Origin of the sequence: Chondromyces apiculatus DSM 436 (assembly GCF_000601485.1) — a bacterium.
Classification (GTDB): domain Bacteria; phylum Myxococcota_A; class Polyangia; order Polyangiales; family Polyangiaceae; genus Chondromyces; species Chondromyces apiculatus.
This window is the reverse complement of the sequence record NZ_ASRX01000006.1, coordinates 230,687-288,357: the sequence shown is the minus strand read 5'-3', so window position 1 is coordinate 288,357 and position 57,671 is coordinate 230,687. Positions and strand designations below refer to the sequence as shown.

Here is a 57,671-nt window from a genome sequence, read left to right as displayed (position 1 = left end):
CTATGGTACGGTCGCCTGAAGGAGGCACGTGTGGGCTCGAGATGGTTCGCTCCTGCGGCGTTGATGCTGTCGCTGATGATGTCGGCGGGCGCTGCCAGCGCTCAGTCGGATCAGGACAAGGCTGCGGCGCGGTCACTGTGGTCGCAGGCGAGCGAGGCGCTGTCGGCCGGCAAGTACGCCGAGGCGATCGATCTCGCAGGCCGTGCCGAGGCGCTGGTGCACGCGCCCACCCACCTGCTCCTGGTCGCGCGCGCTCAGGCGAAGCTCGGCCGGCTCGTGGAGGCCAAGGAGACGTACCTGAAGGTCACCCGCGAAGAGCTGGCGGCCACGGCGAGCAGTGCCTTCAAGGGGGCGCAGGATACGGCCCGGGAGGAACTCGCTGCCATCGAGCCGCGCATCGGTGCGGTCAAGGTGACGCTGCAAGGCGCGGGCGGGCGCAAGGTGCCGGTCAAGATCGACGACCACGAGGTGCCCGAGGCGCTGGTCGGTGTGTACCGTCCTCTCGACCCCGGACAGCATCGGGTGTCGGCACACCCGCCGGGTCTGTCTCCCGTGGAGCAGCCGCTCACCCTGGAAGATGGAGAGAAAAAGGAGCTGACGCTGGTGATCCCGGAAGCGGCCGCGCCCTCGGACGGTCCGGCAGGTGCGGGGAGGGAGCCCGGAAAGGGCGACGCAGGGGGGCCGCCCGGGGGAGGTCCCGACACGGGCAGCAGCAAGGGGGGGAGCGCGCTGACGTGGGTGGGGATCGGCGCGGGCGCGCTGGGGCTGGCCGGGCTGGGGGTGGGGGTGGCGTTCACCGTCATCGGGGGCGGGACGCAGGGCGATGCCGATGATCAGTTCACGGCTTGCCAGCCCGCGGGCTGCACGTCGTCGCAGCAGGGGGAGATCACCCAGCTCGACAAGGACGCGGCGTCGCAGAAGACGATCGGGGTGATCGGCCTGATCGGAGGCGGTGTGCTGCTGGCGGGTGGGGTGACGCTGGCCGTGATCGGGCTGGGATCGAAGCCGAAGGATGCGCAGCAGGGCTGGGTGATGCCCTACGTGACGCCGGGTGGTGGCGGCGTGCGCGGCGCGTTTTGAGGGCCCTTCAGGAACGGAGCGGGCGTCAGTACCCAGGATCTGCGGCGCCGCCTGGCTTGGGCTTGGGCGTCGTCGCGGTGGGCTGCTGCGAGGGCTTCGCCGTGCTCGGGGGCGGGAGGCGCCCGGTGGAGGGCGTGCTCGGGGGCGCGTAGGGGAGGGGAGGAGAGGTGGAGGGCGTGGCGGTCGGCGCGGCGCTCGTGGAGGGCGCTGCGGTGGCGAGCGCGCTCGCGGTGGGGGCTGCGGTGTCGACCGGAGCGATGCTGGGGGCCCCGGTGGTCGGGGGGAGGGGCGAGGCGGTGGCGGGCACGGTGAGCGTGGCGCTGGCGCTGGGCGCGGCGCCGGTGGGTGTGCTCGTCGTGCGCCCGCTGAGCATCAGGAAGGACGTCACGCCGCCCGTGATCACGAGGCCAGCGAGGCCAGCGAGCGCGATGGCCAGGCCGCGCGAAGGCTTGCGCGGCGTCGTGCTGGTCGACGCTTCGGCCCAGGTGCTCGACGTCTGCGGCACGGGGGCGCCGGCCGGGGTCGAGGCATTGCCCCAGCCACTGCCGGAAGCGCCGGGCTGCGGTGCCGCGCCGGGGCTCGGGGTGAGGCCGAGCACGGGCTGCGGGAGGAAGGGGGAGCTGACGTTGCCAGGCGTGAGGTGAGGGGAGCTGATGTTGCCGGGCGCGGGCGTGGCGTACGGCATGCCGGGGTGCTGCGGTGAGGAGCCGTAGCCCTGGGCGCCGAGTTGCCCCGGCGCTGGCGTGTGGCCGGGAGTGTGGGCGAACGGCATGGGCGTCGCCGCGAGGGCCTGGGTTTGTGGGCGCTGGGTGATGGCGGCCTGCAAGAGGGGAGCGCCCGTGGCGAGGGCGGGGCGCGCGGCAGCCCAGGCGAGCAGCGCGTCCTTCAGCTCGGCGCAGGTCTGGTAGCGGTGCGCGACGTCCCGCGCCATGGCGCGCTGGACGAGGGCGGCGAAGGCGGGGTCGATGTCGGGGATGTAGTGCTGCGGGGGCGGCGCCGGATCGCCGACGATCTTGAAGAGCAGCTCGTTGAAGGTGTTCGCCTGGAAGGGGACCTGGCCGGTCACCGCCTGGTAGAGCACCACGCCGAGCGCGTAGAGGTCGCTGCGGTGGTCGACGACCATGCCGCGCGCTTGCTCGGGTGACATGTAATACGGGGTCCCCACGACGGAGCCAGCGCGGGTGACGTTGAGTTCGTCGCCGGCCTGCGAGAACTTCGAGACGCCGAAGTCGAGGATCTTGACGAAGTCCGCGAGGCCCGCCTTCTGCTGCAGGATGAAGACGTTATCGGGCTTGAGGTCGCGGTGGACGATGCCGGCTGCATGGGCGGCGCCGAGGCCGTCGAGCACCTGGGTGACGAGGGGGACGAGGCGCTCCGGAGGCAGCCTCCCCACGCGCTTGAGCCGCGCGCCGAGGGTCTCGCCATCCATGAACTCCATGACCATGTAGCGGGCGCCGTCGGGGAGCGCGCCGAGGTCGAGCACCTCGCAGATGTGGTCCGAGCCGATGCGGGCGGCGGCCTGGGCCTCGCGCTCGAACCGGGTGACCGACTCGTCCTGCGCCGACACGCTCGCGTGCAGGACCTTGATGGCGACGCGGCGACGGATGCGGACGTTCTCGCCCTCGTAAACCTCGCCCATCCCGCCCTGCCCGAGCAGGCGCACGATGCGGTACTTCCCGTCGATGATCTCGCCAGGAGCGTGGCTCACCAGGAGGGCCCTCGACTCGATAGAGGAAGCACGGTGTGAGCGTACCATGCACCCTCGGGGCCTTCCTACGGCCAAGGGCGCCAGGGAGGGACCCCGGGGGCGTGATGTGGGGACGAGGACGACGGCGCGGCGCGATGCAGGGACGCGGGCGGCGCGGTCGCCGCGGGCGCCGCGGGCCAAGCAAGGGACGCGGGCGGCGCGGGGGGACCGGACCCCTTCGCCTTTTTGTGTGCAGCTCTGCGCGGAACCGAGGTTCTTCATGGTAACGTCGCCCCCGTTATGACGCTCTACGAGCTGTCAATCGATGAACCGCTGGTTCGCGAGGCAGAGCGGCTGGCCACGCTCGAAGGTCGCGGATACCCGACCCTGGTCATGCGCTGGGAGTCACGGCTCTTCGACCAGACCTGGTCCACGACGCTGGTGCTCGACTACCTCATCGCCCTGCCGCCACTCATCGTCGGCCAGGCGGTGTTCAACGAGGTGCGCATCGCCGCCTTCACCGGGGGCGCCGGGACGAAGTTCATGTACTTCGGCACCGAGATGAGCGCGAACGTGCCCCGCGTCGCGCCGGAGATGGAGAACACCGTCGCGCCCTCGGGCCGCTACCAGGAGTACCGCCTCGACGAGCAGTCGTGCCCGGTGCCTTACCTGAAGCTCATCCAGGTGAGCCCGCGCATCTACGGCAACGGGCTGCAGGACTACTACTCGCCGCCCATCAAGATCGAGCGCTACGACGCGGTGCCGGGGCCCGATCTGCTCGCGGACTTCTTCCCCTCCATCGTGGCCGACCTCGATCCGGTGAAGGGCAGCGTGCTCACCGACGCCGCGCAGGGCTTCTGGACCGGGAGCCGCTACGTGGGGACCACGACCATCGCCATCCTGCGCCAGGGCAAGGTGGTGGGGCTCCTCAAGCGCTCCGGGAAGGTCGACAAGGATCCCGTGCCTCCCGAGGTGAAGCGGCGCGATCCGCGGCTCGACGTGCTCCGCGAGTGGGTGGCCATCGACGTGGGCGCCTCGACCACGGTGGTGGCGCTGCGCGGCGAGCGGAGCCAGGCCGAGCTGGTGCGCATCGGCGCGGAGCGTCCGCTGGAGGTCGCGGCCGACAACGAGAACCCGAGCGAGATCAGCTTCGAGGCGCTCGGGCGGGTCACGAAGGCCTGGCGCGAGCGGGTGATCCAGCCGCTCACGCGCTGGAGCGACGTGGTGGTCGGCCACGCGGCGCGTGCCGCGCGGAGCCGTCCCGGCCCCGACCAGCACACGCGCGCGGCCTCCACGCTCACCGCCCTGCCGCTCCTGCGCGAGCGCCTGGAGCGCAAGGAGCCCTTCCGCATGCGGGGGAACAGCGACGCCGACGCGGTGGAGAACCTGCGCAAGCCGGCGCCCCCCATCATCGACGAGGACGGCATCGGCGCGCACGATCCGTTCGATCCGCTGGAGCTTTACGCCTACTACATCGGGCTCCACGTCAACCACCGGCAGCGCGGGCTGCACACGCGCTACGCGATCACCATGCCCACGGGCTGGTCGGCGGAGCGCCGCACCAGCGTCCTCGTCGCCTTCCGCCGTGGCCTCTACCGGAGCCTGCCGGCGGGGCTGTGCGAGTACCACGACCTCAAGGACCTGGTGGTCGCCGACGGTGGCCCCTCGGCGCTCGCCTTCGCCGCGCACGCCTTCCGGGTGTTCGGTATCCAGCCCAAGGACGCGCCGGTCGCCTTCTGCGCCATCGACGCGGGCGCGAGCGAGACGGGCATCGTGCTCGGCAACCTCCGCTCGGCCAAGCCCGACGAGCGCGCCGATGGCCTGGAGCGGGTCATCGAGTACCTCGACCCCTCTGCGGTCTCGTGGCTCGGCGGCGAGCGGCTCCTCCACCGGATGGCGTACCGGGTGTACGCGGCGCTTCCCCGCATGCAGGAGGCACGCATCGTCTTCGAGCGCCCCGTCGAGGAGCCGGATCTCGACGTCCGCGAGGACCTGCTCGCGCCCTCTCCGGAAGGGCGCGCCAACGTGGTCCTCCTGAAGGACCACCTCCGTCCGCTGCTCGAACAGGGGATGAAGGCCAAGCTCCCCGAGACGCTCCGCCTGCTCAGCACCGACGGTAGCCCCGTGGAGATCGTGGTCACGGTCGACCGCGGCAACCTGGGCGCCGCCCTCGAAGACTGGTTCCTCCAGGGCGTGCAGCAGATCAAGCAGACCCTCGCCGCGGCGATCACCAAGATCGGCCGTGAGCCCGAGCCCTACCAGGGGCTGCGGGTGGTCATCGGCGGCCGCCTCGGCATGCACCCGCTCTTCCTGGAGCTGCTCGAAGAGGCGCTCCCCCAGGGGGTGCACATCCACAAATTCAGGGAGCCCGACAAGGTGAACGTCACCGCCCCGACGGCGAAGACGAGCACCGCGTTCGGCACGCTCGCCCTCCGGCTCGATCGCATCGCCGCCATGCTCCGGGTGGAGAAGCGCGAGAACTTCCGCTACCGCGTGGGGCGCGCGCGCCACGGCCAGCTCTACGACGTCCTCGACCCGCAGAGCGACTACGACGAGTGGCGCGACCTCGGCGCCTGCACCAAGCCGGACGTCGACATCCTGTTCCTCGTCGCCGAGGACGACGGCGAGGTGGCCGCCGACGACCCGCGCGTGCACCGCGCGAGCTGCGCCCTCGGCCCCTCCGCCGTGGGGCAGCGCCTCTACCTGCGTGCCATCGGCCCGAGCCGCGTGGAGGTCGCCGTGGGGCCGCCCGGCGACGAGCCCCCGAAGGGCGGCGTGTGCTGGGCCATCGACCTCAAGTCCAGCACCACGGAGCGCGTCTCCTGAATCAGCGCGCCTTGCGCCGCGCCACGTAGAAGAAGTCGCGTGGCGCCGGGTCGGTCGCGTACTCCGTCGGCTTGAAGCTCACGTCGGGGATGAGCGACGCCGCGGCCACCGGCGTCTCGCCCGGAGCGTTGCGGCTGAACATGAGGAAGCGCGGGTAGGCGTGGTTCACGTCGAGCTGCGCCGCGTCGCGTGCGCCAGCCGCCTTCATCGCGCGCGCCATGGCCTGCGAGGACACGGCCTCCCCGAGCCCGTAGAACAGGAACCTCCCGCTCTCGTCCACCCCGAGCGCCGAGCGCCGGATGATGGTCTCGCCGCTCACCGTCGCCCCCCAGTCGCGGTTCGACTCCGAGAGCGCCGTGTTCAGCGTCCCCTGCTCGACCAGGCACGGCGGCGTCTGCCGGTAGGTGGGGAAGTCGGCAGCGTGCTCCTTCAGCTTCGACCAGGTGCGGATGCGCACCTTGCCCTCGCGGTCGAAGGCGATGGTGCAGGCCCTCCCGCGCGGCGGCAGGAAGCTCACCCCGTCGAGCATCATCCCGTAGTGCCCGTGCATGGCCTTGAACCCACCGTTGAACGCGGCGAGCAGATCGTCCGCGTGCTCTCGGGGCACGAGGCCCGGCCGCTGCTCCTCCGGCAGCTTGTCCACGGACACTGGCTCGTGGGTCCCGGCGACGAGCCGCACGTCGGCGCCTTCGAGGTCGATCGCCACCACCGCGACCGCCGCGAACCCCCGCCGCGGATCCGGATGCACCACGCTCTTCCAGAGCACGGGCGCGTTGCCCTCGGCGCTGCCGCTGACCATCGGGATCCACGACCCATCGCCCGGCGTCGCCACGCCCTTGTACGGAGGCGTGAACGCTGGCGGGGGCCCGACCCGCGCGCCTGCGCCTTCGACGACCGCCGCGACGGCCGGCACCACCGCGCCCTCGCCGGGCGCCACGGCTCCCGGCGCGACCTCGGGCTCCCAGAACGTCTTCGGCGGGGCGGTGCCGAACCGCACCTGGTTCACCCGGTCGGCGACGCCGTAGGCCACGTCCTCGATCCACGCCACGGGCTCCGGCCCCACCACGGAGCGCACCCCGTCCACGACGGCGGGCGCGAACCCGGGCACCTCGTGAATCGCGTACCACAGCGCCCCGGTCGCCACGGCGCCCACGCCAGCGAGGATCCCGAGCCGCCGCAGCCAGCGCGAACGACGGCGCGTCGAGGACGTAGGCAAGGCCTTGGGCGGTGTCGAAGCGGCCCAGGGCGAGCTCGCTTCGTCAGCGACGTGCGCGCTGTCGGGTGTCGTCGGATCGATCTGGGTCGAAGAAAGCCCCACGCGGCGAGCGTACCTGATCGCCGCTGAGGGCCCAACTTCCCGAGGTTTGTCGCCCTTGCTCGGGCGGTGGCTCACTGGCTCAGCCGGGGAGCTGCTGCCCCTGCGCCATCACCTTCACGCCGTCGCTGAACAGGATCTCCACCTTGCCGGGATCGATCACCCGGACGACGACCCCGTCACCGAACTTGCTGTGCCGTACCAGCTCGGCCTCCTGGAGGACGACGGTGATCCGGTAGGGCTTGAACGCCGCGGAGGGCTGCCCCGCGATGGACTTCTCCCACACGGCCGTCAGATCGCGCTCCTTGCTGGAGCTCGAGCTCTTCGAGGACCCCGAACTCTTCGACGATCCCGAGCGGGTGCTCGCGGCCTTCGGTTCCCGGGTGACCGTCTTCTGAGCCTTCGCGCGCTCGCGTTCGCTCTTCGGTGCTCGGTAGAGGTGGTGCGACCCGCAGGTCTTGCACTCCACCTTCTTCACCTCGTCCCCCACCATGGCGATGATCCGGTGGGTGAGATCGAGCTTGCACTTCGTGCACCACGAATCGATCTCGCCGCCAGTCTTGGGCTTCTTCGTGCTCACTTCTCCTCGCGCCGCCGTTCCCGGCCGGCCTCCTTGCTGCGATCCTTGACGGTCACCTGCGCGTTCACCTCGGGCTTGGGCAGGCCGCTGCTCTTGGGCGGCTCGTCCCCGGACGCCTCCTCCTTCCGGATGGCCGCTTCATTGGGGATGAAGCGGATCTCCGTCTTGATCTCGAACGACAGCTTGGTGAGGACCTTGGAGATCTCGTCCGCGAGGTTGGTCTGCTCGAGGACGTCCCGGATCTCCTTCGCGACCACCCGGTACAGGCCGCTCTTGGTCTCGTCGATCTGGCCGTACAGGTGCTGGAGCAGCTCCTTCGGGAGCTTGAGGTCACCCACGAACTGACGCAGGTTCTCGGGCCCCTCGCTGAGCCGGTCCATCCCGGTCTCCACCGCCCGCTCCACGGCCCGCTTGAAGATCTCCGGCACCGCGCGCTCCAGGGCCCGCTCGATCAAGCGCTTCTTCTCGACTTCGCCTTCCGGCTTCTCGTCGTCGCGCAGATCGTCGTCGGCGTCGGCCATCGTGCGCGACCCCTACCGGGCTGCATGGGCCATGTCAACGGTCCCCGGGGCAACTTTACCTGGACCCCCCCCAAAGCACCTTTCTGTTTCACCGGACCCCCGGACTCCGCAGCACCCAGACCTCGGCTGCGAAGCGGCCTGCGCCCTTCCTGGCCGAGACCTCCAGGACCGCGTCGTCATCGTCCAGGGCGCAGAATGGTCGGTCCGGCTGGACGATGGGCCACGCATCCTCACCGGCATCGGTGGCGATGGCCACCCCGCGGCTGCTCCGCATCACCACCTCCAGGTCCCCGATGCCGCCATCCCCCACGGCGAACACCCGGTAGCAAGCCCCCCGCCGCAGCGGCACGGGCGCCGTGACCGCAGGCTTCCCTGCGCCCACCACCCCGACCACGGCCTCCTTCGAGTACCGCCGCATCCCGTTCGAGGGCCCGCACAGCAGCGAGAGCCGCGTCACGTCCTGCAGCGGTGTGCCCGACAGCCGGAAGTTGCCGTAGCAGCGCACCCAGGGGCCTCCCACCCGCACCGGCGGCGTCACTGGCCCCTCAGCACCAGCCTGCGCCTCTCCTCCATCGCCCGCGCCCCCATCCCTGCCGGCCTCGCTCTCACCGCCTGGCGACGGAGCGCCTGCGGCCTCCCCGGCTGCTGCTGCGGGACCAGGCACGGCATTGCTGCCAGGCTCGCCGAGATTGCCGGTGGCTCCGGACGGCCTGTCACTTTCGGTGCCTGCGCCCTCGCCGGGCGCGGTGAGCCGACCTGCACCCGGACCTCGCAGCCCTCCCGCGGGCGCACTCAGCACCGTGGGCGGCCCCTCCTGCCCTTCCCAGGGACGGTGACGCTCCTCGCAGCTCGACGCTCCCAGCCAGGCCACTCCGAGCCAGAGCCCCGCCCCCGCATGGTTCCGCCACCGACGCTCGCCCACGACCGACCCCTCTACCTCTGGATTCCCGGTGCAGCGACGCTTTTTCCACGCGCTCGTGCGAGGCACTGCACGCTTTAGCGCGCACCGGATTGGCGCCGGCAAGCCCCTCCTTCACCCGCATCTCCTGCGCTACGGTGCCCGCATGGCTTCTCCTCGCGACGTGTTCCACGGACGCCGCATGCGCCTGCTTGAGAAGATCGACGGCGCTCTTCTCCTCTTCGCCGCGCCGGTCACCCTGCGCAACGACGACGTCGCGCACGAGTACCGGCAGGACTCCGACTTCTACTACCTCACGGGCTTCACCGAGCCCGGCGCGGTCCTGCTGCTGACCAGCAAGCACGAGCACCACCGCGCCGTCCTCTTCCTGCGTCCCCGCGATCGCGAGCACGAGATGTGGGACGGCGAGCGCCTCGGCGTCGACGGCGCCGTCGAGCGCCTCGGCTTCGACGCCGCCTACCCCATCGGCGAGTTCGCCGACAAGCTCCCCCGCTACTTCACGGGCGTGACCCGCGTCTACCACCGCCTCGCCGTCGACCGGGGCAACGACGACCGCGTGCTCGACGCCGTCCAGCGCGTGCGCGGCCGCGGCCGGACACCCGACGTGTGGCCCACCGAGATCGTCGACCCGCGCACCCTGCTCCACTCCATGCGCGTGCTCAAGACGGACGACGAAATCGCCACCATGCGCCGCGCGGCCGAGATCACCCGCGACGCCCACCTCGCCGCGATGCGCCTCGCCGCCCCTGGCCGCCACGAGTACGAGCTGGAGGCCGTGATGCGCGAGGCCTTCCGCCGTCACGGCGCCGAGCGCGTCGCCTACTTGCCCATCGTCGGCAGCGGCCCCAACGCCACGGTCCTCCACTACCGGCAGAACAGCCGCCGCATGGAGGACGGCGAGCTCGTGCTCATCGATGCCGGCTGCGAGTACGGCTACTACGCGAGCGACGTCACCCGCACCTTCCCGGTGAGCGGCACCTTCTCGCCGCCCCAGCGGCGCATCTACCAGCTCGTGCTCGACGCCCAGCGCGCCGCCATCGACGCGACCCGCCCGGGCGTCACCGTCGACCACGTGCACGACGTCACCGTCCGCGTCCTCGCCGAGGGGCTCGTCGCGCTCGGCCTCCTCCAGGGGACCCTCGACGACGTGCTCCGCGACCGTACCTACCGCCGCTACTACATGCACCGGACCAGCCACTACCTCGGCATGGACGTGCACGACGCCGGCACCTACTTCGAGGGCGGTGCGCCCCGCCCCATGCAGCCCGGCATGGTCCTCACCATCGAGCCCGGCCTCTACATCCGTGCCGACGACGTCGCGGCGCCCGCCGAGTACCGTGGCATCGGCGTGCGCATCGAGGACGACGTCCTGGTCACCGCCGAGGGGCACCGCATCCTCACCGACGACATCCCCCGTACCATCGACGACGTCGAACGCGCCTGCCGTGGCGCCAGCACCGCGTGAGCCCGAGCCGCAAGGCGAGCGCGAAGGCGAGCGCGAAGGTGAGCACCAAAGCGCGAGGTCAGATCGCCCTGCCCTTCGAGATCCCTGCCCGCAGCGCGCCCCTCGCCGAGCCCATCGTCCCAGGCTCCGAGCGCGACCACGAGATCGCCACGGCCCTCGGCGCCTGGTTCGATGCCGTCGCCCGCGACCTGCCGTGGCGCCGCACCCGCGACCCCTACGCCATCTGGCTGAGCGAGATCATGCTCCAGCAGACCCGAGTCGACACCGTCATCCCCTACTTCGATCGCTTCCTCTCCCGGTTCCCCACCGTCGGCGATCTCGCCCGCGCCGATCTCGACCAGGTCCTCTCCCTCTGGAGCGGCCTCGGGTATTACCGCCGCGCCCGGATCATGCACCTCGCGGCCCGGGAGGTCACCGAGCGCCACGGCGGCGCCTTCCCTGGCGATGCTCAGGCGCTCCGCGCGCTCCCCGGCGTCGGCGCGTACACCGCGGGGGCCGTGGCCAGCATCGCCTTCGACCTCCGCGAGCCCCTCGTCGACGGCAACGTCGCCCGCGTCCTGTCTCGCCTCGACGCCATCGACAACGACATCCGCAGCACCACTGGCCAGCGCGCGCTCTGGGCAGCAGCGGCGCGCCTCGTCCCCGAGGCCCGACCCGGGCGCTTTAACCAGGCCCTCATGGAACTCGGCGCCACCGTGTGCACCCCGCGGGCGCCGCGCTGCACCGCTTGCCCCGTCAACGGACTCTGCATCGCCCGCGCGGAGGGCCGCGAAGAAGACCTGCCCGTCCTCGCCCCCAAGCGGAAAGTTCCCTCCGTCCGCATGGTCGCCGCCGTGCTGTGGGCGGGACACCGCGTCTACCTTGCCCGTCGCACCGAAGGCGGCCTGTTCGGCGGCCTCTGGGAGCCACCCATGGTCGAAGCCGACTCCCTCGACGAAGCCCGCACCTCCCTCGCCGAAGCTGGAATCCCGGAGCGCATCGTCCTGCGCGAGGTGGGCCGGGTGCGCCACATCCTCACGCACCGCCGCCTTGAGGTCACCGTCGCGCGCGCCGAGGTGCCGGCCGCTCTTCGGGGACGAGCAAAGCTTGCCAGCCCTTATGAGAGGGCATCCTGGCTGGATCCCGATGCGAACGAGGTCGGTGTCTCCCGGCTCGCACGCAAGATCCTGTCTATGTCATCGCCCCCGGCAGCCCGGGCAGAGGTCACACGTCGCTGACCGAGCGAGGCTGCGACAGCGGACAGACCTGGCGCGACTCCTCCTGACACGCTCGACCTCGATGTGTCCCGGAACAGCCAGTCTCCACGGCGTGTTGTGTGCCCGCGGCAGAACGTCTGGCGAGAAAGCACCCTCTCAGCGGCTGGCATGAAAGGCGCTTTACCGGAGAGCAGCCCCCGACAACCTGCGGGGAGGTTGCCTCCGTTCGGAAACCAGGGAGCGGATAGGAGCACGACATGGCTGAGCGACGACGGGCAGTCGCCGAGTTGGCGACATCCGAGACACCGAAGAAGACCACCGCAGCGCCAGCGCCGAAGAAGAAGCTGCGCGAGCCTGCGCTCCCGCGGGAGACGGAGAATGACGGCAGCGTGATGGCGGACGATGGCGCCCTCTACGTGATGGCGCTCGGCGAGCGTATCGTGCTCGATGTGCTCGCCTACCAGGATGAAGGCCTGCTGGCCTTCCTGCGGATCGACGGCGAGGTCGTGGCCGAGCTCCCAGTGGCGGGCCAGGCCTGACCCGGAGCCACCGGGGAAGCAGCCCGATCCCCGGAAGCCCTGGGCCAGACCTGCAGACCTGGGAAGCCTGCGCCATGCGGGCGCTATCGAAAGGGCCTCTAGCGGGGGGCCCTATCGAAAGCGCCTCCGTCGTGCGGACGGCCTCCGAGCTTCCTCGACATTGCGCCCGACGCTGAGGTCGAGCCTGCGCGGCGAGGCTCTCACGACGCGTCGGGTCCCGCGCTATCGAAGGACAAAAAAGAACACGCCGCGAACCTCGGGGGGGGGAAGAGGTTCACGGCGTGCGAGTTAGCGCGCCACACGGGCCTAGGGGGGGGGAAAGGCCTCCGCGCGGCGCTGGCTAGCCTCATTGCACCCCTTGTGCCATGGGCAGCAGTGGTGGTTTCAGCAACTTACGGGAGCCTGTCCAGGAGAGCATTGCATACCTGCAATGCTCTTCTGAAAGCCTGAAAGGTCGTGGCCATCGCTCCCTGCGTCGCAGGCGAACACCGCGGCGTGCTCCTCGCGGCGGCGTGAGTAGATCTCAGGACGCCGCGCCGCTGGAACCCCGGGACGCGCTGACGTGCCTCTATGTCTCGCCCGGCGGGCACTGCCTCCTCGGAGCGTTCAGGCGCTCGTGAGGGATGCGGGGTGGCCTTTCAAAGGCGAAAGACAAAAAGAAACACGCCGTGAACCTCGGGGGGGAAGAGGTTCACGGCGTGCGGATTAGCGCGCCACACGGGCCTAGGGGGGGGGAAAGGCCTCCGCGCGGCGCTGGCTACTCTTGTTGCACCCCTTGTGCCACGTTGTATTCGACGTGATCTCAGAAGGTTGAGCGCTGTCGCACGGTCGAGGATTTCAGTTGTGAAAGTCCTCCCGTGAAACCTTGAAAGCCTCAGTACCGTCGCTCGGCGACTTCCCGTGGTCCGTTCCCTCATGCGCGCTTCGGGTCCTGGCGTGACCCTCGTGGGGGCCACCTCCGGGTGCTCCATTCTCCCGTGCTCGCTTCGGGTCCTTGGTGCTACGCTTTTTCGAGGCATCGGGGGTAGCGACCATCGGGAGCGCAGGGGCCGATAGGCCCCTGATTCAGGGTACGCAGTACCTAGTCCACGCCGACCGTGTATGCGCCTGCCCCACGGCTGGAGCCGTGCGCGTCGAAGCTTCTCACGGTCAGCGTGTAGTCGCCGGGAGGCACGAGTACCTCCTCGCGACCGGTCACCCCGAGACTTGCGGCGACGAGGGATCCCTGTCCAGCGTCGCCTTCTGTCACCAGCAGGTCGATGTCCCTTCCGGGCACAGGCTCGAACTCCACCCACACCCATGCCTCGCAGTCGAGGTTCACCCGGAAGCTGTCGCTCGCGTCGCAGAGCGATCCTGACAGCGGAGTCTCGCGCGAGAGCTCCGGCACGCGCCCCTCATTCCCATCCTCTCCGACCCCTCCGGTCCCGCCCGAGCCGCCCCCACTCGCGAGCGCCACATCATGGCAGCACACCGGTACCACCAGATGGATCCCGCCTGCCGCTCCCCCTGCTCCGCCAGGCCCGCACGCGAGCTGTGCCCCGCCGTCGCCGGCAGACGTCGAGAGCACTCCCGACAGGAACGACTCGGTCACCGCCTCGACGTAGGCATCGCCCGCCGGCTCCGCATCGATCTCTTCGGCGCCTTTCCCCGGAGCCCCGGCTCGTCCACCCGTGGTGACCTCGCCCGCGAGCAGCAACCGATCCGCGCGCACCGAGAGCGCGCCGCCTCGCGTGTGCAACTCCCCGTAGTGCAGCCAGGTGTTCGCCTGCATCGACACCGATCCCCCCGTGCCCTGCACCACGCCGCCGGGACACACCAGGATCTCTCCAGCGTCCAGCGTGACGTCTGACGACAGGCGCAGCACGCCACCAGGCGCCACGCGCAGGCTCTCGGTGGAGAGCTGCGCTCCTTCCACGTCGACGACCTCGCCACACTGCACCCGTACGCCATCCGTGGGCGCTGGCGTGCTCTGGGGATCCATGCACCACGCAGGCACGTTGGTGAGCAGACCGATGACCTGCGGCGCCCCGTCCACCGTGGTCTGATCCTGACCGGTCGGGAGCCTGAGCGACGCCGCTGCTGCGTTCACCGCCTCGGGCGAGCATCGCGTGGCGCACACCGCGCTGTCGGATGCATCGCCGTCGCCGTCCTCGTCGAGACCGTTGCAGATCTCGGCGACCCCTGGGAGCGCCACCTTGTTCACCAGCGTATTGCCCGCGCAGGCCCACGCCTCTCCCATGGCCGGCTCGAAGCGCTCCTCACCGCACGCGCATGCAGCATCGAGGAGCCGGGTCCGAGGACAGTCTCCCACCACCACAGCCGCTTCGAGCGGGGCACAGGTCTCCGCGGCGGGCGTCACGGTCTCGCCACAAGCGGTGAGCGAGAGTGCCCCGAGGGCCACGGTGCTGGTCATGGCTCCCGCGACGATGCGCCACGGAGCGAGAGAGGGGGCTGGGATCATGGCCGGCAGCTAGCAGAAGGCGTGCCTCCAGACTGGAGCCGCGGACCGAGGGGCGTGGCAGCGCCAGAGGAGGAGGCGTTGCGGAGGGACAAAAGACAACACGCCGTGAACCGGGGGGGGGAAGGTTCACGGCGTGCAGATAGGCGCGCCACACGGGCCTCGGGGGGGGGAAGAGGCCTCGGTGCGACGCTGGCCTAGGATAATGCAGCCATTGTGCCAGGTGGATTGGAGCCAGCTATCCATCATTTAGAGTGGATTGCTGCGTTGTGGTTTGCAGTTTTGAAATTGCATCTTGAGAGCTTGCAAGTCTACAGGGTGGAGCTGAGGGGTCAGACGAGGGCAAAGGGACGGACCTCAGCAGCCTGCCCCGAGAGGTTGGCGACCTGTCGGAGAGCGGGGGCGCGAGCCCCTGCGGTGTAAACAAGCGAGTGACGCTGGAGCGAGAGCCTGGACCGCGCAGCCGGCTGGATTGCTCCAGCGGGCTGCGCGAGCCACGCGCCTCGTGACCGACGTACGCTGCCTTCAGCGCTGACCTGAAGCGCGGCGATGGTACGGGGAGAGCGACGGCTCGGTGGCTGGCGTCCCCATCGTTGCCGGTCGCTTCAGCACGTGCACGTTGGTGACCCGCTCGTTCTGACCCACCGCTTGTCCGGCGACACGGATGTCGCTCCCGAGCTCCACCTCGTCGCCGACCTCGACGCCTTCATCGAAATCGCTGACGTCGATGTCGAGCGCGATGTCGTTGCTCGCGTCGGATGCCGCCAGCTCGTCGGAGTCGCTGAGCAGCTCCTCCTCGTGGATGTAGGCGGTCTCGGGATCCATCTCCTCGTGCATCATGTGCAGGTCGCTCACGTCCTGCGCGCGCGTCGCGCCTTCAAGGAACTCAGCGCCGAGCTCGCTGGCGAGATCGGCCGCGGCGTCGCCGGCGTGGGGATTGACGTCGAACACGATGCTCCCCGCCTCGTTGGGGTGATGCCGGTAGGAGCGGACATCGTCATCGAGCGTGGGCACGGCGTCGCTCAGCTCGGGGCCAAAGTTCTCCTTGCCACGCAGCGGGGGAGCTTCGTTCTCGCTGAACGCCACGAAGCTGCCCGTGAAGGGGTCGTCGAGCGCATCGACCCGGGAGTGCTTCGGCCTGGCGCGCTGCTCACCATGGGTGGCGGCGCGCAGGTCCGGAGCCGCGGCCCGGGGAGTCCGCGGTTGGGGGTTGGACCTGGGGGGGGAACCAGCCTGTTCGGCAGAGGTGCCCGACGCCCAGGAGGACAAAGACTTGTTGGTTGATGTGCGTCGTTGGCTCACGAGAGGCCGTAATGCAGGTTCCGCTCCGCGCCCGATCAGTGTTTGGGCGTGCGAAAAGGCCCCGCGCCGGGGTACAAGGCAAGATCATGAGAGGTCGGATCGCGCTCCTGGTGGGCGGCCTGGTGCCTCTTCTGACCTTCACGTGGACCGCTCTGGGACAGTCGGTCGATCTTCCCGGAGAAGCGCCCGGGAGTTCAGGGGATGCGTCACGGAGGCTCCCGCAGAACGAGACGCGGGGAGGCCAAACGGAAGAATCGGCAGCAGGCAATCCCGAAGTCCTTGCGGGAAGCGGCGAGGATCCGGCGATGGCGGCTGCCTACCGGAGGCTCGCGCGCGAGCCTGGGAGCGCGGCGCGGCTCCTGGCGACGCTGGGCTTCGGGCAGGGCTTGCGGTTCAACAACCCCTACCGCTTGCAGACGCAGCTCGGAGCAACGGGCGAGTCCCTCTCGCTCACGTCACCGTACTTTGATCTCGGCGCCGCAGCGCTCTTTGGCCCCGCCGACGGGCTGCAGCACGGTGGATCGCTCCGCCTGTCCATCGGCCTCACCGGCGTGCCGCAGCAGGCGTTCGCGCCGACGTACCTGATCGCTTACCGCGGTCCGGGGCGGGTGCTCGGCTTCGGGCGGCTCGGCGCCTCGGTGCTGATCACGCCCGATCCGAACGTCGGCGGAGAGCTGGGACTCGGCGTGGGTTACTTTCTGACCTCCAGGTTTGCGTTGATGGGGGAACTCGTCGGAAACCTGTTCTACGGAGCCGCGACCTGGGAAAAGCAGCTCCCCGTTTATCCGTTGCTGTCCGCGCAGCTCGGGCTGATGGTCGACTACGAGATCTTGCCATGAACCAGGAGCGAGCGCCGGGAAGGGTTCCGCGTTTGGGAGAGGTCGTACGGCTCTGCCTCCTCCTTGCCTTGTTCGTGGCCGCGCCCGTGGCAGGGGACATCGGGAGTTGCGGGCAGACGCCGGAAGATCTGGACGCGTTCAAGTTCTTCGCGATCAAGGCGCAGATTGACTGCGTGAAGTGCCAGGAGTGCGGGCTGCTCACGGAAGCGTGTGCGCAGGCATGTGCCGCGACGCCGGAAGACGACGCCTTCCCGGCAGGGTGCTACCCGCTGGCCCATGATGGGGAGGTCTGCCTGAACGCACTCGATTTCGCGGGCTGCAGCGCCTACGCCGAGTACATGGCGGACGAGGGGGCGACGACCCCCACGGAGTGCAACTTCTGCCCGCCGGAGGCGCGCTGATGGAGGTGGGATCCAGTGTGAGCTCGTGCCGCGCCGCGCCACGCGGGGCGGTGCTGCGCGGGGCGCTGCGGGAGGCTGCCTGCGTGGTGGCGCTGGTGTCGCTGGCGACCTCGGCATCGCTCACGGGCTGCACCGCTGGAGAGCGCTTCGTGGCGAGCCCCCAGGAATATGCCGCATACCGGGTGCACCGGGTCGAGCCCTCCCTGGAGGCCCGGCTCTCCGGGGCAGCCGCTTACTTGAAGGCCTATCCGGACGGCGTGTTCGCGGACGAGGTGCAGGCCTGGCTGCAGCGGGCCGAGCCGATCTACTTCACGGCGAAGCAGGGAAGTGCGGCGGGGCTCACGGCGTACCTGCAGGCGTTGCCGGACGGCGTGTTCGCGGCGCAAGCGCGACGCGCGCTGGCGCGGATGGAGAGCGCGCAGGCGCCGGACGTGGTGGCGTCGGGCGTGGAGACAGAAGCGCGCATCGCCGGGGAACAGGCAGCGCGCGTGCGCGCGCTGCGCGAGGTGGAGACGTGGCTGCGGCGGATGATGGATCCTGCGCTGTGGCGCGCAGCCTCGATGAGCCAAGCCCCGGGAGAGGTGCTGGTCCCCTTCAGCCTGGCGCTGCCCTGGCCGGTGTGTCGGGCTATCGAGGAGGAAGTCGAGGCGGTCGGTGAGGAAGCATCACGCAGCGCGATGGGCGGTGCTCCCCCAGGGGACGAGGCCGCGTGGATGCGGTGCGCGAAGCTTCTCAGCCTTCCCTACGTGGTACCCGTCGAGGGAGGGAGCGAGGCGCGCGAGGTGACGCTCGAGATCTCGGTGGTCCAGGACGCGGCGGGCAAGCCGCTGTCGGCTGCGGTGAGCGGGCCGGATCTGTTCCTGCGCCTGGAGGAGGCGCGCGCGGTGCGGGCGTTCACGGCGGAGGACAGTACGGCGCGGACGCAGGGCGCAGCGCTGGCCGCGACGATGGCGCAGGAGGCCTTCGGGGCGCGGGTGAACGCGGCGCCCGCGTGCCGGAAGCAGGCCGCAGCGCCGATGGTGCTCGCGCTGGGGTGCGCGGGCGTGAGGGTCGAGGTGCGACCGGCGACGGAAGCAGGGGACGACGACCGGATCGTCATCGCGCCGCTTCCGTGACGGTCAGGGACCGTTTCCGCCGAGACCGGAGCCACCACCGACGTTGACACCGCCGCCGACGCCGCCGCCGCCGACGCCAGGGGAGCCACCGGCACCGAGGCCGCCGGCTCCGCCGGCGCCGGAGTCGACTCCGCTGGCCGTCGTGGAGGTGGAGGAGGAGCTGTCGTCGGGATCGTCGCTGCCGCCGCCGATGGGCGTGGTGTCGCCACCGCGGGGCGGCGGGAGGTCTTCGGGTTCAGCGTCCGCGCACCCGCCCACCGCTGTCGACGCAGCGATGGTCAGGAGCAGGAGCGTCCAGGATAGTCCGGCACTCGTCATGGTCCGTAGGCTAACCCACGGTCCCGGACCAGGCCACCTCGGGCGGGGGAGATTCCACGGCGCCGATGCGCATAGAGGGGTTCGGGATCTCCCGGTGCACGTAGGGGAAATCCATGATGTGGACGTCGCCCCGGCGCGCCACGCGACGGCACGCCACGGGGGGCAAAGGCGGCGAAAGATGGCTCCGACGATGCGGCTGGAGGATCAGCAGGGCTTCGACTTCTTCCGGCCCTTCAGCTTCTCGCGCATCTTCGGGCAGATGTCCTTGATGGTGGACACGCGCTCCTTGTAGCGCGTCATCATCTGCTCGAAGGCCTCCTTCTTGGTCTTGTCGCGCTGCAGGTCCTTGGTCTCGCCGGGATCGTCGACGAGGTCGTAGAGCGCGAACGCTTCGTCGTCGCCGTACGCGATGAGCTTGTACCGATCGTGGATGAGGGCGCGGCGGCGATCGTTGTCGCTGGTGCGGGGCAGGTCGATGATCACATCGCGCGGCTCGGGCTCCTTGCCGTACAGCTCGGGGACGAGGCTCGTGCCCTGGAACTTGGGATCGGTGGGGAGGGGCGTGCCGGTGAGCTCCAGGATGGTGGGCGCGAGATCGATGGAGCTGCGCGGGGTGTCGATACGGCGGGGCTTGATGCCGGGGGCCTGGATGAGGAGGGGGACGTGGGTGAGCATGTCCCACAGCTCGAAGCCGTGGCGGTACATCTTGTGCTCGCCGAAGCCCTCGCCGTGGTCGGCGGTGATGATGATCGCGGTGCGCTTGCCCCACCCTTGCGCGTGCACGAAGTCGATGAGCTTGCCGACGTGCTGGTCAGTGAATTTCATCTCGCCGTCGTAGAGATCGCGGGCCTTCTTGCCGAAGCTCTCGATGCCCTCGTGCTGCATGTACATGTCGTGGGGATCGAGGAAGTGGTAGAATGCGAAGAAGGTCCCGCCGGTGTTCGCCTTGTCCGAGAGGTGCTTCTGGGCGAGTTCGAGGTGCTGGGGGCTGGTAATGTTGCGGTCGGTGGTGTTGTCGGCGGAGATGCCGGGGGTGATCTCCCAGACGTCGAAGCCCTGGTGGAAGCCGGCCTTCTCCTTGTTGAAGTAGAAGTGGGCCTGGGCGCTCATGGTGCGCACGGAAGCCTTCTGAAGTAGCTCGGGGAAGAAGGTCTCCTCCGCGGGGTAGGCGCTGAAGAAGTAGCCGCTCCGCTGCAGCTCGCCGGGGTAACGGCCCGAGAGGAAGCCGCCGACGCTCATCGCGGTGTACGACGAGACGGCGTAGTGGCGGGTGTAGTTGACGGCCTCCTTCTCGAACTTGGTGAGGTTCGGGGCGATGTCGCGGGGATAGCCGGCCCAGGGCATGTCGGCGCGCATGCTGTCGATGGAGATGACGAGCACGTTGAGCTTGCCAGGGGCACCACCAGGCTGCGCGGTCGCGGCGGGTGTGCCGGGAGCGGCGGGTGCGCCAGGCGCGCCGGACGTCGCTGCGGGGGCGTCGCTGGCTGCCGCCGAGGCGCCGGGCTGTGACGCCCCCGTGCCGGCGGGCGCAGGTCCGGAGGGCGGGTTGGCCGTCGAGGGGCCAGTCGGTTGTGCGCTCGTGCCTTCGCGTGAGCAGCCGGTCGAGAGGACGGCGAGCGCGAGCGCGCCAAGCAGGGACCTGGACAGGAGAGCCGTACGCATGGGGTCCCTCTTACCGCGAGTCCGGCGAGAGCGCCAAAAGCGTACAGCCGGTCCCATATCCGCTATGCTTGTCCTCCTCATGAGCGGTTTCGCCGCGAAAGCACCGCCTAGGCCGCCGGCGAGCGCGCAGGCGGGGGGTGCGGACGGCGCACCCCGAGGCCCTTCGGAGGCCGTGGGCCTGTCCGTGCCGCCGCCCCCTCCGCGGGTAGGGGAGCACGTCAGCCAGGAGCTGAAGGAGCACGTCACCGAGATGGCGCTGGGCATCCTCGAGCAGCAGCTCGAGGCGCGCATCGTGCATTACCGGGCGGACCTCGCGACGAACCCGGAGCTCGACGAGGTGACCGCGGCGGTGGTGGAGCAGCTCCACAAGCTGCAGGCGGCGGCCCAGGAGAGGACGAGCGGAGACCGGGAGGCGACGCGCGCGGCCCACGAGCGCACGCTGCGGAAGCTCCTCGAACGGGTGTTCCCGCAGGGGAGCCTGTCGCTCCTCGTGGAGAGCAGGCTGAAGCGCATCCACCGCAAGCTCGCGCGGCTCTTCTTCCAGTCGGAGCTGCACGGCAAGACACGCGGGCGCGAGGGCGCGGCGAAGGTGATCCAGCACGGAGAGCAGGCGATGTTCTACCTGCTCTCGCGCTACAAGAACCGGCTCCATGCCGAACTCGGGGGGTTCGAGTTCGCCTCCGAGGAGGTGCGGGAGCGCTCGTTCGACCTGCTCGCGAAGCTGACCAAGGACATGCAGGACGCCTTCCTGTCGCGGCGCTCGACGGAGCTCCGGCGGATCGTCAAGGCGTTCGACGCGGTGCTGGTGCACGTGATGCGGCGGGTGATGTCGGCCGAGGTGGGATCCATTGCGGCCGAGGTGGTGACGCGCGCGCGCACCAACGAGGGGCGGTCGTACACCTACAAGATCGCGGAGGAGGCGTTCCCGCGCTTCAGGGCGGCGATGGAGCGGGCGCTCATGGTGCGGCTGGTCGGCGCGATGGAGGATCTGCTGGTGGCGAAGCTGGCCGACACGGCGGGCCCCGATCGGGACGAGACGGTGCAGTTCATCACCGATCCGCAGGTGTTCAGCATGATCTGCGGCGAGCTGTGCGACGGGATGTACGAGATCCTGTGCAACGAGGGGTTCCTCGACCTGCCGCCGGACTGGCGTGTGGTTTCCGCGGCGCCCCAGGGCGGCTGACGCGCGGGCGGGGAGTTCGGGCGGGGGGTTCGGGCGAGAGGAGCGCGCGAGGGGTTCGCGCGAGAGGTTCTGCTCGGAGACTTGGCTTGGAGAGACGAGGTACGTGGCAATGATGAGAGATCAGGGTTCTTCGCGCTGGGCGCGTCGGGTGCGTGGTGGCGTGGGCAAGGCGCGCACGGCGCTGGCGACGCTCTCGGTGCTGGCGTCGCTGCTGGCGGCGACGGGGTGCGCGCGCGGACCGGACGTGGAGGCTTCGGGCCTGGGGCTCCGGCGGGTGGTGATCTACCGGAACGGCGTCGCCTACTTCGAGCGCGAGGGGCGCATCGACGCCGAGCAAGTGACCTTCCGGGTGCGCAAGGAGAAGGTCGGCGACTTCCTGGCGACGCTCGCGGTGATGGAGGCCGGAGGGAGCAGCGTGCGGAGCGCGTCGTTCCCTGTGGAGGTGGACGAGCCAGGCGAGGAGGGAGACGAAGAGCCCACGGATCCGCGCTTCGAGGTGCTGCTGAAGCCACCGCCGCCGCAGAAGGGAGCGGCGAAGAAGAAGGAGCGGATGGAGACGGTGCGGCTCACGCTGGACGGGCGCGAGCACGATCTGGTGGTGGGGTACGTGGCCGAGACGCCGGTGTGGCGTCCGTCGTACCGGCTGGTGCTGGGTGAGCAGCGGGGCGCTTCCGGCACGGGCGGCGCGGGGAGCGGGGGGAGCGGCGGGAAGGGAAGCGCGCGGCAGGGCGGGAAGACGGCGCACCTGCAGGCGTGGGGGATCGTGCAGAACCTCTCCGGGGAAGACTGGAAGGGCGTGAAGCTCACGCTGGTGGCGGGCGCGCCGCTGGCGTTCCAGGCGACGCTGGATCAGCCGTCGATCCCGGTGCGGCCGGTGGTGACCGATCAGGGTGAGGTGATCGCGTCGGTGCCCACCAGCGAGACGTCGCTGGCGCAGGGCGGAGAAGCGCCGCCGCCGCCACCGCCTCCGCCGCCGAGCATGCCGATGGAGCACGAGGCGGAGATGGACGCGGACGATTCGAGCTTGCGGGCCGAGGCGGGCAAGCTGGAAGGGAAAGCCGACAGGCCCGCGACGACCCGGGGGCGGGTCACACGCCCCGAGCCGAAGAAGGCGTACGCGCCGATGGCGCCCCCCGCGGGTGCTGCCAGTGGGATGCCGGTTCAACGCGGCCCGGCGACCGGAGACGGCTACATGTACGATCTCGCCGAGCAGAAGCCCGCGATGCCGGCCGCGCCGCGCAACATGAGCGCGCTGGCGGCGGTGGCGGTCGAGGCGGGGAACACGCGGTACGAGCTGCCGTTCACGGTGGACGTGCCCGACAAGAGCGCGACGATGGTGCTGCTCATGGCGCGCGAGGTGACGGGGGAGTCGATCTTCCTGTACGCGCCGGATGGCGGGGTGCCGGATTCGTCGACCCATCCGTTCCGCGTGGCGCGCTTCAAGAACGAGACGCAGGGGCTACTCGAACGGGGGCCGATCGCGGTGTTCGAGAACGGGGCGTTCCTGGGGCAGGGGATGGTGGATCCGCTGCCGCCCGGCGCGACGACGACCGTGCCCTTCGCGCTGGAGCGTGCCCTCGCGGTGGACAGGAACCGCGAAGAGACGCAGGAGGGCTCGCGGCTCGCGAAGATCGAGTCGGGGATGATCGAGATCGAGCGCGACTGGGTGGTGCACACGAAGTACGCGATCCGCAACGGGAGCGAGGATGCGGCGAAGACGCTGGTGAAGCACCCGCGGCTGCACGGGACGCGGCTGCACAACGTGCCGAAGGAGACGGAGGACAACCTCGGCACGGGGAGCGCGCTCCTGCCGATCGCGGTGCCGGCGCGTGGGAGCGCGGTGCTCGACGTGGACGAGCGGCGCACGTACCGGCAGCAGGTGGACTGGTTGAGCCAGCTCGCGGACGACGCGGTGAAGGGCTACCTGAAGGATCCGCGGTCCGAGGCGGCCGTGGTGCAGCAGCTCGGGCAAGCGTGGGAGATGCGGGGGAAGCTGCGGCCCGCGGTCGACGAGCGCGACAAGCTCGGGAACGAGCAGGCGAGGCTCTCGCAGCAGAGCGAGGAGCTGCGGCGCAACCTGCGGGCCATCGAGAAGAACAAGACGGCGGAGGATCTCCGGCGCGATCTGACCGAGCGGCTGGCGAAGGCGTCGGCGCGGCTCGACGAGATCACAAAGCGGCTCATCGTGCTGGAGATGCAGATCAACGAGCTGGAGGTGCGCTTCCGGGACCTGACGCAGGCGATCCGGATGGTACGACCGCCGAGCCCGGTGCGCGCGACTCCGTAACGGAGCGGCGGGGCGCGTGCCCCTGCCGCGTGAGTCAGCGGGCAGGCTTCGGGGGGGGAGCTGGCTCGCGGGCGGTGCCGGAGAGGGTCCAGGTGCGCTCGGCGCCCACGGCGAGCCAGGAGAGGTCGAGCTTCTCCTGGCCGGAGGTGATGGAGACGGTGTCGCCCCACTGCGCAGGCGCGGGGAGCGCGAGGCTCTTCTGGGATTTGAGCGCACCGAGCTGCTCGGGGGCGATGCGGAAAGCGGCGATGCCTTCGCTCGCGAACACGCTGACGGCAGTGCTGGGGATGAAGGTCCCGAGGACCGCACGCACGGGGCCGAGGTCGCGGGCGCGATCGACGGCGATGCGCACCTCGTCGAGCGTCGACAAAAGCAGCGCCACGCCTGCCTCGTCGGCGGGGCGGGCTGCGGCGTCGGCAGCAGCCGGTCGCGGAGAGGGGAGGGCAGGCTGGGGTGCGGTGAGCGCGCGCGGCAGGCCTTCCTGCACCTCGAGGGTGAGCGGGCCCTTCCAGGAGACGGCGGCGGGAGGGGAGGGCGGCTTCTTCGAGGAGGTCTGGTCCGAGCCCTTCTTGTCCCGCAGGATCAGCACGTCGTCGGTGGGCAGCGCGCGCGGCACCGTGACCCTCACCGGGCGCTTGAAGGAGCGGGGATCGCCGACGGTGCCCGTGGCCACTGCGTAGGCGAGCGTCTCCGCCGAGGCCACCACGAAGGGCGGCGTGCGGGGCGTACGGGGCTCCGGATCGGCGGTGCGGAGCGAGATGGTGCCGGAAGGGGGCGGGTAGATCTCGCAGGTCACCACGCGGCGATCGGGCTCCACGATCCGGGCGCCAGTGGCGACGAGGTCGACGAGGGCGCCGGATTGCGCGAGCACCTCGAGCACCTGCCGCGAGGGCGGAGCGACGAGGAGATCGAGCCGGGAGGGGACCCGCTTCGACTTGAGGAGGAGCGCCGCGGCGAGCATGTCCCGCAAGGTCGCGCCGGAGTCGCCGCCGAGCACCACCTGCCCCACCGGCTTGCCGGCGAGATCGCGCACGGGGCGGACCACGCCCTCCTCGTCGAGCAGCAGCGGGTCCACGGCGCCGAGGTCGAGGGAGACGACTTCCTCGCAGGGGGCGCCGGGATCGGGGACGAGGGCGCGGTGGGCCTTCGAGCGGCGCTGATCGCGGAGGAAGACCTCGGTCTTCTCGTCGCTGACGAAGAGCGCTGCCGCGGCGCCGACCTGGGGCGCGAGGCCGCAGAGCACGGCCCGATCGCCGACGGAGAGCAGCCGCGCGCTCGGTCCCGCGAACTCCAGCACCACGGGCGCGGAGAACTCCCCCTCGATGCGCTTGACGACCTCGTCGAGGCCGCGCCGGAGCAGCTCGAGGGCCACGTCGCGGGCACACACGAAGGGCCGGATCTTGCCGGAGAGGTGGACCTGGACGCTGCGCGGTGGCCTGAGCCACACGGATCCGGTGGCGAGCGCCTGACCGAGCTGGCTCGCCGAGACCCCGAGGGACAGCATCCCGATGCCGCCCACCGTGGCCAGGCGGGGATCGTCGGTGAGGGCGAGCCGCGCCGGCGCCGCGAAGCGTTCGAGGTGCACCTGGGCCGGGAAGCCGATGCCTGGGCGGGCGATGGGGACGTTGTAGGCGGGGAAGTCCGGCGAGACACTCTGGGCGTGGCCCGCTTCGGCGTCCGTCATGGAGGCTGCATCGGTGATGCAGGTGCCGTCGTACGCGACGGCCACCTCGACCGGCGACTTCTTCATGCCGGCTGCGAGGGCCTCCGAGAGCGCCCGGGTCGGCGCTCTCGACAGGATCACCTGGTCGACCTTGACCTGAACCAGGTCACCGCGGAGCTGAGGATCCGTCGCTCGCCCGGCGAGGATCTTCTGGGGCATCGTGCGGGGGGGATCCCCGGCTCGTGCGCGCATAGAAAGTGGGCCGTCCTGTTCTTCGTCCGTGAACGAGAAGAAATGGCAGCGACAAAGCGCAACCCGCCGTACCGTCCGGCCGGAGGGGTCATCCACCTGCCGCCCGCGCTTTCGCCGGGGGGAAGGGGAGACGGCAGGCACGTTAGCCGCTCGCCGGGAGGAGGGTCAAGGCATGCCGGCTAGAGCGGGCCCCTTGGGGGGGCAATCGCCCGGTTGGGGTCAGGATGCAAGAGACAAAGCTCCCCTGCCTGCGCAGTCTTCCTCGTCCGGTGCCTCGTCCGGTGCCTTCTCTTTTTTTCCGGCGACGCCCCCTCCCGCGCGACACACGCGCTGGCAAGCCTCGGGGCCGCGGCTGCCGTGGTTGGCGCGGAGGTGGCCGCGGAGAGGGAAGTGAGAAGGGAGCGTCGTCACCCCGTTCGGTTCATTTCCCAATCTCGCCGCTCTTGGGTAGTCTCGGCGCCATGTTCCAGGCCGTGCTCAAGGAGGTCGTCGAGAATACCGAGGGTGGTATCGCGACGCTCCTCATGGACTTCGAAGGCATTGCGGTCGACAGCTACTCCAGGTCGAATGCCGAGTTCGACATCAGCACCATCGGCGCCGAGTTCAGCGTCGTGCTGAAGTCGATCCAGCGCGCCGCGGAGATGCTCGAGGCAGGTCCGACCACCGAGGTCGCGATCCAGGCCGAGAAGGTGACCACCCTCATCCGCGTGGTGAACAGCTCGTACTTCGTCGCCTTCTCGATGTCGCCCGACGCGAACATCGGCAAGGCGCGGTACATGCTGCGCACCAAGGTGCCCCTGCTCCTCAAGGAACTCACGTAACGATCCTGGCGCGCTGCGTGGTCACCGGAGCGGCTCCTGCCGCGCCGTGACGGTGGCGACGATGGGCGACGCGCCTCGGCTCCGTGCGGGTGTGATGAAGCTTCCGGTCTGCGGCGCTGGTGCCTGGTGCCTGGTGCCTGGTGCCTGGTCCCTGGTGCCTGGTCCCTGGTGCCTGGCTGCGCACCGGTAGGCCCCGTCGCGCACACGGACGACAGGACTGCGCCGGAAGAAAGAGATTGAAGGTGAAGCGCCTCTCTGGTTGAAGGGGGGTCGCCTCGGGACAGGGTGCTCGTCAGAGTGTCGGACGGCGCGGAGAAATCTGCGCTGTCCCGGGTATCCCGCCGACGCGTGGTTCAGCCATGAACATCGATTTTCAGCAGCTCCGGGCGCTGCTCCGCCTCCTCGAAAAGCGGGACGTGAGCGAGTTCGAGTACGAGGACGAGCACTCCCGCATCCGCCTGGTGCGCGGAGGCCGACGCGCAGGCGGCGACGTGCCGATGGCGCTGGCCGTCGCCACGCAAGCGCCGGCCGCCCCGGCACCCATGGTGGAGTCCGTGGTCGTCGTGGAGGAGTCGAGTGCCGTCTACGTCACCTCGCCCTTCGTCGGGACCTTCTACCGCTCTCCCTCGCCCGACGCGCCGCCCTTCGTCGATGTCGGCAGCACCATCCGCGAGGGACAGGCGCTCTGCATCGTCGAGGCGATGAAGCTGATGAACGAGATCGAGGCTGATCACGCCGGGGTGATCGTCGAGATCCTCGTCGAGAACGGCAAGTCGGTGGAGTTCGGTCAGCGCCTCTTCAAGGTGCGGCAGACCTGACCGAGCGAGGACTTCGTGTTCAAGAAGATCCTCATTGCCAACCGGGGCGAGATCGCGATGCGCGTCATCCGCGCGTGCCGCATTCTCGGCATCCGGTCCGTGGCCATCCACTCCGAGGCAGACGCGGGCGCGCTGCACGTTCGCTTCGCGGATGAAGCGGTGTGCATCGGCCCCGCGGAGGCGGCGAAGAGCTACCTCAACGTGCCGCAGATCATCGCCGCCGCCGAGGTGACGGGCGCAGACGCCATCCACCCCGGCTACGGCTTCCTCTCCGAGAACGCGCACTTCGCGGACGTGTGCCGCAAGTGCCGGCTCACGTTCATCGGCCCGACGCCCGAGGCGATGCGGACCTGGGGCGACAAGGTCGCCGCTCGGGAGGCCGCGGTCCGCTTCGGGTTGCCGCTCCTGCCGGGGACCGGCGTGCTGAAGGACGCGGTCGAGGCGGTGCGCGAGGCCGACAAGATCGGCTACCCGGTGATCCTCAAGGCCGCCGGCGGTGGTGGTGGGCGCGGGATGCGGGTGGTGCGCAACGCGGACGAGCTGGGGCGCGCCTTCGACAGCGCCACGCGCGAGGCGTCGTCGGCGTTCAAGAACCCGAACATCTACCTGGAGCGGTACATCGAGGAGCCGCGCCACATCGAGTTCCAGGTGCTCGCCGATCAGCACGGTCAGGTGTGGACCCTCGGCGAGCGCGAGTGCTCGCTGCAGCGCCGGCACCAGAAGGTGGTCGAGGAGGCCCCGAGCCCCTCGATGACCAACGACCGCCGCATCCGGATGAGCGACATCGTCCGCCACGCCATGCGGGAGACGGCCTACACCACCCTGGGGACGCTCGAGTTCCTGATGGATGAAGGCGGTGAGCTCTACTTCATGGAGATGAACACCCGCCTCCAGGTCGAGCACCCGGTGACGGAGATGGTGACCGGGGTGGACGTGGTGGAGCAGCAGATCCGCGCCGCTGCCGGCGAGCGGCTGCGCCTCCCCGACACGCGCCCCTGGAGCTTCCGCGGGCATGCGATCGAGTGCCGGATCAACGCGGAAGATCCCAGGACCTTCACGCCGTGGCCGGGCCTCATCACCGAGTACCACGCGCCGGGTGGCGGCGGGGTGCGCGTCGACTCGGGCGTCTACGGCGGCTGGCGCGTGCCCAGCGCTTACGACGCGCTCCTGGCCAAGGTGATCACCCACGGCGCGACGCGCGCGGAGGCCATCGCGCGGATGCGCTGCGCGCTCGACGAGTTCGTCATCGGCGGGATCCGGACCAACATCCCCCTGCACCAGGCACTCCTCCGGGAGCCCGAGGTGATCGAGGGGCGGATGTCCACGCGCACCATCGAGCGGGTGATCGCCCGCGGCTTCTGAGCATGGGTCGGCCGGAGGCGTCACCCGTCGCCCTCCTCATCCCCTTCGTCGAGTAACGCCGCCCGCGCGCGCACGAGCTGGTGGAGCACCGCCCGGGCGGTGATCCGCTGAGGGGCTGCCAGGGCGGCAGGCGTATGCCCCTCGGCGGTGGCCAGCAAGAGCGCCCGCTGGTGCGGCGGCAGGCGGTCGAGGGCACGCAGGAGAGTGCGGGCGCGGAGCTGCGCCTGCGTATCGCTCGCGGGTTCCTCGGCCCCAAGCTCCCAGGGCTCGGCCGCGAGCACCTCGCGCCGATGCCTGGCACGCCCTCGTTCGTGCGCCGAGAGGCGCCACGCGATGCCATAGAGCCACCGTCGCAGCGCCTCCGTCGGTTCCACCCAGGCGTGCACCTTGAATCCGCCGCGCTGGATCGCGATCCACGCCGCGATGATGCACTCCGAAGTGACGTCATCGACCTCCCGGCGAGGCACGCCGCAGGCCATCACCGTCGTCCGGACGGCGGCCCGGTGCTGTAGCAGCGCCTGGGGCGTGGGGTATAGCGACCTCGGTGCAGAGGAGAGTGCATGATTTCCGGAACCATGCTGTTTCCGTTCACTGCTCGATTGTGTATTGCGTCGACGCACCATTTCGGAATCGCGACCGCGATGAAAAGCACTCGCCAGAATGGGTGAAAGAATGGCTTGCGGCGCTGAGCGAGGACCAACCAACGACCCAGAGGTGCACGCAGATGCGCCGGTTCAGGCGCTCGTCATAATGCGGCGATGGCCGATCATGCAGTCCATTTGAGAGGCCCTGGAAGTGATTGGTGTGTGATTTGAACGCGTCCAGGCGTTATCACGCGCGTAATACAAACAATGCCTGCACACCGAAGGGCGCAGCGCAGAGAGACGCCGCATGGAGCCCGGCTGCACAAAGGCGAATGCAATGTGAGAGGCGTTCGTATTCGAGCGCTTGCAACGGTGAGGGGATGCCGCGGTGAGGGGATGCCGTGGTGAGGGGATGCCGCGGTGAGGGGACGCCGCAGTGAGGGAAGCCGCAGTGGACGATGCAGACCTGCCGCGCGCAGCGACGCTGACCTACGTCCCGATCAAGCGGCCTGCTTCGCGTGATGCACACCGCCGCGTAACGGGTGATGCGCTGCTCGGGGCGTCATGCTGCCGGGCGGACGGCTTCGCCATCATGCGTCAAAAGTCAGCGTGAAAGGCCGGCCCGATGCTACCTTCCGCCCGCGCTGGCGAGGGGGGGCAAGGCGTGTCCTCCTGCAAACTACAGAGCCTCTCGCTGTCGACGCTGACATGGAAGCAACTCCTGGACTCCAGACCGATTTCTCCGCGTGGGTGCAGTCCACCTCCGAACCCTCCGACCTCATCCTCGGCCTGCCGGGTTTCACGTACCCGGACCTGTTCGCGCCGGCGCGCCTCGCCGAGCTGAGCGAGCGCTTCGACGCGGCCTTCCAGCAAGCAGATCCAGAAGCCTTCGCGCGCTTCGACACGTACCGCGGTGCGGTGCGGCGCGGGGTGGCGGTGCCGCCCGAGCAGACCTCGGAGGCGCTGCTCGCCGCGGCACCCCACGTGTCCCGCTTCGTCGCCCGGCTCTTCGGGGTAGAGCGGGAGGTGCAGGCGATGAAGGATGCGGCGGGTGAGCGGAGCCCGCTCTGGCAGTTCAAGAAGGAGTTCGCGAAGAAGCGCCTCTTCAAGGCCAATGTCGGTCGGTCCTGGCCGGGGAGCCCCGTCGAGGCCGCGCACGCTGCCCGCAGGGCGCTCGCCGCCATGGGGGCCATGCCCGCGCTCCTGGAGAGCGGCTCGGAGGACGAGGAGCTGGCGGTTGCGCGCGCGACGCTGCTGCTGCTCGAGGTGGACGATGTGGCCCGCAAGGCCGCCAAGGCCGGCGGCGCCGCCTGGACGGAGGAGCTGCACGCCCGCGCGGCGAAGGTGCGAGAGGCGCTGGGGGCCGACCCCGTGCTCGCCACCATCACAGTCTCCGCCGTGGCGACCGCGGGTCCGACGCCGAGCGACGCGGAGGACGCGGCGGTGGTGACCTTCGCGCTCGACGCCCTCGAAGCGTGGCTCGGCCGGCGCCGTGGCGACGAGCATGATCCGGCCCGGCGCTGGCCCACGCTCAAGGCACCCCACACCCTCGACTACCAGCAGCTCGTGCAGCTCCGCCGCAAGGACGAGTCGCTCCCCGAGCTGTTCGTCGGCCCCGATCACGAGCGCCGCGAGCGCGAAGGCTTCGCCCTGACCGATCGCCGCGCGCCCCCGCGCGAGGTGGAGAGCGAGGTCGACTACTGCCTGTTCTGCCACGATCGCGACAAGGACTCGTGCTCGAAGGGCCTGCGCGACAACAAGACCGGCGCCATCAAGCCCAACCCGCTCGGCGTGCCGCTCAACGGCTGCCCTCTCTGCGAGAAGATCAGCGAGATGCACGTCATGCGGCAGGGGGGCGACTCGGTCGCGTCCATCGCCCTCGTCTGCATCGACAACCCGATGTTGCCGGGCACCGGCCACCGGATCTGCAACGACTGCATGAAGGCCTGCGTCTACCAGAAGCAGGAGCCGGTCAACATCCCGCAGATCGAGACGGCGGTGCTCACCGACGTGCTCGGGCTGCCCTGGGGGCTGGAGATCTACGGGCTGCTCACCCGCTGGAACCCGCTCAACGTGCTCCGGCCCCACGCGAAGCCGTACAACGGCAAGAACGTGCTCGTCGTGGGGCTCGGCCCCGCCGGCTACACGCTGTCGCACCACCTGTCCCGCGAGGGCTTCGCCGTCGCCGCCATCGACGGCTTGAAGATCGAGCCCCTCCCCGCGGAGCTGATCGGCGACGAGACCCACCCGCCGCGGCCCGTGCGCGACTTCCGCAAGCTCTACGTGGAGCTCGACGAGCGCGTGCTGCTCGGCTTCGGGGGCGTGAGCGAGTACGGCATCACCGTGCGGTGGGACAAGAACTTCCTCACCGTCCTCTACATCACCCTGGCGCGGCAGCGGCTCCTGCGCATCTACGGCGGCGTGCGCTTCGGCGGGACGGTCGACGTGGATGACGCCTGGCGCCTCGGGTTCGACCACGTCGCCATCGCGGCCGGCGCGGGCCGACCGACGCTCATCCAGCTCAAGAACAACCTGTCGCGCGGGATCCGCAAGGCCAGCGACTTCCTCATGGCCCTCCAGCTCTCGGGGGCCTACAAGCGCTCGTCGCTGGCGAACCTTCAGGTGCGGCTCCCGGCGGTGGTGATCGGCGGCGGCCTGACCGCGATCGACACCTGCACCGAGCTGCTCGCCTACTACGTCATCCAGGTGGAGAAGACGGCGGCGCGGGTGGAAGCGCTGATCAAGGAGCGCGGCGAGGCCTCGGTGATGGCGCTGTTCGACGAGGAAGAGCGCGCGTTCGTCACCGAGCAGCTCGCCCACGCTGCGGCCCTGCGGGAAGAGCGGGCGCTCGCCGCGCGCGAGGGCCGCGCCCCGCGGCTCCAGCCGCTGCTCGATGGCTGGGGCGGCGTGTCGCTGGTCTACCGCAAGCGCCTCATCGACTCGCCCGCCTACCGGTTGAACCACGAGGAGGTGGCGAAGTCGCTGGAGGAGGGCGTGCGCTACGTGGAGAACATGGCCCCCATCGAGGCGACCCTGGACGCCCATGGCGCCGTGAACGGGATGATCTTCGAGCGGCAGGCCCTGGTGGAGGGCAAGTGGAGGAGCACCGGCGAGCACGTCACCATGCCCGCGCGCACGGTGTGCGTGGCCGCGGGGACGAGCCCCAACGTCACCTACGAGAAGGAGTACCCGGGCCACTTCACGTTCGACAAGTGGAAGCAGTTCTTCCAGGCCCACCGCGCCTGGGTGGACGACGCCGGTGCGCTCCACGTCGAGCCGTCCGACCCCCAGAAGGGCTTCTTCACGAGCTACAACGACGGCAAGCACGCCGTGAGCTTCTACGGGGACAACCACCCTTTCTACGCAGGGAGCGTGGTCAAGGCGATGGCCAGCGCGAAGGACGCCTTCCCGTCGGTGGTGGAGCTGTTCCGCCACGACATCGCGCGGCTCGACGCCGAGGATGCCGAGCCCCAGGCCGCGCGCGACGCCCGTCGCCGTGATCTGTTCGCGCGCCTCGACCACGAGTTCGTCGCGGTGGTCGAGCGCGTGGAGCGCCTGACCCCGACCATCATCGAGGTGGTGGTGCGCGCCCCCGCCGCCGCCCGGAAGTTCGAGCCTGGCCAGTTCTACCGGCTGCAGAACTTCGAGGCGAGTTCGCCCTTCGTGAACGGCACCCGCCTCGCCATGGAGGGCCTGGCCCTCACCGGCGCCTGGGTCGACAAGGAGAAGGGCCTGCTCTCGATGATCGCCCTGGAGATGGGCGTGTCGAGCCGCCTCATCGCGATGCTCAAGCAAGGTCAGGAGGTGGTGGTGATGGGCCCGACCGGGACCCCCACCGAGATCCCGGAGCGCGAGACCCTGCTGCTCGCCGGCGGTGGCCTCGGCAACGCGGTGCTGTTCTCCATCGCCAAGGCCCTCCGGGCGCGCGGCGACCGGGTGATCTACTTCGCCGGCTACCGGATGGGCGAGGACCTCTTCAAGCAGGAGGAGATCGAGGTCGCGACCGATCAGGTGATCTGGTGCACCGACGCCGGAAAGGAGATCACGCCCCGCCGCCCCGCGGATCGGCACTTCCGCGGGAACATCGTGCAGGCCATGGTCGCCTACGCGGAGGGGCGCCTCGGCGGTGAAGCCGCGCGCCTCTCGGAGGTGAACCGGATCATCGCCATCGGCTCCGACCGGATGATGAACGCGGTGCGCGAGGCGCGGCACGGCATCCTCGCCCCGCACCTGAACCCGCGCCACCTGGCCATCGCCAGCATCAACTCACCGATGCAGTGCATGATGAAGGAGATCTGCGCGCAGTGCCTCCAGAAGCACGTGGACCCGGAGACCGGCGCCGAGACGGTGGTGTTCACCTGCTACAACCAGGACCAGCCCCTCGACCGGGTCGACTTCCGCAACCTGGCCTCGCGCCTCCGGCTGAACTCCGCCCAGGAGAAGCTGGCAAACGCCTGGTTCGAGCAGATGATGGCCCACACCCCAGGCCTCCTCCGCGTTTGAGTCTCCACGAGGGGACGCGCGTCCCCTCGCCCCCCTTGGGTCAGGCGCTCTTCTTCACCTTCTCGCCCGGCAGCGTGATCTTCGGCTCCTTGGGGTGCCGCCGGTAAAGCAGGATCGTCCGCCCCAGGGTCTGCGCCACCTCGGCCTTGAGCGAGCCCGCCAGCGCCTCCGCCACCTCCTCGCGGTCGTCGGGGCACTCCGTTCCCAGCCGGATCTTCACAAGCTCGTGGCGCTCCAGCGCATCGCCCACGGCCGTGGTCACGTTCTCGGAGAGCCCGCCCTTTCCGAGCTGCACGAGCGCTTCGAGGTGATGGCCGAGGGACCGAAGGTGACGCCGCTGCTTTCCGGTGAGGCTCAAGGACTGCCCTTTCACGTGGGACCGAAGGTCCCTGGACCGAGAGTGACTCCCGAAACCTCCGGTCTCGTTCGGCACTCCGAGGGGACGCAGTACTAGTCTCCCCTCGTCGGCGATTCCAGAGCGAGTCCATGCGGGCTGCGGCAATCCGGCGCGGAGATCCCAGCGGGCATCGCGTCATGGCGCGACGACCAGGCACGACCATCGCTGTTCCGGACGTGGTGACGCTGCGTGACTCTTGACGACGGCGAGCTTTCAGCGTGTTTTGGTAGGCGCTGGCATACGCGCGGGTCGTGTCGGGGGGGGAGCGCCATGGACATGTCGAGCGAACGAAACGGGCTTCGAGAGGAGCAGGGCAGGGATACCCTCGCTCCGTCACGGATCGACACGTTGGAAACACCTCCAGAGCTGGTCGTTCACGACGAGGTCGGGGCTTGCCCGTACCTGTCCGAGCAGGTGGCGCGCACCCCGCTGCGCGTACCGATCCGCAGCCTGACCCCCGCGGAATTTGAACGGCGGCTCGACGAGGGCAACCGCCGCCAGGGCAGGCTCCTCTACCGCACCGAGTGCCCCTCGTGCGTGGCCTGCGAGCCCATCCGGCTCCTCGTCGACGAGTTCGTTCCTGGCCGCACCCAGCGTCGCGTGCAGCGCCGTGGCGCCGAGGTCTTCTCGGTGGAGATGGGCGCGCCGACGCTCAGCCGCGAGCGCCTCGCGCTCTACAACCGTCACAAGCGCGGCAGGAACCTCATGCGCGACGACGGCGTCCTCGGCGCCGACGGCTACCACGCCTTCCTCGTCGACACCTGCTGCCAGACCTTCGAGATCCGCTACCGCATCGAAGGTCGCCTCGCGGGCCTCGCCGTCGTCGATCGCGGCGAGCGCTCCCTGTCGGCCGTTTACACCTACTTCGATCCTGCGCTTGAGCACCTGAGCCCCGGGGTCTTCTCGATCCTCACCCAGATCGATCTCTGCCGTTCCTGGGGCCTCTCCTACCTCTACCTGGGCCTCTACGTCGCCGAGTGCCCGCGCATGGTCTACAAGAGCGCCTACCTCCCCCACGAGCGCCGCATCGACGGCCACTGGACCCGCTTCGACCGCGAGCCCTGAACCGACCCGCGCGCTCCGGGGCACCACACCGCTGCGCACCGATCGCGCGTCACCACGCCCCCGCAGCGTGCGAGGGCACCCGGTTCAGCGGCGCGCTTTGCGGTTCCTGAGCGCGGACTCCGGCGCCGTCGCGGCCCTGGCCACCTTCACGGCCTTCGCGGCCTTCGCGCTCCCCGCCGCCTTCACCGCCTTCGCAGCCCGGGCAGCCTTCACGGCCTTCACCGCCTGCACACCCGTCACCGTCTTCAAGGCTTTCTTACCGACCGCGCCGCCCGCGCCGCCCGCGCCGCCCGGCTCCCGCCGTCGTGGTGGCTTCCGGCCCACCTGCTCGGCGTGGAACGCGCTCGGGCATGCATCGTTCACCCCGCACGCCGCGCACGCCGGCTTCCGGGCCAGGCAGATCCTCCGGCCGTGAAAGATCAGCGTGTGCGAGAGCATGTCCCACGCGCTCCGCGGGAAGAGCGCGCACAGGTCACGCTCGATCTCCTCCGGCGTCTTCTGCGCGGTCCATCCCAGCCGCTGCGAGAGCCGCTGCACGTGGGTGTCGACCACCACCCCTTCCGGAATCCCGAAGGCCACCCCCAGCACCACGTTCGCCGTCTTGCGGCCCACCCCCGGCAGGGCCGTCAGCGCCGGCAGCGTGCGCGGCACCTCTCCGCCGTGCTCGGCGACCAGGCCCCGCGCGAGCCCCACGATGTTCTTCCCCTTCTGGTTGTACATCCCCATCCCCAGCCGCTGGAGCAGCCCGCTCACCTCCGACGGCTCGGCGGCCGCGAGCGCCGCCGCGTCCGGGTAACGCGCGAACAGGTGGGGGGTCACCTTGTTCACGAGGACATCCGTGGTCTGGGCGCTGAGCACCGTCGCGACCAGCAGCTCGAAGGCCGAGCGATGGACGAGCTCGCAGTGGGCGTCCGGGTGCAGCGCCCTCAGACGTGCATACGTACTCGCCGCCTTCGCCGCCTCGGCTGTGCTCGCTACTTTCGCCGCCCCTGCCCCTGCTCCTGCCCCTGCTTCTGCCCCTGCTTCTGCCCCTGCTTCTGCCCCTGCCCCCCCGGAGCGCGCTGCCCTCGTCGTGGCCCTCGTCGTGGCCTGAGGCGCGCGCCCCGCCGGCCTTTCAGCTGACGAAGGCACGCTTGCGCGACTCGTGCTCGTCGAGGAGTTTCTCCACGCTCGACAGCGCGTTCTCCACCGCCTCTTGCACCATCTGCAGCACGGTGGTCGCCGAGCCCTTCAGCGCCTCGTAGTAGCGCTGTCGCTCCGTCGAATGGATGAGTGCCGGCGGCAGCCCGGACCTGATCAGGATCAGGTTCATGAACAGCCGCGACGCCTTCCCGCTGTCCACCGGGAAGGGGTACACCCGCAGGAGATCGTAGTGGGCCCTCGCCGCGATCCGGATTCCATTGCGCGTCTTGCGCGTCTCCGGGTCGTTCAGCCAGTCCGCGATCTGCCGGACCTTGTACGCAATCTTGTCGGGCGGCGTGTACTCGTGGAAGTACAGCCGGTGCTGCGGGATGTCCTTGCGGTATTTCACCGACTTGATGTCCCCCTCCTCCGGATGGAGGATGAGGTAGACCTTCCGCAGGCAATCGATCGTTATCGGCAGCCGCTTCTGCGCACCGTAATCGCGCACGTACGCGATCGCTTCCTTGTGCCGGCGGATGTCGTCGTACGTCGGCTGCAGGCTGGAGTCCGCCGGGGGCGACCCATTGCGCAGCGCCGTGGTCAGCTCCTCGTAGGTGTACACCACGCCTTCGAGCGCGCTGTCGTGGTAGATCCACGACATGTCGAAGCTCTCGTAGTAGCGGTGCCGGAAGTCCTCCGTCTGCGCTTCGAGCCGCTTCTCGATGAGCGCCGCGCGCTCCTCGATGCTCGCGCGCCGCTGCGGCGGCAGCATGGGCAGCGGGAGCGTCACCACCCGCGGCACTTCCCGCGCCGCGGCGCGTCCGGGCGGCGTCGAGCCCCGCCCCGACCGGGCAGCGGGCCTGTCGCTCGTCTTGAGCGGGCGCTCCTTCGTCGCACGCGGCGCGCGCTCCCCGTTCTTCTTCGTGCGCTCGCTGGCACGCTCGCCGGTGCGTTCGCTGCCCTTGGCTCCGTCGGGGGCCCGCTCGCCCTTGGCAGCGCGCTCCTTCGCCTTGCCCGAACGCTCGGCGCGTTCGCTCCGCTCGGCGCGTTCGCCCCGCTCGGCGCGTTCGGCGCGCTCGCCACGTTCCAGTGCGTCGCCGCCCACCGTGATGCGCTCACCCGACTTCGGGGCGTCCGGCGCCTCGCTGTCCTGGCGCGCCTGACGCGTCTGGCGCAGCCGCTCGGTGCCCTCCTCGGCCCTGAGCGCCGTGAGCTTCTTCTTCCGGGGCTTCTCCGCGGCCTCGCGGACCACCCGGCGCGGCTCGACCACCTCGGCGACAGGGCGCCTCTTGGCGACCCGCTTCGGCGCCCGCACGACCGTCCGCGCCGGCTTCTTCGCCTTCAGCGCTTTCGGCGTCTTCAGCGCCTTCGACGCCTTCGGCCGGGTCACCCGCGCCCGCGTCACCTTGCGTGCCGTGGAGCGTGCCGCCTTGGCAGCGCGCCCACCTGCGGCCCGCGTCTTCTTGACCGCCTGCCGGAGCTTCGACGCCTTGCGGGCCCGCCCCGCGACCGCCTTGCGGACCACCCGCGGCTTGCGGGCGACCTTCCGGGCCGTCGCCTTCCGGCTGATCGTCTTTCGCCCGGCCGCCTTCCTGCCTGCCGCCTTGCGCGCCGTGGCCCGTGCCGTGGTCTTCCGGGCCGGTTTCCTCGCCGTGGTCTTCCGGGCGGCCTTCCTGGCCGGCTTCCTCGCCGCGGTCTTCCGGGTCGCGGCCTTCCTGCCTGCCGCCTTGCGCGCCGTGGTCCGCGAGGCGGCCTTCCTGCCTGCTGCCTTGCGCGCCGTGGTCTTCCGGGCCGCTGCCCGCTTCAGCGCCTTCTTGGGGGCCTTCCGCGGGGCCTTCTTGGGGGCCTTCCGCGGGGCCTTCCGCGCCGTCTTCCGCGGGCTCTTCTTGGCCGCGGTGCGCTGGGTCCTGGCCGTTTTCTTCTTCGCGGCCTTGGCCGTCTTGGCCGTCTTGGCCGTCTTGGCCGTCTTGGCCGTCGTCTTGCGGCGCGCCGGCGCCGCTTTTCGCGTCACGCGCTTCGCCGCTTGTCGCTTTGCCGCCGGCCGGGCCCGCGTCGCCTTGGTGCGCTTCGCGGCCACTTTTCTCGTCTTTCGGGCCGTCTTCCGGGCTGCCGGCCTCGCCTTGCGCGCTCGCGCTGCAGTGGCCGACTTCCGGGAGGAACTCGCTGCCCTGCCCCTGGTTCCCTTCTTCGTGGCCTTCCTGGTCGCTTTTCGGGTCTTCTTGGCCGCCATAGGCGTGCTTTCACAGGGACGCGAAGCTGCTCGGCGTCGGGGCTATGGTGAAATCTCGAACGTCTACGCCGTCCTCCCCCCCGATCCACGGGGAAGTGGGCGCCGGAAACGTGCCTTCATTCGACCCAAAAAGGGTCCAATGCGGCGTCAGCCTAGCAATTTGGAGATTTGTCCGTCAACCGATACAGCGCACGGATTGCCCCTTTGGCGCAAAACCGGGATGGACCCATACGGATCCACCCCGGTCGCTTTCGGGGGCCTCGGCGGCCCATTGGCCTGGTTTTTCGCGCGTTTGCGGCGTGCTCGGGGCAAGGGTCGAGGCGAGCCCGCGGTGGGAGTGCAGCACGGCGGAGCGCGGGCGGCCCGCTGGCGGTCTGCCCGCTATCCCTCGACGGAACCTTCCCGGGCCCCTCAGCTATCGATGTTGATGCCGATCCGCCGCCGGAGCGCGAAATACTCCTCGCTCACGGCATAGAGGAGCAGCTCCTTCAGCCGGTCCTTGTGGGGCAGCGCGGCGCTCGCCTCGTCGGAGGCCTTGATCATCTCCTGGGCCAGTTCGAGGTCGTTCGATAGCAGGAAGCCCACGCGGTCCGCCGTCAGATCGATTCCCGAGATCCAGCGCTTCAGGTCGATGGCGCCCGCCTGGAGCAGCTTGGTCACCGCGCTCGCGAGCTGGTCGCGCGCCGGCCCCACGATGGTCGGCTCCAGCACCGCCAGGTTGTCCCGCACCGGCCCCTCCAGGTCCTTGGAGATGGGGAAGGTCGGCGAGATCAGCTTGATGGCCGCGAACAGCCAGGCCCGCAGGCCGGTCCCGGTGGGCACCAGGTGCCGGAGGTAGAGGCCCGGCCGGTAATAGGTGAGGTGCCGCGCCGCGATGAACGCCGCCGCCTGGGTCGGGATATCCATCGCCAGCGCCGCCGCCCCCAGCACCACGGCCGGGGTATGGGCGTGGAGGAAGTTCACCCCGCCGCCGTCATTGGGGTTCTGGAAGGTGAGGGGAGGCTCCATGCCCATCACGCCGCAGGCGTAATAGATGGTCTGCGACATCGGATACGGGTGCCGCATCAGGTCCACCGCATAGGCGAGCTGGTAGCCCAGCATCTCCAGCGGCTGCCCGTTCTTGCGCAGCACGGCCGGCTCGATCACCGCGAACACCGCGGTCAGCAGCGGGTCGGCCTCGGTGTGCATCACCAGGCGCGCCCAGTCGTCCTCGTTCAGCCGATCCTGGGCCGCCGCCACCGTCTCCGGCCGCATCCGCCGGAAGAACCGCTCCTCGTCCGGCTCCGCCGCGTTCAGCACCACCAGGGCCTGGCACACGCAGAACGCCGCGTCGGCGCGCTTCGACTCCGTGTAGAGCTTTCTGAGGAGGCGGTACGAGTCGGGCTTGTACGGGCTGCGCCGCAGGATGGGGAGCTGCGCCGCCACCGCCTTGTCCAGGAACTGCGCCGGGTTGCTCGCATAGATGCCGGCGAGCAGCTCGTTGCGGGTCTCGTTGTCGGGGTCCAGGGTCTGGGCCGCCTCGAAGGCGTCGATGGCCTCCGGCGTCAGGCCCAGGCGGTCCTTGTAGAGGTAGCCGAGCTTGTCGAAGGTCTCGAGCATCTTGGCGTTGTCGCCCGCCTCGGTGGCGTGCTCGAGCTGCACGTTGAGCAGCCGCTCCACGCCCTCGTGGTCGCCCTTGTCCCCCCGCAGCTCGATCGCCTCTTCCAGCGCCCGGGTCAGGGAGGGGTCGAGTTCCAGCACCTCGTCGTAGAACGCCACCGCCCGGTCCAGATCCCCGAGCTGCCGCGCGCTGACGATGGCCGCCGTGTGCAGGTACTTCGCCTTCTGCTTCCGGTCGTCGACCTTCGACGCCAGCTTCAGCACCACGTCGATGAGCTTCCCCCAGTCCTTCTCCTCGCTGTAGAGCTGCATCAGCTTGGTCAGGATCTTCCGGTCGTCGGGCCGCTCGTCGAGCGCCGCCACGTAGCTCTTCGCCGCGCGGGTGCGGTCGTTGAGCTGCCCGCCCAGGATGTCGCCGATCTCGAGCAGGAGCGCGCTCCGCTCCTCGCCGACCACCATGTCGAGGCGCCGGTTCCGCTGCCGCACCACCTCTTCCCAGTCGCCCTTGGTCTCGTAGACCTTGATCAGAAGCTGGAGCGGCAGCGGCGACTCGGGCACCAGGTCCGCCGCGTCGGTGAGCGGCTCGATGGCGCCGTCCGGGTCTCCCGCCTTGAGCCGCGCCTCGCCGAGGTGGATCAGCGCGTCGGCGCGCTCGCTCGTGGAGAGCTCCGCCCCGAAGCGCTTGAGGAGGTCGTCGTAGAGCGCCGCCGACTCCTTGGCGTTGCCGGCGTCGAGGTTCACCTTCGCCGCGCGCCCGAGGGCCGCCGGATCGTCCGGCGCCAGCGTGAGCAGGGTCTTCACCGTGCCGATCGCCTTGCTCGTCGAGCCGGTCTTGCTCAGCGAGTCGACGTAGCGGAGCAGCATCCGCAGGCCCTGGGCCTTCGGCATCGCGTCCACCCGGTTCGCGAGCGACTCGTAGCTCTTCGCCGCCTCCAGGTAGCGCCCGCCCTCGAAGGCGTTGTCGCCGGAGATGAGCAGACCGAGGACGCTCGTGGGGTCGAGGTCGACGGCCTTGGTCGCCGCCTCGCCCGCCTTCTGGTCGTCCTTGAGCCGCTCCTTCAGGATCTCCGCCATCTCCCCGTAGAGGCGCGCCTTGGCCAGATTGCCGTCGGTGACCTCGATGATGCGGCTGATCAGCTCGACAGCGCTGGTCGCGTCCCCGCGGGCCAGGTAGGCCGCGCGCAGCGAGGTCTGGGCGACGGCGTTCTGCGGCTGCGCGTCGAGCGCCTTCTTGTACCGCTCGATGGCCCCGTCCCGGTCCCCCTTCTCCTCCAGCATCTTCGCCGCGCGGATCCACTGCTCCGCCTTGGCGTCGGGCGCCTGCGCCTTCTCCGCGAGGGACTCGACCGCCGAGAGCGCCGCCACCGCGTCGCCCGTCGCGGCCCGCACGTGCGCCAGCGACTCCAGCGCGCCCGCGTGGTTCGGGTTCAGCTCCAGCACCTTCTCGTACGCCTTGCGGGCCCGCTCCGGCGATCCGATCTGCTCGAGGAGCACCCGCCCCGAGGCGAGCAAGATCTCCTCGCGCCGCTTGTCGTCCGACGCCAGCGCGAGCTGCCGGTCATACAGCTCCACCACGTCCTCCCACCGGTCGAGGGCCCGGTAGTGCCGGGTCAGGCCGGTGAGCGCGCCCTCGTGCGCCGGGTCGATCTTGAGGATGATCTCCAGCGCCTCCGAGGCCCGCTGGTGGTCGAGGAACTCCTCGTCGCAGATCCCCGCCATGCGCTCGTACAGGTTGATCCGCTGCCGCGGCGTCGCCGCGACCGCCACCTGCCGCTCCAGGTTGACGAGCAGCTCCTTGTACCGGCCCGAGCGGCTGTAGATCCGGTCGAGCCCCCGCAGGGCCGTGAGCGCCTGCGCGTCCACCCCGAGCACCGCCTCGTAGCGCCGCGTCGCCTCGGCGAGATCGTTGAGCTGGTCCTCGTACAGCTCCGCGAGCTTGCACATCACCTCGACGCGCTCCTCGCCCCGCAGCGCCTCCGAGCGCCGCTCCAGGATGCGCGCCGTCCCCGCGTGATCCTCCGCCCGCCGGTAGATCCCGAGCAGCGCGTCGGCCGCCCGGGTGTGCCCCGGATCCTCGGTGAAGATCTGCTCGTACAGGTCCCGCGCCTTCCCCGGCTCGTTCAGGCGGGTGTCGAGCAGCTCCGCCGCCTCGGCCCGGAGATCCCGCGCCGCCGCCGGCGTGGGCGCCCGGTCCGCGCGGCTCAGGAGCACCTGCCCCAGCTCCTGCCACTGCTGCGCGCGGCGGTAGAGCTGCGCCACGCCCTCCAGCGCGCGCTCGTTCGCGGGATCCTGCCCGAGCACGAACTGGAAGCACGGCAGCCCCATGTCCGGACGCGCGATCTTCTCCGCGTACCAGGGGCCGAGGCGGTTGAAGAGCGCGAGCTTCGCGTCGGTCCCCATCGCCTCGCTGGTCGTCGCCTGGCTCAGGATCTGGAGCGCCTCGGCCCAGATCTTCATGTCGCTGCCCGCCGCGCGCTCCAGGTCCACGGCGTAGTCGTCGTTCTCTGGCCCCTGCGCCAGCGCCTGGGCGAACGCGAACACGCCCTGGTCCTTGTCCTCCAGCTCGCGCACGTAGAGGTGCCCGATCTCGTTCAGGGCGCGGGCGCGTTCGCTCGCCTCCGTCGCCTTCTCGCTGCGCTCGAGCAGCATCTCCACGAGCTCCTCGTGCTTGCCGAGGTGCTTGCGCAGCTCCTCCAGCGCCGTGAAGGCGATGTCGTCGTCCGGGTCGAGCGTGAGGATCGCCGCGTACATCTCCTCGCTCTTGCCGTGCTCCTTCGCGTTCTCGTAAATACGCGCCGCCCGGAAGAGCAGGAGCTTCTTGCCCTCCTGAGCCTTGGCCTTCGCCTCCTCGTCGTCCGACTCCTCGAACTGATCCGAGGCCATCACGAACGCCTCGGCCACCTTGCCGGGCTCCGCGCCCTGCTCGAGCGCCGCCTCCAGCGACAGGGCCATGTCCCCGTCGCCAGGATCCGCAAGCAGGAGCGCCACCCGGTCATCGAACTGCTCGTCCGTGATCGTCTTCTTCGGGCCCTCGCCCGCCGGGCGGCTCAGGTTCTCCAGCGCCTCCAGCACCGCGTGCGCGTTCTTCGGCCGGCTGTCCGCCGACTTCAGGAGCAGCCGGTGCACCAGCTCGTCGAGCTCCTTGGGGACCCACCCCTTCGGCGCCGTCGCCCCGATCGAGGGCGCCGCCGCGGTCAGGTGCGCGATGCCAATGTCCACCGCGTTCGACCCCGGGAAGGGCGACTTGCCCGCGAGCACCTCGAAGAGCAGAACGCCGAACGCATAGATGTCCCCCGCCAGATCCGCGACCTGCCCGCGGAGCTGCTCCGGGCTCGACGACCGCGCGATGCGCCGGCTCTGCCAGCCGCCCCGCAGCCGGTCACCGCCCACATCCACCAGCACCGGGCGCGGCTGCCCGTCATTGCCCTTGGCGAGGATCACGTTCTCGATGCGCACCGCCCCGTGCGACAGCCGCGCCTCGTGCAGCGCCGCCAGGCCCCCGAGGATCCCGCGCAGGAACGCGCGCGCCTCGTTGAAGTGAAGCGGCCCGCTCTTGGCGATGCGCGCCCCGAGCGGCTGCCCCTCCACCGGCGCGTAGGCCACCCAGGGGAGGTTCCCCACGAACCCCGCCTCCAGCTCCGAGGGCAGGTTCTCGTGCCGCACCCGCGCCGCGAGCCGCACGTGCGTGACGAAGCGCCGCGCCGCCCGCGACCCCTGCGCCGCGTCGCGGCTGATCACCTTGAGCACGCGCTCGACCTCGCCGCGCTTCGCCGTGTAGACGATGCCCCGCGGCCCCTCGCCGATCTTCTTGACGATGGTGAAGTCGCCGAACGTCGCCCCCGCTTCGAGCTCCTCGGGCAAGCTCACCCCGCGCGCCCCGAGCTCGCGCACCCGCGCATCCACGCTCCCCCGCGACGCGGTGAGCGCGTCGAGGAGCGCGTCGACCGCGTCGAGCTCGATGCACCGATCCGTCAGCGCCCGCGCAAACGAGGCCTTCGACGCACCCCCGCCGATCTCACCAGGGTCGATCCCCAGCAGCTCGGTCGAGAGCGACATCATTTCTTCGAGGGAGAAGAGGCGCTCGAGCTCGCCTCGCACGATATCGATGGACATGGATCTCCTCGGCAACCGGCCCAGAATTCCCGTGGCGCTTGATCCAGAGCGCCTGAGCACGGGCGCTCCCGGGGGTCGGGGCGGCCGCATGCTAGCGGGGTAGGGGGTCGGCCCGAAAGGGGGGTCAGGGGGATATGGAGAGGGTGGGGGATATGGAGAGGGTGGGGGGGCACGGGGAGGTTGAGGGGCATGGAGGGCGCCAGGGCTGAGAAGTCCGGGAGGGTGAGAAAGTTGACAGCCCCACGGCCTCCATGGGACGGAGGGCCCCGTGGGTCGATTTCCCCGATGGATCGAGCGGGTGCTGCCGGTGGCCATGCTGGTCATCGCCGTGGTCGGGGCCCCCGTGATGATCCTCGCCCCCCAGGGCCTCCCCCGCCTCCGTTCGCTCGAACGAGAACTCACCCAGGTCGAGGACGAGAACGCCGAGCTGACCCGCGAGATCGAGGCCCTCCGCGGCAAGGTCTCCCGCCTCCGCGACGACCCCACCGCCGTCGAGCGCATCGCGCGCGACAACCTGGGCCTCGTCCGGCAAACCGAGGTCGTCTTCCAGTTCCCGAACGCGCGCTGACCCGCCCCGCCGCGCCGCCTCCTTCCCGAACGCGCGCTGACCCGCCGCGCCCCTCCTGTTCGCAGCGCTCGCCCCTCGCCTCATCTCCGGGGTAGCGACCCTCGGGAGCGTAGGGGCCGCAGGCCCCTGCACCAGGGTACGCAGTACCGCAGTACCTGGTATGGTCTGAACCGTGTCGATTGACCTGGGCCGGGTCCTCGTCGAGACGGGGATTCTGCCGGCAGCAGAGGTAGAAGCCGCGCTGTTCCTCTCGGTGGTGCGGGGCATTCCATTCGCCCGGGCGCTCGTCGATCGGGGCGCCATCACCGAGCAGGCCCTGGAAGCCGAGCTGGATCGACGCGGCGGCCTCGCCCTCCGCCAGGTGCTGGGCTCGCGGGAGCTGTTCACGCGCCTGCCCCGGGCCCTCTGCCGCCGCCTCGGCGCCGTCCCGACCCGCCTCGACACCGCAAGCGGCACCGTCGACATCGCCGTCGCCGACCCCCTCGACCGGCACCTCGCCGCGGAGCTCGGCTTTCACCTCGGCACCCCGGTGCGTCTGGTCCGCGCGCCCATGGCCGCCATCGAGGAAGCCATCCGCACCCTGGAACTCGACGAGCGCCAGGCCCCGAGCACCCGCCTCCGGCCCCGCCGCGTCACCCCTGCCTTCCCCCACGGCGCGCCGCAATCCACGATCCCGCCGCCCCCTTCCGAGGACATCCCCATCCCGCTCGTGCGCCGCGTCTCGGCCGCCACGTCACCTCCCGAGCAGGCCTCCACCCCGGTCTCCACCGCCCGATCGCGCAGCCACGAAGGCGCCGACCCTCGCCCCGCCGCCCCCGCGACCCTGCGCGGCGCCGGGGCCCGCCTGGGGGGCAGCGCCGCGGGGAGCAGCATCGTGGCCGACGCCAACGACGCCGGCCCCGCCATCTCCTTCCCCTCCACCCCCCCGCCCTCCGCCTGGGATCCCTCCCCGGACGCCGAGGAGTCCGCGACCTCCTCCGGCAACGTCGGCGAGCACGCCCCGACCACGCTCCCCCAGGGCAGGCTCCGCGTGTCGGCCTCAGATCCCTACGCCCCTCCGAGCCCCTCGCGCCACACGTCGCCAGGCCCCTCCCGGTCCCGCGACTCCTCCCGCGGGAGCCACGTTCCGCCTGCGCCCCCCTCCGCCCCGCACTCCGGCGGCGATCTGCGCCGCATCATGGAGGCCATCAACACCGCCCGGACCCGCGACGACATCGTGATGCTCGCCCTCGAAGGCATCCGCCGCGTCGCCCCCCGCGCCGCACTGTTCACGGTGAAGCGCGGCGCCTTCCAGGGCTACACCTGCACCCCCGAGTTCGGCTACGAGAACGCGCTGCGCGAGGTGGCCATCCCCACCTCCCTCCCCAGCATCCTCGCGACCGCCACCGCCACCGGGATGTACCTGGGCCCCATCCCCGGCACCCCCGCCCACGAGCCCCTCCTCTCCGTGATGGGCGCCGCCAGCGCCGACGTGGCCGCCGTCGCCGTCCGCGTCGCCGGCCGCGCCGTGCTGGTCCTCGTCGCCGACGATCTCGACAACACCCTGCACGGCACCCGCACCATGGACGATCTGGCCCGCGTCCTCGGCGACGCCCTCACCCGCATCCTCGCCACCCGTTTTTAGCGCAGGGACCCAGGGTCCCTACGCTCCCGAGGGTCGCTACCCCCTTCGGTATCGTCTTCACGAAGCGCCGCGCGGGAGCCGTCGCGCTGCACGCCCGGCTGGAACTTGAGGCATCGCCAAGGAATCCAGGGGACGTCGCCCCTGGATCCCGAGGCGTCGCCAGGTGGGTTTTGGCTGGTGGCGGGTGAGCCTTGGGCTGTCGCCAGGTAGGTTTTGGGTGGTCGCCAGGTGGGTTTTGGGTGGTCGCCAGGTCCGCCGTGAGTGGTCGCAGGTGGGCCGTGAGTGGTCGCAGGTGGGCCGTGAGTGGTCGCCAGGTCCGCCGCGAGTGGTCGCCAGGTGGGCTCGGAGATGTTTCCGGGCTCACCGCGATGACGGGCTCAGGGCTTGACGAACTTGAGGACGAAGCGGTCGCTCTGGCCGCGCTTGTCGCCCGCGGCCGTGGGCGAGGCGTTCCAGTCGCGGGTGTCGGCAGGGACGCGCAGGAAGCTCGCCTCGGCGGCGAGGCGGAAGCCGGCGCTGGTGATCTCGTCGCGGACGAGCTTCTCCTCGATCCGGTGCAGCGTCTTCACCTCGGTCGATCCGGTGCCGTCACGCCCGCTGTGGTCGACGATGCCGTAGACGCCACCAGGCTTGAGCGCCTTGAAGACGGCGCGGTTCATCGCGCTCCGGTCGACATCCATCCAGTAGGTGTCGTGGTAGAAGAGGATCAGGATCACCGCGTCGAGATCCTTGGCCTCGGGCGGGAGCGGGTCACCGAACTCGCGGTCGACGCGGACCACGGTCTTCATCAACGGCTTGGCGAGCCGCTCGCTCCAGGGCTTCTCGGCGAAGCGCTCCAGGATGAACTTGGCGTTCTGCCCGTAGACGACGCCGCTGGGCCCGACGACGCGCGCGAGCAGCTCGGCGGTGTACCCACCCCCCGCGCCCAGCTCGGCGACCTTCATGCCGTGGTTGATGCCGAAGAACGCGAGCGTCTCCGCGGGATGACGGCCCGCATCGAGCTTGCGATCGGCGTCGGCACGATCGGTGGCGTCGACGGCCTCGCGGATGTACGCCGGCACGTCCACGCGCTCGACGGCCGCGGGCGCCGCGGGGGGCGCGACGCTTGCCTCGGTCGTCCCCGTCGCCGCAGCCGGCGCGGTTGTCGAAGACGCGGCCGTCGAGGGCGGGGGTTCCTGCGGAGATGACGAGGCACAGGCAGCGAGGAGGAGGGTGGCGGGAAGGAGAACGGCGGGGAGGAGCGCCGTGACAGAGCGGGGGCGAAAGCGCATGGGCGCGTTGTAGCGCACGGCGCCCTCGTGCGCATGACGGGGTTCGACGCTTCATGAAACGTCGGGAGCTTCCTCGCTTCCTCGCTTCCTCGCTTCCGGCGCTGCGGCGCTGCGGCGCTGCGGCGCTACGTCGCTGCGGCGTGCGTGGGGCGCTTCGGCGTCACCCGCGAGGTGCGCTGCGCTTCAGCGCTTCTTGCGGCGGGTGGGGCGCTCGGTCGAGGTGGGGACCGGGGTGGGATCGCGGCGCCCGCGGAGGCGCGTGAGCTCGGCTTCCAGCGCGGCGCGGGCGTGCTGCTCGGAGGCAAGGGCGGCGTGGAGGGCGCGCTGCTCGGTCTCGAGCTGACGCTGCCGGGCTTCGGCGGCGGCGCGGGCCTCGGCGTCGGTGGGGAAGAGGTGCTCGCCTTCGGGGCCGGTGGCGAGGCGGACCCGGGTGGTATTGCCTTCACCCACGATGCGCAGCCAGCAGCCGAGGCGCTCGGAGTAGACGCGGTCGTCGTTGGTGGACTCCTCGCGGAGGAAGCCGCGGGTGGTCCGGCGGAAGACCTGCCAGCGGATGCGCTGGGGGCTCTCGTGGTAGTCGGGGTCGAAGACGACGAGCTCGTTGACGCCGAGGCGGCCGTACTTGGCAGGCGCGCCGAGGTAGTCCTTCTGGATGTCCTGGGAGACGACCTCGAAGGCGAACGAGGGGCGCTGCTTGGTCTCCCACACCTTCCAGGCGCCGACGCGGGTCTCGGGGGCGACGCCGGGCAGGACGTACACGTCGGGGGCGATGCCCTCGGAGGGGTTGTACTGCTCCCAGTAGAAGAACTGGTCGGCGCCGACGAAGGCCACCTGGCCGCGCTCCGCCACCCACTTCGCGATGAGCGTGCGCAGCAGCTCCGAGATGAAGCGCTGGAGCGAGCCTTCGCCCACGTCATCCTCGATGGGGTAGACCGTCGGGTCCCGGTCGAGCTGCTTGGCGGCGGCGGCCGACATGGCGGCGAAAGGCTATCATCGCTGTCGCCCCGGGGCGAGGGCGGAGGGAGCGAGGGCGCTCGCGGTGTCCGCGGGGGCTGCGTCGGCAGGGTCGCCTTCCAGGGACGCCGCCTCCGGCTCGGGTGAGGGCGGGCGGCGCGTGAGCTTGGCCTTCGTCCAGGTCCACGCGGCGCGCAGCTCCTCGGGCTGCCAGAGGCACAGGTAGTAGCAGAGGGTCATCGTGGAGAAGTGGCCGACGTCCATGGCCACGAAGATGCCAATGTGGAGCATCACGCCGACGAGCATCCACGGCTTGCGCAGGTCGAAGCGGTTCACCCAGCGGCGGAGGCGGCCACCGCGCTCGCGGGTGTAGCGGCAGTAGAAGACGAGGAAGAGGAGGGGAGCGCTCACTTCCCACATCCAGGTGGTCGCGGTGGCGAGCTGGGTGATGGGGTAGATGCGCGCAGCCCAGGCCATGTCGAAGCGCTGCCAGGCGGGCTGCTGCAAGATGTAATAGAGCGCGGAGTAGTAGCCCGCGGGGAACCAGTAGACGCTCACCTTCTGCAGGCCGGTGGTGCTGTAGACGGCGATGAGCTGGAGGATGGCGAGGTAGCGGGGGAAGGCGCTGATCTCCTCGTCGGAGCGGAAGCGCCCGGTGCGGATGCGGCAGTCGAGCGAGAGGGTGGCCGTGGAGCGCGCGAGGGTGAGCAGCCAGAGGGCGTTGGTGACGAGGATGTCGGAGGAGCCGCTGGTGTTGTGGTTGAGGCGGCTCAGGGCGATGTAGCCCTGCAGGCAGAGGAAAGAGGTGAGGCGCCCGCCGAGGCCGAGGATGAGGAGCACGGCGAGGAGCATGGTGGCGATGAGCACGCTCCAGACCACGTCGGGGCGGGGGCCGCCGAGGAGCGCGATGAGGGGCGGGCCGCTGCCGAGCGCGCGGTAGCCGCCCCACTTCCGGTCGACCCACACCACGTCGAGGATGTCGTAGGCGACGAGGGCGCCGAGGGCGGAGAGGATCACGATGCCGGTCGTGATCCGGAAGAGGGCCATGACGTCGCCGGGCTCGCGCCGGTCGAGGAGGCGCACCCACGCGGCCCAGAGTCTTGCGATGCGCTTCACTTGCGGTGCTTTCGGAGGTCGCGGATCTCGCGCGAGAGGTAAGTGGGCTCGAGGATGGTCTCGCCAGCGCGGGCCTCGGCGGGGGCGGGGGTGCGGTAGCGGAGCTGGCGGACCATCACCTCGGTGGCGTCGGGGAAGTCGTGGGCCGCCTGGTCGGCGATCCAGTCGCAGAAGGTCATGAAGGCGGCGCGCTCGCGCTCCCAGGCGGTCTGGAACATGGCGCGGCGCAGGCGGTAGCGGTTGAGCTGTCCGGCGCGCCAGGTGTGCTCGTCGGAGCGGCTCTGGTAGATGAGGCGCCAGGTGTCGCCCTCGCCGCTCCGGATGGAGACCTCGACGCGCACCGGGTAGCGCTGGGGAGCGACGAAGAGGCGCCAGCTCTGGCGGACGCCGAAGTACTCGGCGTAAGGGCGGAAGGGCGCGTCGGTCTCTCTGCGCACGGCGAGGTAGCGGGTGGCGAGTTCCCAGAGGTGGTCCTCGAGCTCCTTCTGGGTGAGGTCGATCCCGAAGTCCTGGACGCGCTGGGTCCAGAGGCGGAACTCGTTCTGCACGGTGGGGTTGTTCCACGACGAGCGCTGCATGACCGCGCCGGGCGACGGGAACGACAGCACGAAGACGGTGAGCACGTGGAAGGTGACGAGGACCGCGCGGAGGGTGGGCCAGGCCGCGGTCCAGCGTTGCGTCCAACGTTCGGGAATGCGGGCGCGGAGCGCGCCGAGCAAGGACATGGGGCGGAGACTACTACCGCCACGCGGGAGGTGTGGCGTCCGTCGCGCGCGTCCGTTTCAGCGCAGGGCCTGGTCGAGATCGGCGAGGAGATCCTCGGGGGCTTCGAGGCCGACGCAGAGGCGGAGGAGGGCGTCGGGGAGGCCGGCGCGGGCGCGGTCCTCGGGGGTGAGGCCGGCGTGGGAGGCGGTGGCGGGGCGGGTGAGGAGGGTCTCGGGGCCGCCGAGGCTCGGCGCGTGGAGCGGGAGGCGGGCGCGGGCGATGAGGCGGTCGGCGGCCTCGACGCCGCCGCGCAGCTCGAAGCTCAGGACGCCGCCGAAGCCGGAGAACCAGGGGCGGGCGCGGGCGTGATCGGGGTGGCTCTCAAGGCCGGGGTAGTGGACGGCGGCGACGGCGGGGTGGGCTTCGAGGAAGCGGGCCAGGGTGAGTGCGGAGGCGCTCTGATGGCGCACCCGGAGCGAGAGGGTCTTCAGGCCGCGCTGGAGCAGGAAGCAGGCGTGGGGATCGAGGGAACCCCCCAGGTGGTCGAGCAGGTGCTTGGTCTTCTCGACGAGCACCGCGCGGCCGATGAGGGCACCGGCGACGATGTCGGAGTGGCCGTTCAGGTACTTGGTGGCGCTGTGAAGGACGAGGTCGAAGCCGAGGTCGATGGGGCGGAGGTTGACGGGGGTGGCGAAGGTGGCGTCGATGATGGAGACGAGGCCGTGGGCGCGGGCGAACGAGGCGGCCGCGGCGAGGTCGCCGATGCGGAGGAGGGGGTTCGAGATGGCCTCGACGTAGAGGACCCGGGTGGTGGGGCGGAGGGCTGCCTTCCAGGAGGCGGGGGCGCCGGCGTCGATGAAGGTCGCGCCGATGCCGAGCCGGGGGAGGTTGTCGGTGAGGAGCGCGTGGGTGCCGCCGTAGAGTTCGCGCTGGGCGAGGAGGTGGTCGCCGGCGCCGAGCAAGGAGAGGAGCGTGGTGGAGATGGCGGCCATGCCGCTGCCCGTGACGAGGGCCGCCTCGCCGCCCTCGATGGCCGCGAGCTTTGCGGCGAGGGCGAGCTGGTTCGGGGTGTTGTTGAGGCGGATGTAGCGGAGGTCGTGGTAGCCCGCCTCGCCGCGGGCGCGGTCGATGGTGAACGTCGACGACTGGAAGACGGGCATCGCCACCGCGCCGTCTGCGCGCGGCGTGGGCTCACCAGCATGAACAAGGCGGGTCTCGAGGCGATCGTCGGAGGCGCTGTCAACCATGCCCGATCCCTACGCCAGGCGCCGTGCGGAGGGAAAGTCGCGCGGAAATTCGTCCTGGGTTCCTGGTGAGACGATCTGCGAAGACACCAGGGGGTAGCGATCAGCGGGAGCGTAGGGGCCGATAGGCCCCTGATCCAGGGTACGCAGCACCTAGTACGTCATGTAGAGGAACGCGATGCACATCTCGTCCTCGGTGCCCTCACCCCAGGTGGTGGTCTGGTTGCGGGTGCGGGTGTCGTAGCCGCAGGTGATGCGGAGCGTGTCGCCGCCGCGCACGGTGAGCGGGGTCGTGTAGAACGAGTTGCTCTGCCAGTGGAAGTCCCAGTCGTTCACCCGGCCGAGGCAGGTCTCGCCGGAGTCCGTCTCCGCGCGGACGTGCATGGTCCTGCCCAGGGTGTGCATGTGGGGGCCGATGCCGTAGATGGTCACCTCGGGCGCCTGGGCGGGGATGGTGTACTGGTTCGTGGCCTCGGTGAGCTCCTGCCCGGGGGGGAGGTTGAGGTTCAGTGCGGGGAGCGGGGTGACCACGGCCTCCTTCGCGACGGTGGGGGCGAGCTTCAGCTCGACGCGGGTGCGGTCGGGGAAGGCACCGTTCGAGAGGTTGTAGTGCACCTGGAGCACGGCCTTGCGGCCCGCGTTGAGCTTGATGCCGGTGCCCTCGGGGTAGGTGGTCGGCCCGCCACCCGGGGCCCAGCCCACGACCCAGCGGGAATTGACGCCGGCGCCTCCGAAGCAGCGGTAGCCGGGGGTCGCGTCCTCGGCGTCCAGCGCGGCGGCCTCCGCCTCGGCGTTCGCGTTGTCGAGGGCGTAGAGGATGGCGTGGTGCACGACGCGCTGATCGCCGGGCTTCACGTCGGAGGCGATCATGTAGGCGGTCTCGGTGAGGCCAGGGTCGATGATGAAGCAGCGGTAGTCGTCGACGAGGGACTCGTCGGGCGTGTAGTCGAGGCCCATGTCGAAGGTGACGTCGACCCGATCGAGGCCGCCCACGGGCTCGGGGGGCGCGGGGCCGTCCTTCGCGTCGCCCTCGGGCGTGCCGGCCTCGACCCAGGCGCCGATGGTGGCGATCTGCGCGTCGGTCAGCCAGCGGGCGTCGCTGTACGTGTTGCACTCGCCGGTGTTGTCGAGCACGAACGGGGGCATGCGCCGCGCCTCGGTGGCGCTGCGGATGGAGAGAGCGGCCGTCTTGGCCTCCTCGTAGGTGAGCAGCGAGAACGAGGCGATGCCCTCGGCGCGGTGGCAGTTCGCGCAGTTCTCCAGGAGGATCGGCGCGACGTCCTTGTAGTAGGTGGGCCCGTCGCCGGGCTGCTCGGAGGTCGAGCCGTTGGTGGACGAGTTGCCGGTGCTGCCGGGCGTCTCGTCGTCGCCACAGCTCGCGGAGAGCAGGGCGAGCGGGAGGGCCGCGGTGAGGGTGAGGATGCCGCGCCACGTGAGCATGCTGTTTCTCCTGGGCCCCCCACGGCATGGGGGACGTGCGCCCATGGTGCCACGCTTCGTGTGCACCTGCCGGGCGCTTGATGGACACCGGAGGTCCCGCAAAGGTGAAAAGGACCGGGCGCGAAATTCTGCGCAGGCGGTGGAAGGCTGGGGAGGTCGGGAGCAGAGCCCCGGGACCGGAGAAAAAAGTGGTGTGAGGAGAAGGGGGTGTGGTTCGTGGGGCCGGGGTCAGGCGCCGCCGCCCACGCCGCCGCCAGCGCCGCCAGCGCCGCCAGTTCCACCAGCGCCGCCAGTTCCACCAGCGCCGCCAGTTCCACCAGCGCCGCCGACGCCAGCGCCACCTTCACCGCCGGCACCCCCGGTGCCCGGAGCCGGAGGGTCGCAAGCCTGGAAGCGATCGTCGGTGGAGCTGAGCTGGAGCTGACGGCAGGTGGCGTTGTCGGGGCACGCGCGGGCGGCGTCGGTCGTGTTGCAGTAAGGCGTGCAGACACCCTGGGTCTCGCCCTGGAGCATGAAGCAGACGAGGCCGTCGCCGCACGAGGGCTGGCCGAGGACGAGCTGGCAGGTGGCGCCGATGTCGCCCTGTCCGCTGTTCAGACACTGGAACACGCGGTCGCTGTTGGGCCAGCAGGTCTGACCGGCGGGACAGCTCCAGGGGTCTTCGTTGCAGCCGGCGGGGGCGGGGGTCCCGCCGTCGTCGTCACCGCCGCAGGCAGCGGCGAGGCCAAGGGTCAGAAGGGCAAATCCAAGCCAGGCTTTCATGGGCGATCGTCTCCTTGAGGGCGGGGACCATCGCATGCACGCCCGGAAGGTGTCCACATCGGGGCGGTTACGTGGCCTTCAGGCCTGGTGGAGGATGAGCGCGATGAGGCCGAGAGAAGCTTGCTTGCGCACGGAGCCCGCGGTCTGCTCGACGGCGCCGACGCAGAGGGGGCAGCCTGCGGTGCAGCCGCAGCCGACGAGGAGCTTGCGGGCGCGGGCGAGCAGCTCTTCGCGGCGCTCGTAGATGCGCTCGGCGAGGCCGATGCCGCCGGGGGCGTTGTCGAAGAGGAAGAGGGTGGGATCGTAGCCCGGCTGCGGACCGCGGCCGCCTTGCGGGGGGCGGTGGCGCCGGGTGGAGCCGCGCGCGGCGACCTCGTCGCCGCCGAGGAGGTGGGGGATCTCGCTGCTGGCATCGCTCCCGTCACCTTCGCCGGTGCCTTCGGCGTCGCCGAGGGTCTGCCCGAGGTCGCGGGGGTCGCACATCAGGGCGATGGTGGACACGGTCTCGAGCGCGCGGGCGATGCCGCGGAGGCCCTCGATGGCGGCGGGCTTGCCCATGCCGAGGGCGTCGCAGAGGGCCTCGGGGACGGTGAGCCAGAACGAGGTGGTGTGCTTCTGGATGTCGGGGAGGCGCACGTCGCCGTAGCCGGCGTTCTCGTGGGTGTAGAACTTGATCTTCTTGTAGCCCACGATCTTCTCCACGATGCTCACCTCGCCCCAGGCGGCGCTGCCGCGGCCGAGCGGAGCGCTCGCGGTCTCGTCGATGACGGCCACCTTGCGGTTGGTCATGGCCTGGGTGAAGTAGTCGGGGACGACGCGGGTCACGTAGGCCTTGTGGTTCTCGTAGTCGAGGCGCTCCACCTGGTACTGCTCGCCGTCGTGCTGGTAGATGGCCTGCTCGTGGAGCATGGTGGGGGTGGAGCGCCAGTCGAGTTCCGCGATGGTGCGGCCATGGGCCTTGTCGATGATGACGAAGTTGTCCCAGCCGACGGCGCGGAGGCTGACGTGGTTGGCGGGGTAGGCGTCCGTCGCCCAGTGGAAGCGGTCGCCGGACTCGTGGACGACCTGGTGATCGACGAGGAAGCGGAGGGCGGCGGTGGTGTCGTCGGGGGGGAGGACGGCGTAGCGCTCGCCGATGAGGAACGGCAGCTCGAAGGCGGCGCACTTGAGGTGCTGGATGAGGATCTCGGTGTTGCCGGGATCGATGCGCGCGCTCTCGGCCTCGCTGTCGAGGAGTAGCTCGGGGTTTCTGGCGAGGTACTGGTCGACGGGGGCGCTGGAGGCGCAGAGGACGGCGATGCTGCGCGCGCCGCGGCGGCCGGCGCGGCCGAAGCGCTGCCAGGTCTCGGCGATGGAGCCGGGGTAGCCGGCGCAGATCACCGCGTCGAGGTCGCCGATGTCGATGCCCAGCTCGAGGGCGCTCGTGGCGACGACGCAGAGGATGTCGCCCTCGCGCAGGCCGCGCTCGACGCGGCGGCGGGCGTCGGGGAGGTAGCCGCCGCGGTAGGCCATGATGGCTTCCTCGCCGACCTCCTTGCCGACCTCCTCGCGGAGGTACTTGAGCATGATCTCCACGCTGTTGCGCGACTGGCCGAAGATGATGGAAGGGACGCGGGCGCGGGCGAGATCGGCGGCGAGGCGGACGGCGCTCTTCGGGGTGCTGGCGCGGATGCCGAGCTCCTCGTTGACGACGGGGGGGTTGAACAGGAAGAAGCGGCGGGCGCCGCGGGGGGCGCCGGATTCGGTGACGATCTCGAGGTCGTCCTCGGGGACGCCGAGCATGCGGGCGGCGTGCTCGCGGGGGTTGCCGATGGTGGCGGTCGCGCAGAGGAAGGCGGGCTTCGAGCCGTGGAAGGCGGCGACGCGCTGGAGGCGGGCGAGGACGTGGGCGACGTTGGAGCCGAAGACGCCGCGGTAGGTGTGCAGCTCGTCGAGGATGACGTACTTGAGCTTCTGGAAGGTGCGGGCCCAGTGGGCGTGGTGGGGGAGGATCCCGGCGTGGAGCATGTCCGGGTTGGTCATGACGATGGGGCTGCGCTCGCGGGCGGCGCGGCGGGCGTCGCCGGGGGTGTCGCCGTCGTAGACGACGGCGGGGATGCTCAGGCCCGCCTCGCGGATGAGGGCGTGGATGCCGGCCTCCTGGTCACGGGAGAGGGCCTTGGTCGGGTAGAGGTAGATGGCGCTCGCGCCGGGGTCGCTGGCGATGGCGTCGAGCACCGGCAGGTGGAAGCAGAGGCTCTTGCCGCTGGCGGTGGGGGTGGCGACGACGACGTGGCGGCCGGCGCGGGCGGCGGCGATGGCGTGGGCCTGGTGGGCGTAGAGCTGGGTGATGCCGCGGGCTTCGAGGGCGCCGCGCAGGGCAGGGGAGAGGTCGCCGGGGAAGGGGGCGTAGGAGGGCTCGACCGGCGGTAGCTCGCGGTCGGCGGTGAAGCACGGTCGGACGGCGCCGGAGGCGAGCCAGCGGTGGATGACGGCGTCGACGCCGGTCTCGACCTTCCAGGGGGGCGCGGGCATGGCGGCGGATACTAAACGGATGTCCGGTGGAGCCTCAAGGGCACGGGGAGCTGCGGAGGCTGAGCGTGCGGGGGCATGCGTGCAGGGCGCGTGCAGGTTCGGGGACGTGGAGGTGGTGCGCGTGTTGCTTGCTTTCCGGTCCTGACAAGGTCGCGCCGAGCATGGCGTCCCGGCTGCGCTCACGAGGGCAGCAGAACACGGCGGAGGTGGGTGATGACGTGGAGGATCGCGGCAGGGGTGGTGCTGATCGGCGGGCTCGTGGGCTGCGCGGGCGCAGGCGTGGGCGCGCAGGTGGCGTCCCGGGAGATGGTGGTCACCAAGGCCGCGATCGGAGCGGCCGAGGAGGCCGGCGCGAGCGAGGGAGAGCGGGCGTCGCTGCACTTGCGGGTGGCGCGGGAGCGGCTCTACCAGGCGCGCAAGATGATGGAGGCGGGGGACGACGAGGAGGCGGCGGATGTGCTGCGGCAGGCGCGGCAGGACGCGAACCGATCCCTCGCGCTGGTGCAGGAGGAGCAGCGTGAAGGATCCGCGCGCCGGGGATCGCCGACGACGCCGGTGTTCGGGCAGCAGCTCCGTTGAGTGCGGGATCTCCTGTTTCAGCGCATGTCCCGGGGGGAACACGCGACGGGAGCGGGAGCGAGGCCATCCAAGCTCGGCAGTTCAAGAGGTAGCGCGTTCATGTGCTGCATCGCGCGAAGTGGCGCGTGCGTGCGCGTGTGTGAACGAGGGCCACAGGGAGAGATCATGGGTGCACAGACAGGAGTAGCCGTGGCAGCGAGTACGGATCCGAACCCAGGAGGAGAGGGGCCCGGGCAGACGCGGCCCGAGGTGGAGCCGACGAAGCCTCAGCCGGAGGTGACGCCGACGAAGCCGAAGCCTGAGGTGGAGGAGCCGGCGGTCCCGCCGGGGTCGCCGGAGAAGCCCGAGGTGGAGGAGCCGCCGGGCGGGCCGCGTCCCAAGCCGGAGATCGAGCCGGGGCACCCGAAGCCGGAGGTGGAGAAGCCGCCGAAGCCGGATGTCCACTTGCCGGGGCAGAAGCCGGAGATCGAGCCGCCGACGCGGCCGGACATCGATCTGCCGGGGCGCTCGCCGGAGTTCCAGGAGCCACCGGGCAGCCCGATGGTACAGCCGGGTCAGCCGGACGTGCAGATGCCCGGCATGGACCCCATGCGGGGGTGATGAGGTCGGGGCGGGGCGCGTCATGAAGCGCGTCATGCAAGATGCGTCGTGAAGGTGCGCGAGGGGGCTGCC

Annotated in this window: 43 protein-coding genes; 19 read left to right on the top strand and 24 right to left on the bottom strand. The window is 70.5% G+C overall.

Features of this window, described 5'->3' with window-relative positions:
- Nucleotides 1–30: 30 nt before the first annotated feature.
- Complete coding sequence (locus CAP_RS05675; RefSeq protein ID WP_231511138.1) at nt 31–1,080, top strand: hypothetical protein; 1,050 nt, start codon at nt 31–33, stop codon at nt 1,078–1,080.
- A 25-nt stretch (nt 1,081–1,105) separates the two neighbouring features.
- Here CAP_RS05675 and CAP_RS05670 read toward each other — a convergent pair whose 3' ends face one another.
- Entirely contained in the window at nt 1,106–2,788 is a 1,683-nt protein-coding gene (locus CAP_RS05670) for a serine/threonine-protein kinase (protein WP_044236808.1), read from the bottom strand.
- A gap of 279 nt (nt 2,789–3,067) precedes the next feature.
- Here CAP_RS05670 and CAP_RS05665 point away from each other — a divergent pair, with 279 nt between their 5' ends.
- Nucleotides 3,068–5,593: a hypothetical protein gene (locus CAP_RS05665; RefSeq protein WP_044236807.1), complete on the top strand. Its 2,526-nt coding sequence runs from the start codon at nt 3,068–3,070 to the stop codon at nt 5,591–5,593.
- A 1-nt stretch (nt 5,594) separates the two neighbouring features.
- On the opposite strand, the gene CAP_RS05660 is transcribed toward CAP_RS05665, so the two are convergent.
- The 4 genes from CAP_RS05660 to CAP_RS49930 all read right to left on the bottom strand — a co-directional run bounded on the left by CAP_RS05660 (nt 5,595) and on the right by CAP_RS49930 (nt 8,931).
- Complete coding sequence (locus CAP_RS05660; RefSeq protein WP_052374245.1) at nt 5,595–6,911, bottom strand: phosphodiester glycosidase family protein; 1,317 nt, start codon at nt 6,909–6,911, stop codon at nt 5,595–5,597.
- Between the two features lie 79 nt (nt 6,912–6,990).
- Entirely contained in the window at nt 6,991–7,488 is a 498-nt protein-coding gene (locus tag CAP_RS05655; RefSeq protein WP_044236806.1) for a hypothetical protein, read from the bottom strand.
- Nucleotides 7,485–8,009 (bottom strand): hypothetical protein, encoded by a 525-nt coding sequence (locus tag CAP_RS05650; RefSeq protein WP_044236805.1) that lies wholly within the window; start codon nt 8,007–8,009, stop codon nt 7,485–7,487. Before CAP_RS05650 ends, CAP_RS05655 begins: the two co-directional genes overlap by 4 nt.
- An 88-nt stretch (nt 8,010–8,097) precedes the next feature.
- Entirely contained in the window at nt 8,098–8,931 is an 834-nt protein-coding gene (locus CAP_RS49930; protein WP_156040515.1) for a hypothetical protein, read from the bottom strand.
- 142 nt (nt 8,932–9,073) lie between these two features.
- Here CAP_RS49930 and CAP_RS05640 point away from each other — a divergent pair, with 142 nt between their 5' ends.
- The 3 genes from CAP_RS05640 (at nt 9,074) to CAP_RS05630 (ending at nt 12,128) form a co-directional block, all read left to right on the top strand.
- Nucleotides 9,074–10,393: an aminopeptidase P N-terminal domain-containing protein gene (locus CAP_RS05640; RefSeq protein ID WP_044236804.1), complete on the top strand. Its 1,320-nt coding sequence runs from the start codon at nt 9,074–9,076 to the stop codon at nt 10,391–10,393.
- Nucleotides 10,394–10,431: 38 nt separating this feature from the next.
- Nucleotides 10,432–11,610: an A/G-specific adenine glycosylase gene (gene mutY, locus CAP_RS05635; RefSeq protein ID WP_156040514.1), complete on the top strand. Its 1,179-nt coding sequence runs from the start codon at nt 10,432–10,434 to the stop codon at nt 11,608–11,610.
- Between the two features lie 236 nt (nt 11,611–11,846).
- Nucleotides 11,847–12,128, top strand: coding sequence for a hypothetical protein (locus CAP_RS05630; protein WP_156040513.1), 282 nt, complete (start codon nt 11,847–11,849; stop codon nt 12,126–12,128).
- 1,081 nt (nt 12,129–13,209) lie between these two features.
- On the opposite strand, the gene CAP_RS05625 is transcribed toward CAP_RS05630, so the two are convergent.
- The gene (locus tag CAP_RS05625) at nt 13,210–14,589 is read right to left on the bottom strand and encodes a hypothetical protein (RefSeq protein ID WP_044236803.1); all 1,380 of its coding nucleotides are present in this window, start codon (nt 14,587–14,589) and stop codon (nt 13,210–13,212) included.
- 522 nt (nt 14,590–15,111) lie between these two features.
- Complete coding sequence (locus CAP_RS43790) at nt 15,112–15,855, bottom strand: hypothetical protein (RefSeq protein WP_156040512.1); 744 nt, start codon at nt 15,853–15,855, stop codon at nt 15,112–15,114.
- Between the two features lie 338 nt (nt 15,856–16,193).
- Between CAP_RS43790 and CAP_RS05615 the strand changes: the two genes are divergently transcribed.
- Genes CAP_RS05615 through CAP_RS05605 form a run of 3 tightly spaced genes read left to right on the top strand, consistent with a single transcriptional unit; the run spans nt 16,194 to nt 18,243 of the window.
- Nucleotides 16,194–16,727: a hypothetical protein gene (locus CAP_RS05615; RefSeq protein ID WP_052374238.1), complete on the top strand. Its 534-nt coding sequence runs from the start codon at nt 16,194–16,196 to the stop codon at nt 16,725–16,727.
- 32 nt (nt 16,728–16,759) lie between these two features.
- Complete coding sequence (locus CAP_RS05610; protein ID WP_197041017.1) at nt 16,760–17,128, top strand: hypothetical protein; 369 nt, start codon at nt 16,760–16,762, stop codon at nt 17,126–17,128.
- 17 nt (nt 17,129–17,145) lie between these two features.
- Complete coding sequence (locus tag CAP_RS05605; RefSeq protein ID WP_156040511.1) at nt 17,146–18,243, top strand: hypothetical protein; 1,098 nt, start codon at nt 17,146–17,148, stop codon at nt 18,241–18,243.
- 3 nt (nt 18,244–18,246) lie between these two features.
- Here CAP_RS05605 and CAP_RS49925 read toward each other — a convergent pair whose 3' ends face one another.
- From CAP_RS49925 to CAP_RS05595, 3 genes are read right to left on the bottom strand one after another with little or no spacing between them, the layout of a single operon-like run.
- Nucleotides 18,247–18,561, bottom strand: a complete 315-nt coding sequence (locus CAP_RS49925) for a hypothetical protein (RefSeq protein WP_044236800.1) — start codon at nt 18,559–18,561, stop codon at nt 18,247–18,249.
- Nucleotides 18,562–18,571: 10 nt separating this feature from the next.
- Nucleotides 18,572–18,718 carry a hypothetical protein gene (locus tag CAP_RS51905; protein ID WP_197041016.1) on the bottom strand — a complete coding sequence of 49 codons (147 nt, stop codon included), beginning with the start codon at nt 18,716–18,718 and terminating at the stop codon, nt 18,572–18,574.
- A gap of 47 nt (nt 18,719–18,765) precedes the next feature.
- Nucleotides 18,766–20,223, bottom strand: coding sequence for a sulfatase family protein (locus CAP_RS05595; protein ID WP_044236799.1), 1,458 nt, complete (start codon nt 20,221–20,223; stop codon nt 18,766–18,768).
- A gap of 172 nt (nt 20,224–20,395) precedes the next feature.
- Between CAP_RS05595 and CAP_RS05590 the strand changes: the two genes are divergently transcribed.
- Nucleotides 20,396–21,406 carry a hypothetical protein gene (locus tag CAP_RS05590; RefSeq protein ID WP_044236798.1) on the top strand — a complete coding sequence of 337 codons (1,011 nt, stop codon included), beginning with the start codon at nt 20,396–20,398 and terminating at the stop codon, nt 21,404–21,406.
- Nucleotides 21,407–21,515: 109 nt separating this feature from the next.
- Nucleotides 21,516–23,693 (top strand): hypothetical protein, encoded by a 2,178-nt coding sequence (locus CAP_RS05585; protein ID WP_231511137.1) that lies wholly within the window; start codon nt 21,516–21,518, stop codon nt 23,691–23,693.
- Nucleotides 23,694–23,727: 34 nt separating this feature from the next.
- Here CAP_RS05585 and CAP_RS05580 read toward each other — a convergent pair whose 3' ends face one another.
- Complete coding sequence (locus CAP_RS05580; protein WP_044236795.1) at nt 23,728–25,575, bottom strand: aconitase family protein; 1,848 nt, start codon at nt 25,573–25,575, stop codon at nt 23,728–23,730.
- A 494-nt stretch (nt 25,576–26,069) separates the two neighbouring features.
- On the opposite strand from CAP_RS05580, the gene CAP_RS05575 reads away from it, so the two are divergent.
- From CAP_RS05575 to accC, 3 genes are all read left to right on the top strand, one after another.
- On the top strand, nt 26,070–26,429 hold the full coding sequence (locus tag CAP_RS05575) for a roadblock/LC7 domain-containing protein (RefSeq protein ID WP_044236793.1): 360 nt from the start codon (nt 26,070–26,072) through the stop codon (nt 26,427–26,429).
- A gap of 359 nt (nt 26,430–26,788) precedes the next feature.
- On the top strand, nt 26,789–27,247 hold the full coding sequence (gene accB, locus CAP_RS05570; protein ID WP_052374235.1) for an acetyl-CoA carboxylase biotin carboxyl carrier protein: 459 nt from the start codon (nt 26,789–26,791) through the stop codon (nt 27,245–27,247).
- Between the two features lie 15 nt (nt 27,248–27,262).
- Nucleotides 27,263–28,609 (top strand): acetyl-CoA carboxylase biotin carboxylase subunit, encoded by a 1,347-nt coding sequence (gene accC, locus CAP_RS05565; RefSeq protein WP_044236791.1) that lies wholly within the window; start codon nt 27,263–27,265, stop codon nt 28,607–28,609.
- Between the two features lie 20 nt (nt 28,610–28,629).
- Here accC and CAP_RS05560 read toward each other — a convergent pair whose 3' ends face one another.
- Nucleotides 28,630–29,076 (bottom strand): RNA polymerase sigma factor, encoded by a 447-nt coding sequence (locus tag CAP_RS05560; RefSeq protein ID WP_156040510.1) that lies wholly within the window; start codon nt 29,074–29,076, stop codon nt 28,630–28,632.
- Between the two features lie 825 nt (nt 29,077–29,901).
- Between CAP_RS05560 and CAP_RS05555 the strand changes: the two genes are divergently transcribed.
- Nucleotides 29,902–33,696, top strand: coding sequence for an FAD-dependent oxidoreductase (locus CAP_RS05555; RefSeq protein ID WP_044236786.1), 3,795 nt, complete (start codon nt 29,902–29,904; stop codon nt 33,694–33,696).
- A 40-nt stretch (nt 33,697–33,736) separates the two neighbouring features.
- On the opposite strand, the gene yhbY is transcribed toward CAP_RS05555, so the two are convergent.
- Nucleotides 33,737–34,054 carry a ribosome assembly RNA-binding protein YhbY gene (gene yhbY, locus CAP_RS05550; RefSeq protein ID WP_044236784.1) on the bottom strand — a complete coding sequence of 106 codons (318 nt, stop codon included), beginning with the start codon at nt 34,052–34,054 and terminating at the stop codon, nt 33,737–33,739.
- Between the two features lie 387 nt (nt 34,055–34,441).
- Here yhbY and CAP_RS05545 point away from each other — a divergent pair, with 387 nt between their 5' ends.
- On the top strand, nt 34,442–35,158 hold the full coding sequence (locus CAP_RS05545) for an arginyltransferase (protein WP_231511136.1): 717 nt from the start codon (nt 34,442–34,444) through the stop codon (nt 35,156–35,158).
- Between the two features lie 84 nt (nt 35,159–35,242).
- Here CAP_RS05545 and nth read toward each other — a convergent pair whose 3' ends face one another.
- From nth to CAP_RS05530, 3 genes are all read right to left on the bottom strand, one after another.
- Nucleotides 35,243–36,289, bottom strand: a complete 1,047-nt coding sequence (gene nth / locus CAP_RS55550) for an endonuclease III (protein WP_081864587.1) — start codon at nt 36,287–36,289, stop codon at nt 35,243–35,245.
- Nucleotides 36,273–38,291 carry a Fic family protein gene (locus tag CAP_RS05535; RefSeq protein WP_231511135.1) on the bottom strand — a complete coding sequence of 673 codons (2,019 nt, stop codon included), beginning with the start codon at nt 38,289–38,291 and terminating at the stop codon, nt 36,273–36,275. Before CAP_RS05535 ends, nth begins: the two co-directional genes overlap by 17 nt.
- A 630-nt stretch (nt 38,292–38,921) precedes the next feature.
- A complete protein-coding gene (locus CAP_RS05530) occupies nt 38,922–44,222 on the bottom strand; it encodes a tetratricopeptide repeat protein (RefSeq protein ID WP_044236781.1) in 5,301 nt (1,766 codons plus the stop codon).
- A 268-nt stretch (nt 44,223–44,490) separates the two neighbouring features.
- Between CAP_RS05530 and CAP_RS05525 the strand changes: the two genes are divergently transcribed.
- Together CAP_RS05525 and CAP_RS54865 are read left to right on the top strand one after the other, a co-directional pair.
- The gene (locus tag CAP_RS05525; RefSeq protein WP_231511133.1) at nt 44,491–44,790 is read left to right on the top strand and encodes an FtsB family cell division protein; all 300 of its coding nucleotides are present in this window, start codon (nt 44,491–44,493) and stop codon (nt 44,788–44,790) included.
- A gap of 172 nt (nt 44,791–44,962) precedes the next feature.
- Nucleotides 44,963–46,414: a GspE/PulE/PilB domain-containing protein gene (locus CAP_RS54865; RefSeq protein ID WP_044236779.1), complete on the top strand. Its 1,452-nt coding sequence runs from the start codon at nt 44,963–44,965 to the stop codon at nt 46,412–46,414.
- Nucleotides 46,415–46,791: 377 nt separating this feature from the next.
- On the opposite strand, the gene CAP_RS05515 is transcribed toward CAP_RS54865, so the two are convergent.
- The 8 genes from CAP_RS05515 to CAP_RS05480 form a co-directional block, all read right to left on the bottom strand.
- On the bottom strand, nt 46,792–47,685 hold the full coding sequence (locus CAP_RS05515) for a class I SAM-dependent methyltransferase (protein ID WP_044236947.1): 894 nt from the start codon (nt 47,683–47,685) through the stop codon (nt 46,792–46,794).
- A 183-nt stretch (nt 47,686–47,868) separates the two neighbouring features.
- On the bottom strand, nt 47,869–48,660 hold the full coding sequence (locus CAP_RS05510) for a Uma2 family endonuclease (protein ID WP_063748642.1): 792 nt from the start codon (nt 48,658–48,660) through the stop codon (nt 47,869–47,871).
- Nucleotides 48,661–48,675: 15 nt separating this feature from the next.
- Complete coding sequence (locus CAP_RS05505) at nt 48,676–49,755, bottom strand: HTTM domain-containing protein (RefSeq protein ID WP_044236776.1); 1,080 nt, start codon at nt 49,753–49,755, stop codon at nt 48,676–48,678.
- Complete coding sequence (locus CAP_RS05500; protein ID WP_044236774.1) at nt 49,752–50,480, bottom strand: hypothetical protein; 729 nt, start codon at nt 50,478–50,480, stop codon at nt 49,752–49,754. Before CAP_RS05500 ends, CAP_RS05505 begins: the two co-directional genes overlap by 4 nt.
- Nucleotides 50,481–50,537: 57 nt before the next feature.
- Nucleotides 50,538–51,707 (bottom strand): trans-sulfuration enzyme family protein, encoded by a 1,170-nt coding sequence (locus CAP_RS05495; RefSeq protein ID WP_044236772.1) that lies wholly within the window; start codon nt 51,705–51,707, stop codon nt 50,538–50,540.
- Between the two features lie 150 nt (nt 51,708–51,857).
- Complete coding sequence (locus tag CAP_RS05490; RefSeq protein WP_052374233.1) at nt 51,858–53,144, bottom strand: monooxygenase; 1,287 nt, start codon at nt 53,142–53,144, stop codon at nt 51,858–51,860.
- A gap of 228 nt (nt 53,145–53,372) precedes the next feature.
- Nucleotides 53,373–53,906: a hypothetical protein gene (locus CAP_RS49915; protein ID WP_063748641.1), complete on the bottom strand. Its 534-nt coding sequence runs from the start codon at nt 53,904–53,906 to the stop codon at nt 53,373–53,375.
- Between the two features lie 78 nt (nt 53,907–53,984).
- Nucleotides 53,985–56,420 carry a DEAD/DEAH box helicase gene (locus CAP_RS05480; RefSeq protein WP_044236770.1) on the bottom strand — a complete coding sequence of 812 codons (2,436 nt, stop codon included), beginning with the start codon at nt 56,418–56,420 and terminating at the stop codon, nt 53,985–53,987.
- A gap of 213 nt (nt 56,421–56,633) precedes the next feature.
- Here CAP_RS05480 and CAP_RS05475 point away from each other — a divergent pair, with 213 nt between their 5' ends.
- Nucleotides 56,634–56,999: a DUF4398 domain-containing protein gene (locus CAP_RS05475; RefSeq protein WP_052374231.1), complete on the top strand. Its 366-nt coding sequence runs from the start codon at nt 56,634–56,636 to the stop codon at nt 56,997–56,999.
- 189 nt (nt 57,000–57,188) lie between these two features.
- Nucleotides 57,189–57,599: a hypothetical protein gene (locus CAP_RS05470; protein ID WP_156040508.1), complete on the top strand. Its 411-nt coding sequence runs from the start codon at nt 57,189–57,191 to the stop codon at nt 57,597–57,599.
- Nucleotides 57,600–57,671: the final 72 nt, after the last annotated feature.

Bases quoted from the DNA above. Each gene is read 5' to 3' on its own strand.
- CAP_RS05665 (WP_044236807.1), top strand. From the start codon at position 3,068: ATGACGCTCTACGAGCTGTCAATCGATGAACCGCTGGTTCGCGAGGCA.
- CAP_RS05650 (WP_044236805.1), bottom strand. From the start codon at position 8,009: ATGGCCGACGCCGACGACGATCTGCGCGACGACGAGAAGCCGGAAGGC.
- CAP_RS05640 (WP_044236804.1), top strand. From the start codon at position 9,074: ATGGCTTCTCCTCGCGACGTGTTCCACGGACGCCGCATGCGCCTGCTT.
- CAP_RS05630 (WP_156040513.1), top strand. From the start codon at position 11,847: ATGGCTGAGCGACGACGGGCAGTCGCCGAGTTGGCGACATCCGAGACA.
- CAP_RS05625 (WP_044236803.1), bottom strand. From the start codon at position 14,589: ATGATCCCAGCCCCCTCTCTCGCTCCGTGGCGCATCGTCGCGGGAGCC.
- CAP_RS05615 (WP_052374238.1), top strand. From the start codon at position 16,194: ATGGCGGCTGCCTACCGGAGGCTCGCGCGCGAGCCTGGGAGCGCGGCG.
- CAP_RS49925 (WP_044236800.1), bottom strand. From the start codon at position 18,561: ATGACGAGTGCCGGACTATCCTGGACGCTCCTGCTCCTGACCATCGCT.
- CAP_RS05595 (WP_044236799.1), bottom strand. From the start codon at position 20,223: ATGCGTACGGCTCTCCTGTCCAGGTCCCTGCTTGGCGCGCTCGCGCTC.
- CAP_RS05585 (WP_231511137.1), top strand. From the start codon at position 21,516: ATGATGAGAGATCAGGGTTCTTCGCGCTGGGCGCGTCGGGTGCGTGGT.
- CAP_RS05580 (WP_044236795.1), bottom strand. From the start codon at position 25,575: ATGCCCCAGAAGATCCTCGCCGGGCGAGCGACGGATCCTCAGCTCCGC.
- CAP_RS05575 (WP_044236793.1), top strand. From the start codon at position 26,070: ATGTTCCAGGCCGTGCTCAAGGAGGTCGTCGAGAATACCGAGGGTGGT.
- accB (WP_052374235.1), top strand. From the start codon at position 26,789: ATGAACATCGATTTTCAGCAGCTCCGGGCGCTGCTCCGCCTCCTCGAA.
- CAP_RS05555 (WP_044236786.1), top strand. From the start codon at position 29,902: ATGGAAGCAACTCCTGGACTCCAGACCGATTTCTCCGCGTGGGTGCAG.
- CAP_RS05530 (WP_044236781.1), bottom strand. From the start codon at position 44,222: ATGTCCATCGATATCGTGCGAGGCGAGCTCGAGCGCCTCTTCTCCCTC.
- CAP_RS05515 (WP_044236947.1), bottom strand. From the start codon at position 47,685: ATGCGCTTTCGCCCCCGCTCTGTCACGGCGCTCCTCCCCGCCGTTCTC.
- CAP_RS05510 (WP_063748642.1), bottom strand. From the start codon at position 48,660: ATGTCGGCCGCCGCCGCCAAGCAGCTCGACCGGGACCCGACGGTCTAC.
- CAP_RS05500 (WP_044236774.1), bottom strand. From the start codon at position 50,480: ATGTCCTTGCTCGGCGCGCTCCGCGCCCGCATTCCCGAACGTTGGACG.
- CAP_RS05495 (WP_044236772.1), bottom strand. From the start codon at position 51,707: ATGGTTGACAGCGCCTCCGACGATCGCCTCGAGACCCGCCTTGTTCAT.
- CAP_RS05490 (WP_052374233.1), bottom strand. From the start codon at position 53,144: ATGCTCACGTGGCGCGGCATCCTCACCCTCACCGCGGCCCTCCCGCTC.
- CAP_RS49915 (WP_063748641.1), bottom strand. From the start codon at position 53,906: ATGAAAGCCTGGCTTGGATTTGCCCTTCTGACCCTTGGCCTCGCCGCT.
- CAP_RS05480 (WP_044236770.1), bottom strand. From the start codon at position 56,420: ATGCCCGCGCCCCCCTGGAAGGTCGAGACCGGCGTCGACGCCGTCATC.
- CAP_RS05475 (WP_052374231.1), top strand. From the start codon at position 56,634: ATGACGTGGAGGATCGCGGCAGGGGTGGTGCTGATCGGCGGGCTCGTG.